Genomic DNA, 57,671 nt, shown 5'->3' on the forward strand with positions numbered 1-57,671 from the left:
AAGAAAACGGAAAAGTGATGCCGGGGTTGCTGGAACAGGCTCACGGCGGAACCTTGTTCCTTTCGGAAATCGCCGGCATGGACAAGGAATCGCAATTAAGACTACTCAGCGCATTGGAATCTCGATCCTTTTTGCGTAGCGGAGGCATCCAATCGGTCAGCGTCGACGTCAGGATCGTCACCTCGACCCGAGTCTCGCTCGAAGAAGAAGTCAAGGCAGGCAGGTTTCGACGGGATTTGTATTATTTGCTCAACGAAGTCACGATGGAAATTCCGCCGCTACGCGAACACAGCGAGGACGTACCGGCTCTGCTCGGGTTCTATGTCGATCATTTCATGAATCAGGAAAAGCTGCCGTTTCGAAAATTTTCGATGGCGGCCCAAAATTATTTAAGGAATTACAGTTGGCCCGGCAATGTGCGCGAACTGAAAAACCTGGTTCAACGCTTGATGATACTCGGCGTCGGCGACGATATGGAACTCGAAGAAGTCAAGGGCGCATTGGGCGCTGTAGTCGAACAAACCAGCAGCAACTCGTCGGTGCCGGAGTTTTATAACTTACCGTTGAAAGAGGCACGAGAACACTTCGAAAAAGCTTATCTCGAATACCATTTCGAAAAATCCGGCGGCAGTGTCGCCAAACTCGCCTCGATCATTGGCATGGAACGGACGCATTTATACCGTAAATTACACGCATTGAATATTAAGTTATAGAAAAATAAAAGCCTAGAGCAAGGCTGCGCATAGGATAACCTTCAGAAACGATAAATAAACTTGAAAAAATCTAGCGCATCTAGTAACATTCCCAGTCTTTTATTGGGTCCTAACAGAATAAACAGTAACGATGAAAACTTTTAGTGCAAAGCCAGCAGAAGTTAAGCGCGATTGGTACGTAGTTGATGCAGAAGGGAAGACGCTAGGTCGCCTTGCCACTGAAATTGCACGCCGTCTGCGCGGAAAACACAAACCCGAATACACACCTCACGTCGATACCGGCGACTATATCATTGTCGTTAACGCTGAAAAAATCGCAGTGACCGGCAATAAAGAAAAAGACAAGATGTATTACCGCCACACAGGCTATATCGGTAATATGAAAGCCGTTAACTTAGGCAAACTCAGACAAACCTTCCCGGACCGTATTATCAATACAGCCGTGCAAGGCATGTTACCAAAAAATCCATTGGGCCGCGCAATGTTCAAGAAATTGAAAGTTTATGCGGGTCCTGAACACGATCATCAGGCTCAACAGCCGAAAGTTTTAGAAATTTAAGCGGGTAGATCATGGCAGCAGCTCAGTATTATGGAACAGGCCGTCGTAAAAGCGCTATAGCGCGCGTTTACGCAACCTCCGGAACCGGTAAAATCACTATCAACAGTCAAAGCATCGAGCAATATTTCGGACGGAAAACCGACCAAATGATTTCTCGGCAACCGCTAGAATGCGTTGATATGACCGACAAATTCGATGTCAATGTCATCGTCAAAGGCGGCGGACCTTCCGGTCAAGCCGGTGCAATACGTCACGGACTTGCCCGGGCATTGATGGAATACGACGAAGCGCTGCGCCCTTCCCTTAGAAAAGCAGGATACGTCACTCGCGACGCACGCGTAGTAGAACGTAAAAAAGTTGGCTTGCATAAAGCCAGAAAACGTCCTCAATACTCCAAACGTTAATCGCTCACCCGATTATCGAACCAATAAAGGCTGTATTCATCGAATACGGCCTTTTTTATGTCCGACATCGAGACGCCGGGACCATGCGCGGTGAATAGTGAATAGTGAATAGTGAATAGTGAATAGTGAATAGTGAATAGTGAATAGTGAAATGATGCGACACTTCATGCGCTTGTCAAGTCCTATTTTCCCCTTTCCCCTTTCACTATTTCTGCTCCCCGCCGCCGGCAAACAAATCGTAAGCAGGATTAGCGGTTTGTTCCGCATACTCGAACCCTAAACGATCCAGGCACGCCTCAAACGCGTAGCGCTCGGTATTCGGCATTTGCAACCCGATCAACACCCGCCCGAAAGCCGCACCATGATTGCGGTAATGAAACAAACTGATATTCCAGCGCCCGCCCAAGGCCGTCAAAAACTTCAGCAAGGCGCCGGGACGTTCGGGAAACTGCAGACTGTAGACCACCTCATTCAGCGCCCGCGGCGCATGACCGCCGACCATATAGCGAATATGCTCCTTAGCCAAATCGTTCGCAGTCATGTCGACGACAAAAAAACCTTCAGCTTCGAGACATCTAATTAAATCCGTTTTATCGAAATCATCGCCGCTCGTCGAAAGACCGACGAATACATTAGCTTTCTTTGTATCAAAATAACGGTAATTAAATTCTGTGACATTACGACTGCCGAGCATTTTACAAAAACGCAAAAAACTGCCAGGCATTTCGGGGATTTCGACAGCCAACAAAATCTCCCGATGCTCGCCGACCTGAGCCCGTTCGGCGACATAGCGCAAGCGATCAAAATTGATGTTCGCGCCGCTTTCGATCGCGATCAGCGTTTGATCGGCGATTTTTCGGGTTTCGGCATATTTTTTCAAACCGGCCAAGGCCAATGCGCCGGCAGGCTCGGCAACCGAACGGGTATCGTCGAAAATATCCTTGATCGCCGCACAAATTTCATCGGTATTGACCGTGACGACCTCATCGACCGTATGCCGCAAGATTCTAAACGGTTCCTCGCCGACCTGCTTGACCGCGACTCCATCGATAAACAGACCGACTTGTTTAAGCACAACCCGCTTGTTCGCCTTCAAAGCCTGGTTCAGACAATCGGCATCGTCAGGCTCGACACCGATCAACTTGACCTCGGGGCGTACGAATTTGATATAGGCCGCAATGCCGGCAAACAAACCGCCGCCGCCGACCGGTACGAACACCGCATCGAGCGCACCGTTTTTCTGCCGTAAAATCTCCATTCCGATCGTACCCTGCCCGGCAATAACCTCGATATCATCATACGGATGAATGAAGGCCATATTTTTCTCGGTGGCGATTTCTCTTGCCCGCCCATAAGCCTCGTCATAGGAATCGCCGAACAAAACGATCCGAGCACCTCGTGCTCGCACCGAGTTAATTTTAATTTCGGGCGTCGTTTGCGGCATCACTATCAACGCATCGATACCAAGCATCTGAGCCGAAAGAGCCACGCCTTGCGCATGATTGCCGGCCGATGCCGCGATCACGCCATTAGCCTTAGCTTGCTCGCTTAACGTCGCAATCTTGTTGTACGCGCCGCGTAATTTAAACGAAAAGACCGGCTGCAAATCCTCACGCTTCAAATAAACATCGTTTCTGAGGCGCTTAGACAAGTTCGGCGCATAATCCAACGGCGTTTCTTCCGCGACCTCGTAGACACGGGCTCTTAATATTTTTTCGATATACGGGCTTAACATACTTAAAAAACGGATGAGCTCTCGAATTAGATGCGTTATTATCACACATTAACAATAACCACTAACCTGAAAATAAAAACTATGACACAAGACGAACTTAAACAAAAAGTAGCCTACGCGGCCCTTGATTACGTTAAAGGCGTTTCGATTGTCGGCGTCGGAACCGGGTCGACCGTATTTCACTTCATTAATGGCCTAGCCGAAATGAAATCGGGCATCGAAGGCGCGGTATCCAGCTCCGAGGCCACAACGGCTCACCTAAAAAAAATGGGCATTCCGGTACTGGATTTGAATGATGTCGGCACGCTCGAGGTCTATGTGGACGGCGCGGATGAAATCGATCCGAATAAAAAATTGATCAAAGGCGGCGGCGCCGCACTGACCCGCGAAAAAATCATCGCCGGCGCCAGTAAGCAATTCGTTTGCATAGCAGACGGCTCCAAACGCGTCGACGTGCTCGGCAAATTCCCGCTACCGGTCGAAGTCATTCCAATGGCAAGAAGTTACGTCGCTAGAGAAATAGTTAAACTGGGCGGCCAACCGGTCTGGCGTGAAAACTGCGTGACCGACAACAGCGGCCATATTCTCGATGTGCATAACCTAAACATCGTCGACCCAAGCGAACTGGAAAAAACTATTAACAACATTCCAGGCGTCATCACGGTCGGCATTTTCTCGCTACGTCCGGCCGACATCGTGCTGGTCAGCGAAGGCGAAGAAATCATTACTTTCTAAGCGATTCTTCGGGCGACGAATCAAATTTCATATCGTTCGCCGCCCGAAATTCTCCAATGCTTTGGATAGACGACAATAATCAACTACTCCCTTTATACTCAAAAATTAGTTAACTTTATGAAGGTATGGGGTGTGGCTAACGAGGATGTCGACAGCAGGGATCGCTGCCGTCAAGCCCCCATGGATGGGTTTACGGCGGTCCTCGATAGACACATCCCATACCTTTTATTCTTAGACGGTTTTTCAACCAAAAGGGAGTAACCCAAAAAATTAATAAATTCTAATCCATGCATTGCGCCATTGATTACGTTAGAATCAAACTTCACTCGCATTCAACAGAACCCTGCTGTATGCGGCTGCCTCTAACACACGATAGGAGCGCATTATGAAAACCAAACCCTTACTAATTCTAACGACCCTTATCGCTATAACTGGTTGTGGTAATTCCGACGATACGGCAAAAGTCGAAAAGCCCGACACCTCAACCAAACCGATCAAAAAATCCGTTTCCGAAGCCGCCGAATCCGTAAAGGAAATCACCAGAGAAGCCGCGGAAGCGGCGCAAGAGAAAACGAAAGAAGCATTGGAAAAAGCCGACGAGACAAGGTCTCAAGCCGTCGAGGAAATAAAAGAATCGGCCGAATCGGCTGCCGAAAGCGCCTCTGAGGCAGTCGATGCGACCAAAGAAGCCATGGAAGATGCCGCCGAAAAAGCCAAGGAAGCAGCCCAACCCGCCCTTGATAGCCTGAAGGAATCCACATCGAAGGTAATCGAAGAAATCAAACCGGATGACGGCGATAAGGCCGAGTAAGCCTCGCTATCGACAAACATCTGCGCACAAGGATGTGCCGATACCGATCATCGAAACACACCCAACTGTTAAGGCACATTAAAGCCTAAAGTCAGCATAACTTAATGGCAGCGGCCAACCGCCTTCAAACAAACACCGCCAACAACAAAACCAATGCGGCAAGCGCCGCGCGCCAGCGCACATCGTTCTCGACTTGTTTTTGTTCGGCCAAATCGCCGCCCCGCAAGGCTTCCAAAAGTAGCTCGCTACCGGTCAACCGATGGTAGTGCAAACCGGCTTCGGCGCTTAGCTGTTGTAAATAGGCCTCATGCAAATAACTCAGGTGTTCGTTACCGGCCACGGCCTCGCTACCGAAGGGAGCATTGCGGGCGTTGTAGCCCTCGATTTTTTCAGGATTCAAGTTGGACAGACCGAAAGTCGAACGATGCGGCACATCATCGGCCTTATAAAACCCCTCCCGCTCGCCCCGACTGTTGTATTTCGGTATCGGCGCCGGCTCCATACCGCCGACACCGACCAGCAAACCTTTCAAGGAGTCCTTAACACCTGAAAAATCTGACCTATAGCGCGGGTTGGTCGGCGGCGCTTCCTGTCCATCGGTCATGAACACCAAACGGCTGCCGCTATCTCGGCGCATTTCCAAGGTATTCAACAATCCCTTGGCGATACGGCTGTCGGCGGCCCAGGCCATGCGCCAATCCAACGCAGCAATCGCGGCATCGATCTCGGCAAACCCCGAACACACCTCGACCGGTTCAAACAAAACCGTCGAGCGCCGCTCGGTGAAAACGCCCAATCCGACTTTCGATTCGCACGGCAACTTCAGCAACAAGTCGCGCAAGCTTTGTTTAACGAACTCTAAACGGCTCACCGCTTGGCCGTTTACCTGGTAATCCTCGACATTCATACTGCGCGTGATATCGATGACGAAGGTCAAGTCATAAACCGGGCTTTTACGTTGTTCGCTAGGATGAATAAACAACAAGGCAAGCGCAATAACGGCCGCGGCCAAACACCAAAACCGGTAATCCTTGAAGATTTGTCGTGAATACATAGTCTCTTTATTGGTACTTTTGGGTTGTCAGTACTGACCCTTCGCTGTTTCCGATACTCCGGTTTGGGAAAGCCTTCATGCAAGCTCTTTGCCTGGGAACGAGCGAATACAAGCTATTCCCCTTGCTCCTTGCTCCTTGCTCCTTGCTCCTTGCTTCTTGCCCCTTTCCTCTTTCACAACCATCCACTCACTGCTAACTACTAACCCAATCATGGCAAACCGCGAGGAAATCCCGGCACCGTCGTCCATAGCTTCGACTTTTTGCTCTCAGGCCCGTCATCGCCGATGTTGACGCGGTTCATTTCGGGCAATAGCCGCATGGCGACTTCGAGATTGTATTTCGCATCCCAAAAGCCGCTATTCAAGACCAGGGCCTGACGATAGCTTTGCTTGGCAAGCCCGGCCAGCGGTAAAGCTTCATTGAAATTTAACGCTTCAGTTTGCTCGACCGCTTGCGCCAGATACAAATTACCGAGGTTGTAACGGGTTTTCATTTGCAGTTCCGGCCCGCCCTGGTCGATAATCAAATTCAAGGTCGCCAATGCCTCGTCGTAACGGTGCATTTGCCGTAGATAAATCGCGCGGGCCAGGCGAACTTGCGGCTGCGCGCCGATCACCTTGTCGATGGCGATATCATGCCCCGACAGCAATTTTGCTATCCATTCGTTTTCGCGTTCGATTCGATTTAAAGTCCAGAGCTGGACAATGACCGACAGACAACTGGCGGCAAACAGCGTCCAACCCACACCTTGCCGTAACGACACCTTCATCTTCGTACCTCGCAACTTTTCAAAGCCAATAGCAACAACAATAAAATGAAGGCCCAGCGATAACATAACCCGGATAAATCCTGCTTCGGAATCCGTTCGAAATAATGCAGCGGCCGGTTTTCCAGGGTATTAATATCGGCTATCGCCTTTTGCACCGCATCGGGGTTTTCGGCTTCGTAAGCCTGATACGGCACATTGAGACTTTTAAAAAACAAATGTAGATAACGCTCCGGCATCGCATCGCTGTTATCGTTTCGAGAATCTTCGGGCACATCGAATATGCCGGGGCTGTTTTCGGTACGCAAAAACACCCAATACAAGCGGATTTGCTGCTGCTTGATCAACTGTCTCAAGGCCTGCTCGCTGTCGGGGTCGATCGCCGCCGCACCATCCGAAATCAACAATAAAATACGGGAGCCGGTCAACGGCTGTTGTTCGAAAAATGACGCGGCCAGACTCAATCCTTTGCTGATGTTGGTATAAGCCAAAGCCGGCGCAGACGTCGCTGCAATCGCCGCCTGCACGGCCTGTTTGTTTTCGGTCAGCGGCATCACGAACAACGGAGAGGTACTGAAAGCCGTAACGCCGATGCGGTCATGCTTGCGTTTTTCGACGAACTCGGTCAACAAGCGCCGGGCCGTTGCCGATTTCGATTCGTTCGAACCGTCCGGCGCCCTGCCGGCAAACGTATCGTCCATGCTGCGGCTTCGGTCGAGCAACAACACGATATGCGCACCTCGCCCGATGCGCTCGACTTTTTGTTCCTTCAAATACACGCCGGATAACCCGAGAGATAACGCCGCGACAACCGACATTCCGGTGATGCGTAAGAACAGCGCCAACAAACCGGACAGCCAGTCGGCAGGAACGATCGCGAGCCATGAATAGGCCGACGGCGCCGCGCCGGTCTTGAGCAACGGAAACACGATCAACACCAACCCGGCCAAGGCCCAGGGCGTTTCGAAAGCGATATCGCTCACCGTCCGCCTCGCTCGACTTCACGGCATGATCGGCATAGACGTTCTATCTTGCCGAAATCGTCCCGACCGATGTCGCCGTAATCGGCGAAAAAAAAGCGATTGGACAGATCGAAAAAATCATTCAACTCACCGGCTAATTGACGATAATCGGGTTGGTTTCGATAAAACTCATTCAGCTTGTGTTGAAACAAAGGTTTGCGGTTCAATGTGTTAAGTGCATGATGAACCACGCTCAAGGCCGTTGCGAGATCCCGTTCAGGCAAGCGCGCTAATTGCCGCTGGGCCCGCTTGAAAATACCGCGTCTCGGCAAGCCCGGCAGATAGCCGTAAAGATAGGTTAGATAAAGCACACTCAGCGCGACGACAAATAGACTCGCAAACAGTCGCCACTTCGCCTCGCGATTCGACAATCGGCTCGGCGGCGCATCGGGGCGCATATATTCGCCGCCGTCGTCTTTTCGGACCGCCAATTCGCGTAACGGCGAAATCGTGAAATGCCAATCCGGCACGGCTTGCTCTATCGTTTGCGCTCCTTGTTTGAATTGCACGGAAAATCCCGGAATCGTCAGCATCTTGACTTCGAGCGGCGCATAAAAAACCTGATAACGGATATCGATGATATGACGCATACCCTGCCCGGTCTTGCTTTGCGCATGCTCGACCCGGTTGACCGTTAGCCACCGATTCAATTCTCCCGGCTTCGGCAGTGTATTGTTGTTCAATTCGACGCCGGCGCGCGTATCGATAACGATACGATGAGCGATTTCATCGCCGATGACATAACCGAACGGCTTCGGCGTCAAAAATTCGAAGCGACTAACCGATTGTTGCAGCGGTCCGGAACAACCGCTAATCAAGACGCCCAGTAACAACGTCAACCTCAGTATGCATTCCCACGCGGAGCACTCATCGTTATTCATTAGTTGTAGATACCCTCTTGTAAACTTAGCCAATGTGACCTCGATACCATTAATTGTCACATAAAGTTCTCGGCTTCGACATCGCGATCAGGGGATCGCTCCCACAGAGCATCAGGCCCTTCGCCTTTCATCTTTCATCTTTCATCTTTCATCTTGCACCTTGCTCCTTTCACACCTCTCTCTGCAAAAAATAATTCGTCAATGCCGAAGCCTCGTAACGACCCTCAATGAACAATGGCTCCGCACCCCTGGATCTGAACCAATGCCGTAACCTGCCTCTGCGCTGCTCGAAGGCTTCGATGATTTTCCGCCTCAAACCGGGACGCATCAGCAAGGTCCGGGTACGCCTGTTTTCACTGTCTTGAAACTTGACGATGCCCCACTCCGGTAAGTCGGCATATTCAGCCGGGTCCCACAATACGAGAGGCACGACGACATGCCTGCCGAAGAGACCGGCAAGGTGCGACAATCGATTCAGATCGAAATGAAAGTCCGATAGCAGAAAGACCAAGGACCGCCGCAGCGGCAAATAAGGCTCGACTTGAAACAGGCCGTTACCACCCTGCCCGCTTCGAACGCGAGACAAATCCCGAGCCAATTCCTGCACGCGGCCCATGCGCAAGCCTTTCGGAAATAGCCATTTTTTTTCGATACCTTGTCCGCAGCCGATGAAACCGAAATTGTCGCCGGATTCAAAAGCCGATTGCGCGGAAGACAGTAAAAAATCTGCCGCGATTTGTAATTTCGAGGACTCGCCCGGGATGGACATCGACGCGGACAGGTCGGCGATCACGAACACGTCGATTTTGCTGTGCTGTTGAAAGACCTTGACCCGGTAGTGATTAAAAGGATCGAGTAGGCTAGCCCGTAAATCCAAGCGTCTCGGATCGGGACTTGCCAACAAGGACTCGTGCCGCTTGAATAGCTGTCCGCTGCCGACCATTTGGCCGGGATGAGCGCCGGGAATCGCGCAATACCCAGGATGCGCCAGCCGGTAATGGAAGGTCTCTATCGCTAACGCCATGTCATTGACTCACGATCAGATAAACCGCGATACCGGTGAAACAACAATAGCCCGGAGCAGTGTATTTGACCGGAGCAGTCATCAGTATTTGCACGACGCCCGAAAAACTTTTATCGTCGCGGTTGAAAATGGACTCTCCCAACATCCAGAGCGCCGAATTCAGAACGATCAGCACCAGAATCGTAAACAAGCCGACATCGCTGAATAAAAACGATTTGCTCGCCAGCAAGGCGGTTTTATCGGAAGCATGCAGCAAGTTCGCGAACAGGATGCCGATCATCAGTGCGCCCTCGTCGAAGGCCACGACAAAAAACGTGTAGGTCAGGCGTTGCAAGGGACCGGCGACTTTTTCGACGGAGCCGAAATAGCGCGTCATGAAGAGAAACGGTAGGCTGAAACAAAAAAACAACAAACCGATATCGGCCAAGAGCACCCAAAAACGGTAGCCGACCGCATCGTTCACGGCGCCGGTGAAATACGCGGCATAAGGCACCGCCGAATAATGATCGAGCGCGCTGGCGATCAGCGCTCCGGCAAAGCCCACGCCGGACCAAGTCAAATACATTTCCACTAGATGACTGAAGCCGGCCTTCGGCACAGCCGATTCGATCCATTTTTTATAATTCATCGGATTGCTTAGTTAACTTGTTTATTGTTTTTCCGGTTCCCGGTTCCAATGTTCTTTTTTTTGGTTTTCTGGTTCCCACGGTCCTCCGTGGGAATCCATACCTTGGCTGCCTTGGCAAGATCGGTATGCATTCCCACGCTGGAGCGTGGGAACGAGAAATTCCCCGCTTACTGCTATCGAACCTCAAGGCGCGGCAATCGCCTCCAAAATCCCGTCGATCAACTCGGGCATCAACTCGTCTTTGCGATAGGCCATGATCGGATTCAGAAAAATGCGGTGCGCCATCGTCACCCGATAAACCGCTTGGACATCCTCGGGCAGCAATACCGTGCGATTCTCGAGCCAGGCGCGGACTTTCGCGGCGCGTATCAGATAACTCATGCCCCGAGGACTGGCGCCCGCCTGTATCAATTGAGACATATCGACATCGCTTAGCCTGATCCCGTATCGGCCGGGCTCGGCAGCGGCCTTCCATAGTTCGAGCGCGTATCGGCGCAAGGCCGGACTCGGTTCGATCGTTTGTTGAATCCGAACGGCCCATTCGTTGAGTTGATAATAAGGGATTAGGCTGCTATCGATTTCGTCGACCAAGACATCGACATCGTGAAAGCGAGTATTGAACATCAGGTCATCCAAGACGGTATCGTCATTCGGCGTCTCGATGCTGATTTCCATTAAAAAGCGGTCGCGCGCGGCGGCCGGCAATTCGAAGGTTTCTTCTTTTTCGACGCGGTTACGGTCCGCGAATACTTGAATATGCGGAAAAAGATATTCCCGATTGAATGCGCCGACGCTACGTTCGGCCATTACACGCAGAAGCAACGAGTGTACCTGCGGCCGGGCGCGGTTAATTTCGTTAAAAAAGAAGGTCGAGAGTTGCTCGCCTTGTTTCAACAACGGCCCCGGATCGACGCAAGGCTTGCCGTCGCTGTTTAGATAAGTGTAATAAATCAGATCGGCCGGCATCAAATCGATCGTGCCTTCGATGCGCTGATACTGTCCGCCGAGCCCTTGCGCGACCGCGCGCAGCAAGGTGGTCTTGCCGACGCCGACATTGCCTTCGAGCAAGACGTGCCCGCGCGCGAATACCGCGATCACGATATTTCGGACGGCATCTTGCTGACCGATCACGACTCGGTTGATTTGTTGCTCGAATTGCAGCGCGTTATCGCGCCAATCGCTAAGTAATTTGTCTGTCATGGCAGAGATAAAAAAGGCCCCATCCAGCCTTGCGGCCTTCTGGGGCGAAGTCATATTAGTCTTCAAAGATCACGAATGAAACCGGCGGCAAAATCGGGCCTTCGGTTTCCGAGGGGAAAAATCATACCGGCTATTCAGCACGGTATGCGTTTCCACATGCCATACCGCTGTTGGCAAGCGAAAACGGAATACAGTTTTAGTTGATTTCTTCTACGTCATAAACAAACCTGCCGGTTTTAGAAAGATGCTCCGTTCGTTTTTTATTGCGAGCTTCCATTTCCTTGATCGACTGCGCTTGCTTATTCAGTTCGTTCGGATCGTGTTTCGGATCGTATTTACTACCCGCAACCTTTTCGGGAAAACCCGGCTTCGGTTCCCAACAAACGCCGGGTTCCTTGCAGTTAGTTCCGTCGTAAGCCATGACGGAAGACGACAAAGCAACCGCGAAACCTGCGGCACTGAGCAATAATGTTTTTTTCATCGTGTTAACCTCGCTGTTTATTTAAGCCATTTGGCTTTACTAGTATCGCCGGTGTAGATGCTGCGAATGAAGGCCATGATTTTCAGCATTTCATCGGTATTGAAGTTGACATATTGCGGCCCCATCATACCTTGCGCGCCGCCGAATAAAATTTCGAACAAGCCCTTGTCGGTCTCGCCGCTAGGATAAGTCCAGTAGTCATCGGCCAAAGCCGGGCCTAGCTTGCCTTCCGCTTCATGGCCGTGACAACCTGAACAACCGGTCATATAAAGACTTTCCCCTTCGGCAATCACTTCTTCGTTACCGTTATAAGGATTCTTTCCGTCTTGCATGAATTGCTTGAACGCTTCGGTATCGCCGCCTTTTTTAGCGAAGCTCATATCCAGCTGTTCGCCGGTAATCGCATTACGCAAGGTAATTTCGGCATGGGCCGCAGTGCTTATCAAAGCCGTTCCGGCCAAAATACCGGCCAATAGTTGTGTTAATTTCATTGTTATCTTTTCCTGTTTATTTTGAAGCCAACGCCTGTTCGGGTTCCGAAACAAGTGGCATGCCCTCGGCGCTCAATATTTGATCGATGTCTTGACGGCGCTCGGCCAGCGCCTGATTCAACTGTTCGAGCAATTTAGTATCGTCCTTGCGCACGCCCATTGAGGTGCTGTAGTGAAAGCCGACTTTCTCGCCGTCGGCGCGAACGTTATTGTCCGGGATGACCGCCATCGTCAGAGGCGTCGCGGATTCCTTGACATAGCGAGCAGCGGAAGGCCCCCACAACACCGCGACTTCTGCATTACCGGAAGCGACTTCGCCGACCAGCTTCGCCGGATCGTATTTTACATATTGGTTCCGGCGCGACTTGAAGCCGACCAGTTCATGCATGTAGTTGAATTGGTCGTTGTAGCGTCCAATCTTACGCATCATCACTTCGGCCGGGGTGCCCGGAATAAAGGCGATGCGGTCGGCATTCATCAATACATCGCTGTCCCAACCGTGAAGATCCAAACCGTCCTTCGCCCGAGTGATGAAGACATACCCGGATCGATAGTAAGATTCGGTCGTCAGCACGCGCGGGTCACCGCTATCCATGCCGATCACAACATCGCACAAACCTTTATCCAAATAATCACGCACGAAATAGCGCGCATCGGTCCAATTGACATATTCGATCGGCCGTCCGAGCGCCTCGCCTACGACTTGTGCTATTTTGTTTTCGAAACCTTCGCCTTTTTTGTTCGCATAAGGCATTTCGTTTTCGGCATTACACACTTTCAGAGGCTCTTCGCTTGCATGAGCGGAAGCCGACACAGCCAAGCCAATAGCCAACGCAGTCAAAATGTCATTCAATTGTTTCATTTAGCCCTCTTTATGTAGGCCGGGCTAGTCCTCGCCTAGCGTTAGGTGAGAGACGTAACCCGACATTCATGCCTCATTTATTACAACGAGAATACCATCACGCCGCCGCCCATTTGGGTGTGATGCGCCAACTCCTTGAACGCACCGACCGCGCCTAAACCGGCCGACGGGTCTTTCAGATCGAAGACCAAGCCGACACCTGGCCAACCGCCGACTCCATAATAAATCGCGACATATTGCTTACCTTCGTGTTTATAGGTAATCGGATGACCGATCACGCCGGAAGGCAGCTTGAATTTCCATAGTTCTTCGCCGGTTTTCGAGTTCAAGGCCTTGATGTAGCCGTCCAACGTGCCGTAGAAGACCAAGTCGCCGGCTGTTGCGGTCGTGCCGCCCCAAACCGCGAATTTTTCCTGAACTTCCCATTCGAACTCGCCGGTCACGGCGTTCATCGCCTTGACTTGACCTAGCGTGCCTTTCGGTCCCGGATACATGTTCAACGTCGCTCCGACGAAGAATTGGCCGGCCCTATAGGGCAGCATGAACGGTTCCCAGTCCATGCAGATATGATTCACACCCATGAAGAACAATTGCTTGTTCGGGTCGTAGGATTCAATCCCTTGGTTGTGGTAGCCCATCGCCGAGGGACAAATACCTTTCGCTTCGTGATCCATGCGTGTCGAATATTCCGGATCGCGCACCGGCAGGCCGGTTTTCAGATCGACATGCTTGACCCAGTTGACGGTGTTGTCGATCTTGAACGCGTTGACAAGGTCGCCGTTTTCACGGTTTAGCGTATAGACGATGCCGTTGCGGTCCGGATGGGTCAGCAACTTGGTCATCTTACCGTTGACCTTCTGCTCGGACAGCCCCATGTAATTGACGCCGGCATAATCCCATTCGTCGTGAGGCGTTTTTTGATAGCCGAATTTCGCTTCCCCGGTCTCGATATCGCGGCCCCAGATCGTCATAGTCCATTTGTTGTCGCCGGGACGCATCGTTTCGTTCCACGGCGCCGGGTTACCCGATCCGTAGTACAGCATTCTCAAGTCAGGATCGTAGGCATACCAACCCCAGTTCGTACCTCCGCCGATCTTCCACGCGTCGCCTTCCCAGGTTTTCAGCCCCAGACCGAACTGCCCGTAATGCGGATTGGCCTTGTTGAAGTCTTTCGACAGCTTGATGTCTTCGTCGGGACCGGTCGCATAGACACGCCAGGCTTGCTTGCCGTCTTTGATGTTGTAGGCGGTCGCGTATCCGCGAACCCCTAATTCGGCGCCGGAAGTGCCGACGATGACTTTATCCTCGGCGACGAACGGTGCCACAGTCAGCGTCGAGCCCATCGCGATGTCGGAGTTTTCCATTTTCCATAGCAGTTCGCCGGTTTTCGCATTCAATGCGACGACATGGCCGTCCAATTGATTTAAAAAGATAGTCGCCGGATAATCCTTGCCTTGCGGCGCATAAGCCAAGCCGCGGTTGACAACGTCGCAACAAGCCACCGCGCGTGCGGCCGGGTTTTGCTTCGGTTTGAATTGCCACAGAATTTTATCGGGGTTATTCAGATCGATTGCGAACACATTGTTTGGATAGGGTGAGTGCACGTACATAATGCCGTCAACGACCAGAGGCCCGCCTTCATGACCGTTTAGAACGCCGGTTGAAAATGACCAGGCCGGCTTCAGGTTTTGTACATTCGTAATATTAATATCGTACAACTCGCTATAGTGAGTCGAGCTGTAATCCTTGGTCTGCATGACCCAATTGGTATTTTGTTTAGACAACTTATCTAACGCTTGATTGGCCTGCGCCGGCTGTGACGCGGCCAGCAAGACACTCGACACTAATGCCGCCGCGCCCCAGAGTTCGCGTTTTTTATGGTGTTGCATAATTCCTCCAGATTGATTTATCGCATAATGTCGGCGCGGCCCTCTAATAATCGCGGTGTTTGTTATTACAACCGGCTTAGCTTGATCAAGGCGCATAACGAATCATTCATAGAGGGCAGCGCACGGACGGTAATCATACGGAAGGAGCGTGATGCGACGTTACGGAATACGGCACCTAGAACTCGGGAAAAGCGCTAAGAAAGAACCGGGAAATTGTCCCGCATCTTTATTTCGGGAAAAGCTCCTATGGCTTTACCGTTAAATATCCGACATCATTCCCGATTTAATTGTATGGAGAAGTAACAACGTGTCGGATAAGATCGATGTACTGCTGGTGGACGACCATGCCGTGGTTAGGGCCGGTTACAAAACCTACCTTTCGCTGTCGAGTAGAATCGGCGATATTTACGAAGCCGACAAGGGCGAAACTGCTTGCCAACTCTACACTCAGTATCAACCGAATATTGTCGTGATGGACTTGTCGATGCCCGGCATCGGCGGTTTCGAAAGCATAAGACGTCTAATGGCACGCGATCCGAATTGTAAAATCTTAGTGTTTAGCATCCACAATGAATTGGTCTATGTGACCCGCGCGATCAAGGCCGGAGCCAAAGGCTACATCACTAAAAACAGCGTTCCCGAGACGCTAGTCGCGGCGGTCTGCCAAATCGCCGGCGGCGGCAGTTATGTCGAACCCGAACTGGCCCAACAATTAGCCTTTAACATCGCCTCCGAAAAAGACGAATCGGAACAAATCAGGCAACTGTCGCCACGCGAATTCGACGTGTTTTGCTTATTGGCCAAAGGCTATACAACCCGCAAAGCAGCTGAGAAACTATGTTTGAGCTACAAGACGGTGTGCAACCATGGCACGGCGATCAAGGATAAACTCGGCGTCAAGTCAGTCGCCGAGATGACCCTACTTGCCAGTCGGCACGGTATCATCGACAACCTGGCGCACTAATCCAAAACGCCGGAACAGACTTAATTTGACAAAACTCTAGGCTATGTTCGCGTTAGCAGTTGAAACGGTTCTCTTTCGGATACACTGAGCGTGGAAGAGGGCACGATTACTCGCTTGACAGGACGCCGAGAACCCAGTGCCGAATTTTGATCTACGAGGGTATATGCCAAATTCGACTTTGCTTTGCCATAAAATGCTAACGCTGGATTAAGATTATCGAAATATCGACCTCAGCAATTCATTTTCCAATAACACTTTATTCGATACGATCGCCATCATCCGGCCTCGGAAAGGATGATGATAGACAAACAGAGAATCGGGCAATGCTTGTTTGGTCCTAAAAGTTATCGCTAAATAACCTTCGGGATGCATCCTTGCCCAATGCACCGGATCGATCGTACTGATCAATCCGGCCTCCAATCGGCCATAAAAATTATATTGCCCGTGGTAAGTGCCCAAATGAGCCACTTCGCTGCCTTGCCTAAAGAGGCCGGCGATTTGTTGCGCGGACTCTCTAACATCGAAGCGTTCCGAACGAATATCTAGCACACTCAATGACAGTATCACGATCGTCACTAAAGTCCCCACGTTCAAATAGAATGCGGACTCCGCTATGGAATCGATCCTACAAAACCATAAACCGATAGCCGCTAGCAACAAGAGCATGCCCCAAACCGTGGAATAATCCGCCCATTGTTTTTTCCAACTGAAATAGTCGTTGACTATCGGTAAAGCAATCAAGACCACGGCAACGAGCGTGATCGCCACGACGAATACCTGCTGAGATTCTCGCCATTTATCGAATTCGGCATTGTCCGCAACCCTGGAGATCAACAAAGCTACAACCGGAACCAGCGGCAGCAAATAATGCAACTGTTTGCCGCTGATTAATGACAAGGCGATGAAAACGGGCAGCAACCAGCTCAGACAAAAACGGATACCGCGATCCCGAAAAGAGAGCGTGTTCAGATTTCGCCAAAGCGGCGGCCAAAAACACCAAGGAACGAACAAGGCCGGCGAAAATGCCAGATACCACCACCATGAGTGCCGATGAGCGAATGATTTGACCAGGCGGCCCGATGTTTGCCCGAACAAAATAGCTTCTCGATAAACCTCGCCTCCGGCGGAACCTGCAGGAATCGCCCAAGACAACGCAAACAAGGCGCCAACCGAAATGCCCGACAAAACGCCGAGATACCAGTGGAACCAATTGATCGTTCGCGTATCGCGCCCGATCCACCAAGGAGCCAATAATGCCGGGGGCAGTGTATGCAATAAAATTACCGGCCCCTTGCTCAGTATGCCGCCGCCGATCGCCAGGCCGAAAAGAAGCCAGCGACCGGCGCTAGGTCTTTTATTCGCATTATGCCAAAGACTCCGAAGGGCGAGCAGGACGAAAAACACCAACAGCACATCGAACATCGTCAGTGTGCTGTAGGTCATCCAAAAGGCAAAACCCAGCATGATGAACGGCGCGCTTCCGGCAATATTCGGTCGCTCCGGCCACAACGCTCCGGCCAACGATCGAAGCAGAAAAACCGACCCCAGCGAAAACAGCGGCGCCACCAAGCGCGCCGACCATTCGTTGACGCCGAACAAAACCCAAGTCAGCTGCATTAGCCAAAACAGCAAAGGCGGCTTGTGACTGTAAGGCTCGCCGTTCAGATAAGGTACCAGAAAATCGTTGCGCGACCACATTTCCCAAGCAACGCCGACATAGCGGGTTTCGTCGATGGGAAACAAAGGGCGCCCGACCAGACTGGCGGCAAGCGTTACGAACCACAGCAACACGAGCCATTGGCGCGCGGATAGAAATGAATACATGATAATTGACTGGATCGTGGCAAACTAAGCCGTCAGTTTTCGTTCGTAAACAACGAAATACAAATTTCGCAGATAAATGAACAAACCGCTGGCTTGACCGATAATGAAAACAGGGTCTTCTTTATGAATCGCATACGCCAAAAGCGTGACCCCACCGCCGATGCTGAAATACCAGAAGGCAATCGGAAAGACACTTTTTTTCTCACGTTCGCTGGTCAACCACTGTACGAAAAAACGCGCCGAAAACAACGCTTGGCCAATCAAGCCGATCGATAGCCACAAAACTTCATGATCCACGACAAACCTCCTTTACCTGAGGTAATTTGGCGCGACGTTGCAGCCAGACCACGCCGAACAAATCAAAAATACCGACCCAAAGCCGGTCTAGCGTACCGTATTTCGAACGCCCCTTGAGTCTAGGACGGTGATTGACCGGCTCCGAAATCACCTGGCCGCCGGCACGCAAAATCAAAGCCGGCAAGAAACGGTGCATGTGGTCGAAATAAGGCAACAATAGATACTTATCTCGTAAAAACAATTTTAAACCGCAACCGGTATCGGGCGTACTGTCGCCAAGCAAGCAGGATCTAACGCCGTTGGCCAGCTTCGACGTAAATTTTCGCCATCCCGAGTCGCGGCGGCGACTACGCCAACCGGCGACCATCCATAAATCGGTCATGGACTCTTGCTGGCGCTTGAACACACGATACAAATGCAATATATCTGCCGGATCGTTCTGGCCGTCGCCGTCCAGAGTCGCCACCCACGGATAGACGGCTGCCCGAATGCCGGTATATAGCGCAGTGCTTTGACCACAGCTCTGCCGATGACGCAACACGCGTAGCCCTCTGAAACGTGACAACGCGTTTTCGAGCACTGTCGGCGTATCGTCAAGACTTCCGTCATCGACATAAATGATTTCGTATTGCTCCGCTCCGAATCGAATCATCGCGGCTTCGATTTCTTCTATGAGAGGGATAATGTTTTCTGCTTCGTTGTATACGGGAACGACCACGGATAATTTCATTCAAGTAGCTTTTATGAAAATAAACTGTGTAAGCGAAACAATACTTATATAAACCTTTCACACTTCAAATTTCAGCAATGCCCCGGAGACGTCTGGGTATTCGACAAAGGCTTTACCGGCATGGAGCGAGCAGAGCCTAAACAAGCCTATTCATGGCGTCCTTTGACGAGGCCCCCGGTGCCGAATTTTGAGCTATGGGTATAATAATCTTTACTCATTGTTCCGCATAAATTAACTTATAATTTGAAAGGTTTTAAGTCCACCTTGCGTTTATCCCGTTCAAAAGATCACCTTACGTCGAGCTGCCAGGTGATGGTTCGAATAAGGCCGGTGATATTCCAATCCGACGATTTCGCATTCGCCTCCCGACCGACGGTAATCTTCGGCAAACTGATGAATGAACTCCATCACGGTATGATCGATCAATTCGGATTCGGACAAGTCGAAGTAAACGGTTTTTCGCTTCGGCAAGCCGGCAGTTAAACTTTTCAAGCCGATGATATTCGAGAAAACAGCCGCGCCGCTGACTTGAATATGATAGGTGTCTTCTCCGGTGCGCCGAACATGATAAGCCAACAACAAAACATTGCGCCATTTCAACCCCCTGGCGAGGTGAATCGACAGCTCCACGACAATGCCGATCGCAACGCCGATCAACAAATCGGTCGCCAACACACCCACGATCGTCGCAACGAAAACCGTAAAATGATCCCAACCGATCGCGAGCGTCTTAGCAAACTCTTTAGGCGATGCGAGTCGAAAGCCGGTATAGACCAACAGCGCCGCGAGCGAAGCCAGCGGAATTTCGTGGATCAATTTCGGAAGCAACGCAACGAAAACCAATAGAAACAGGCCGTGAAAAAAGTTCGCCCAAGCCGTTTTCGCGCCGTTGTTGACATTGGCCGAACTTCTGACAATTTCTGCGATCATCGGTAATCCGCCGATCAAACCGCAAATCAAATTTCCGAAACCGACCGCGGTCAGATCCCGATTCAAATCGGAGTTTCTTTTATAGACATCCAGTTTATCGACCGCCGCCGCGCTCAACAAACTTTCCAGGCTGCCGACCAGCCATATCGCGACGACAGCGATCCAAAACTCTGTTGTCGCGATTTTCGAAAAGTCGGGAAAATAAAAACCGGCCGCGAAATGTTCCGGTACCGCGACCAAGAATGCCGGTCCTACCGTAAACTCATGATGCGGAAGAATTTCGGCATCGGGTAAAAACAAATAGCGATGAACATGATCCAAATCGAAATATTGGCCGAGTAACAACCCGCTTAACACAACCAAAATCGGTGCGGGAATCATTTTCAACGCCGGTTTTTTCAACAAAGCCCAGGCAATCAATAGCAAAAGTCCCGAGAAGCCGATCAGCGCCACTTCCGGATTCAGCGCCAACAACGAATGCGGTATCTCCGCGATCGTACCGAATAACGATTGCGCCTCGGGTTTAACACCCAGTAGCGTATGGATCTGCTTAGCGATAATAATGATACCGATCGCCGCCAGCATGCCGTGCACGACTGAAATCGGAAAAAATCCGCTGAGTTTTCCGGCTCTGAATACGCCTAGCAACATTTGCAAAATACTGGCGACGACAATCGCGGCGAGTGTATAGCGGTAACCGGCCATCGCATCGCCCTGCCCCAAAGATTGCACCGTATCGACGATTACGACGATCAACCCGGCCGCCGGTCCGTTGATCGTCACGAAAGAGCCGTTCAACCGCGACACGACGATGCCGCCGATAATCGCTGTGATGATGCCGGACATCGGCGGGAATCCCGAAGCCATCGCGATTCCCAAGCACAATGGCAACGCGATCAAAAAAACCAGGAATCCGGATAACAAATCGCTGCGCCAGTTTTCGATGAGACCGGCTAAACCTGTTTTCGGTAAAGCTGTCTGTAGTGATGTATTCATAGTATCTCCTGAGCATGTAGAACACGTATCAGTAGAAAAGCAATGAACAAGCCAAAACACGATCGCTTGATATTTCAACCTAAAAAGAGCAGTTGGCATGTGTTTCAGACCTTTCGTGCTGAGGGCTCAGGGCGAACGGTGGCTTGAGGCGCTCAACTACTCTTTTTGGTTCGACGATCAAACGGGATGCGGCACACAAACCGGATTCGTAATGGTTGAAATTAACCAATTCAAACGGTTGATTTCAACCACCTTACCGAAAGCTTCCAAACATTCTTCTAACCCCAGCCGAAACACGTCCGAATATCTACAGTACTTAGAGTAACGTCAAAAATAGTTGCTTCATTTTGCCCCTAGTCTTCCGCTTGGGGCGGGACAAGAAGATTATTTTACGACCGTGCACTTATTGCTTTTAAAGCGTAAAGCCGGAATTTGGCATGCAAAATGTTAAGAGTTTGATAAACCTAAATGAGCAGTTGGCCTGTGTTGTAGCCCCTTCATGCTTCGACTTGGCTCAGCACGAACGGTCCTACAACACTTTCACCCGTTTGGTGAAGCCTCAAATGCTCTTTTTAGGATAAAGCCTTCGCGAAACCTCGCGATCTAAGGCGACTTTCAATTTTCCAATACGATCGAGGTAGGAAACATGGCTTATCGAGAACTCTCCCCGTTAATTTACTCGTCGATTTCATCAGACGAAAACGACAGCTTCGATCTCGACCGCTCGATCGAGCGCATCGCTCACTGGCTACCGGCGCAGGGCCCGATCAAGGATTTCATCCATCACAACACACTGCATTCGCTCGAACATATATCGTTCCACCAAGCAATCGCGGCGGCAGCCCGGATTTTCGGCGCGCGCAGTTATTTGCCGAAATCCGATTATCAAAACCTGTATCAAAACGGGCGCATCAAAGATTTTGCGATCGACTGGGCCATAACGCAGTCGGGAGCTCCGAATACACTAAAAAAACAGCAGAGGGACACGTTATTCGAAATCGACGATAGCGGTCATTATCCGCCGCTGTCGTTGGCGAATCACGGTATACGGACCGCCTGGCTGAATCGGCTCGAAGTCGATCTGAACTCGCTGGTTCATCCACCATTGTTCCGTCTGCTGGCCAACTTTTTGGATCAAGGCATCAGCCGATGGGTACTGCCGAAAAAGAACGAATCGTTCTGGGATTGCGTGTTACGACTCGCCCAAAACAGTTTTTTACCGCTCTACCCGTTCGGCGAACCGGCCGTCCAAGAACTGTTGTCCGGCAACCCGTCGCACGACCTAACCATCATGGCTTGCCTTGATGAAATCGTCGGAGACCAAGCACTCTACGAACAGTATCTACTCGAAATGCTCTTGGCCCATCCCGGCTGGTCCGGCATCGTACATTTCGTCGAACGCAACCCGAGTGCTCTGCTAATGCGCCGCGACATTTCGTTGAAACAAACGATCGCGGTGGAATTACTCGCCGAACTGGCTTTTTTATATAGGAAAAAAGGCTCCGGGTTCCCAAAGGTAAAAACAACGGGATCGTCCGAAACACTGACGATTACCGACATGAAGGATTCGAATACGAGCGGATTGGCTTCGCTCAGAATTTGGCATGAGGCAATGGAATGGTCGCTGCACATTGAATTGTTGCAAGCCTTGCGTAATAACGATACGGCTTCGTTGGAAACATCGGCGCCATCGGTTCAGGCATTGTTTTGTCTTGACGATCGCGAATGTTCGTTGAGGCGCCACCTTGAAGAAATCGATCCTGCAATCGAAACCTTCGGCGCGGCCGGCTTTTTCGGTATCGACTTTCTATACCAAGGCCTCGATGATGCTTATCCCGTCGCGCAATGCCCGAACACCGTCAAGCCCAAACACTTGATCAAAGAATCGTCGACGCAACGGAGAACTCAAGCTAAGACGAAAAACCACGAGTTTTCCGAGCGTTCGCTGCTAAGTACTTGGCTTCACACGCAAACGCTCGGTTTAGGCTATGCCGCCAAATTGGCCTGGCAAGTATTTAGGCCGACGTCGCAATTGCCCGGCATCGAACACTTGGGCGAAGTCGAAGCCCATTCGCGTCTGCATCTGCTGCGCGAGTCGGACGAACCGAACGATAACGGCTATGTGCTGGGCTTTTCATTGAGCGAAATGGCGGATCGCGTTGGCGGTCTGCTCAATAACATCGGCCTGACGCGCGATTTCGCGGCTCTCGTCGTCGTTGTCGCGCACGGATCGAGTAGTGTCAACAATCCGCATTTCGCCGCTTACGATTGCGGCGCCTGCTCCGGCAAACCCGGCGCGCCCAACGCCAGAGCCTTTGCGTGGATGGCTAATCATGGTCCGGTTCGTACCCTACTACGCGAGCGAGGCATCGATATTCCGAATAATACTCGTTTCATCGCCGCACTGCACAATACCAGCCGTGATGAAATCCATTATTTGGACAATCCGCCGTTACCGCCCGAAACGGCAACGCTCTTCCGAACCTTTAAGCAGTCGATACGGCAGGCGCTTGAACGCAATGCGCTGGAACGCAGCCGCTGGTTCGAACTAGCACCCAAATCGCTTACGAACAAAGCAGCGCACCGTCACGTTGTCGAGCGCGCATCCTCGATCTTCGAGCCGCGCCCGGAATTGAATCATTCGAACAACCTATATTGCATCATTGGCCGCCGCAAGCTGACCCGCCATCTGTTTTTGGACCGTCGCGCGTTCCTGCATTCCTACGATCCGACTCAAGACTCGCAAGGAGACGCGCTCTCTAGAATACTTTCGGCGATCATACCGGTCTGCGGCGGCATCAATCTGGAATATTTGTTTTCGCGCATCGACAATTCCGTTTATGGCGCCGGCACCAAGCTGCCGCACAACGTCATAGGCTTGCTCGGTGTCGCGAACGGCGTCGAAGGCGACTTACGAACCGGACTGCCGTCGCAGATGATCGAAGTACACGAACCGGCCCGTTTGCTGATAGTCGCCGAGCAATCGCGCGCAGTCTTAGACCGGAGCCTGTCGAACATCGGCGAATACCGGCGATGGCTCGATAACGAATGGGTTAGATTGGTTGCTTGCGATCCTCAAACTCGCGACCAATCGTTGTATACCGCAAAAGGATGGGAGTCAGTCGATTTACCGAACGATTACGATACACCCAGTACGACCGCATCCGAATGCATCACATCAGGAAAAACCGGAACGATTCCGGTGCACCGAATCGTCAGGAAGTAACATGAATTTATTGATATTGAGTAGTCTTTTCTTGCCGCTGGGAAGTTTCATCGTTCTTTTTTTGACCGCAAACAACGAGCACAAAATCTCGTCGATCAGCACCTGGAGCAGCCATGCGATGGGTGCGAGCATCATCGCCTTGCTGACAATGTGGAGCGCGGCGGGATTTCCGAATCACGAATTCGACGTCTTCACGCTGTATGCGGCCGGCGACTATCGCTTTCCGCTGCTTTTTTATCTGGACCGAGTCGGTGCAGTCTATTTATTCTGCACTTGGGCGGTTTTTTCGGTCATCGTCAAATATTGCCGCGTCTATTTGCATCGCGAGGCCGGCTACAAACGCTTCTTCATGACGATTTTCGGCTTTGCGTTCGGACTGAACGTGATCATTCTGTCCGGAACGATCGATCTGTTGTTCGCAGGCTGGGAGATCGTCGGTATTTCATCATTCGTTTTGATCGCATTCTATCGGCATCGCGCGCAACCGATACGCAATGCGCTGCGCGCCTACAGCATCTACCGGCTATGCGATATCGGATTGCTGCTCGGCGCCTGGATGAGCCATCTGCTGTTTCATGAAAGCCAGCATTTCAGCCAATTGGCGATGCTGTTCGACAACGATTTCATTCCGCCGGCCGGTTACGGATCGTTGTTACTGCTTTCTCTGCTGATCCTGATCGCGGCCAGCGGTAAATCGGCGCAATTTCCGTTCTGTTTTTGGGTGCCTCGCGCGATGGAGGGGCCGACGCCGTCGAGCGCGATCTTTTACGGCGCATTGTCGGTCCATCTGGGCGTGTTTCTCTTGTTGCGCACGATGCCGATCTGGTCTTTTCATGTCTTCACCCGAATTCTAGTCTTGATGGTCGGTCTATCGACGATCGTGATAGCCGCTTTGTCCGAAAAAACCCAGTCGAACATCAAGGGCCAAATCGCGTACGCATCGATCGCACAGGTCGGGTTCATGTTCGTCGAACTGGCCTTGGGATTGGAAACGCTGGTATTGATTCATTTTCTCGGCAACGCCTTTCTTCGCTGTTACCAGTTGCTGGTGTCGCCGTCGGTCGTGGCGCATTTGTTGCGCGTCGAAGGTTCGACCGATGGCGGATTTTATATCGACCGCACGCCGAAATTTCGCTTTTTGCCGGCTTCGTTACGCAACACGTTGCCGGAAGTATTGCAAAACACCTTGTATGTCTTTTCGTTGCAGGAAGGCTATTTGGACATCGTCGTACGCGGATTGCTTTGGACGCCGCTGAAACGCGCCGGGGCGAAAATCAACGCGATCAATCCCTGGACGAAAGGGCTTACCGTGTCCGTCGTTTTAATCTTGTCCGCATTCGGCATCGACCATCGCTACCCTGCCGTTTTGTTGTCGGTGCTCTCGGTACTCGCTTCGTTCAGCGCTTTCGGGTACAAGCACAACGCTTTCGGCGTTTGGAATGCGATCGGGCTGAGCTCGGCTTTGGCGGGCACTGCCGTCCTGTTCTTGGAGCCGGATAGATGGACCGGTACCGTATTGTTCGCCACGGGCATCGTACCGGCATGGCTGATGGGGCTGTATGTCTTATCGAAAATGCTCAAACTCGGCCGTTTCGACGGATCGCCTTTCGTATACCGCGCTCTAGCGGAAACGGAACCGAAACTGTCGTTACTGTTCTTCCTGAGCTTTTTGGGGCTTACCGGCTTTCCGGTATCGCCGGCTTTTCTCGGCGAAGATCTTTTATTGGCGCATGCCGGCCGTCACGCGCCCTGGTTTGCATTGCCGATCGCACTTACTTTCGTCATCAACGGTATTGCGGCCGCCCGGATCTATCAACGTCTTTGTATGGGACGGCCGAGCGAATTGAACGATTATTCCGTCGACATCTCATCCGACCAACCCAATCGTTCCGCACCGCTTGAGACGCTCGCTCAACCATCCTCCGAATAACCGAAACGAAACGTGTGATGATAAAAAATCAACCCGATAGAAAATAATGGAGAAACTTATGCTCGAAACCGGCAAAACCTATCGAAAGGCGGCGATGACGTTGCTCGGAATTTTAACGGCAACCTTGGCGATGCCGGCTATCGCGGTCGACCAGTTCGGCGGCGACATGTTTGGTGTATGGGGTGCGTTAATCATCCAAGGCAACTTCAAATCACTAAGTCCGATGCTCGATAAATTACAATGGCAGCTTATGAATCAAACTCGTACCCGAGACGATTCGCCTAAGGGCTCTCGTTTTACCGAAAATTTATTGTTCGGCCAAATTGGTTATCGGCTGAATGACGATGTTTCCCTCTGGCTCGGCTATGTCAACGACTGGATTGATCCGTTGAATAAACCTTTCTATCAGGAAAGCCGGCCTTACCAGGATTTGACCTGGAACCACGCCATCGGAGATTTCAAGCTGACGAGCCGGACCCGCTCCGAACAGCGCATCAACAGAATGACCGGAGATACCGGTTACCGCGCGCGGCAATTGGTGCAAATCAGTCATGATTTGCCGATCGGAGGTTTGAGTGTTTATATCGGCGACGAAGTATTTTTCTATCTGAACGAAAACGGCTTCGGTAAACGCGGATTATCAGAAAACCGTATCATGAGCGACCTAAGTTACCAAATCACCGATCATTTCGGACTCGATTTAGGTTATTCAGGCCAATATATCGATACGACTACCCTCAACAATCTATTCACTCATAATATGCAAGTTAATCTACGTTATAAGTTTTAAAAATCGTTGGAAGCCGTACCGGAATTTTGGAAACTACACGGGCGTTCCGCCGATCAAACGCAGACTATCGATACAATTAGGCAAGCTATTGACTGATCGTCTTATAATGAAACTTCAAACAATTTTGTGTACTCGCATCAAATGAATAACATTTTATACCGTCCGGTTGTGATTATCGGAGCGACGCTGGGTTTGTTCATCCTGATCGAATTGCTCGCTCTCGGCGGCATCACATGGCGCAATCTGCATCGAATCAACGTTATCAAACAAGATATAGCCTACGGCCGACAGCTACAAGAGAGGATTTTCGATCTGTATTTGAATCAATTGGATAATATTTCGTGCGCACCGCTTTCGATCCGTCACGACCCCGATCTATTGAACGGTATTATCGTTAGCCTCGAAGCGCAATATCCGGATGCACAGGAAACAAGGGAGTTGATCGAAATCAGCAACAGGTTGTCGTTATCCGATCCCGCACAATACCACCAGGACTTGATGAAGACATTAAATCTTGCCGGCATTTTTTTCAATCGCCAAATCGACGAAGAAAAGCAGCTACTGAATCAAGTTTATACCGATAGCGAATGGGAGCTTAATTTCGCTATTATTTTTCCTGCCGTCGTTTTCGTAACTTTGTTGTTACTGGACCTGCGCTTTTGGCGCAAAAAAATATTGGCACCATTGAACGCATTGAAGGAATTGTTGTCGCTGTTGGCGGACGGCAAGCCTCAGCCGATTGAATACCGGAATATCGAACCGGCATTGGACCCCCTGTTTAGCAACTACAACCGTTTGATCATTCGACTCGCCGAATTGGAGCGCGAACATCAAAACCATACGCAATTATTGGAACAAAAAATCCGTAGCGCAACGCATACTTTGCTCGAACAAAGCCAAAGTCTTGCTCGGTCGGACCGTTTGGCGGCAATCGGCGAATTGGCCGCGAGTACCGCGCATGAATTGCGTAATCCGTTGGCCGGCATACAAGCCGCATTACGCAATATCCAGAATGAATGCACCGAAGCCGAATTGTCTCTGCGTCTGCAATTGGTCGTCAATGAAACCAAACGAATGAATCAAAGACTCGATGAATTATTGTCTCTCGCCAGGCATAAGCCGGAGGCGCCTAAACCGGTCGACCTCGACATCGTCATTAGCGAGTTGCTGACCCTACTTAAATATCAGGTGAGCGAAAATATTAAATTCCAAAAGCATATCGATCAAGAAATCAAGCCTTTACTGCCTGAAACCGAATTTCGCCAAGCGCTGCTTAATTTATTATTGAACGCTTGTCAGGAATTATCCGGGGTCGGTGGAACAATCAATGTCCATACCTATGTCGAAAACGGTCGATTGTTCATCGAAGTCCGCGACACGGGCCCCGGTTTTTCCGAGCAGGTGCTGACCCAGGGCTTCCGCCCTTTCGCCAGCACACATGAACAAGGTACCGGGCTGGGCTTGTCGATGGTACGCCGATTTGCAAAGTCCCTTGGCGGCGATTTGTCTTTAAGCAACGACGCGCAAGGGCATGCGTGCGCGGCAATGAACCTTCCGTTCTAAACCATGCACAATAATAATCTGCTCCTAATCGAAGACGAGACCTTGCTGGGTAGCGAGTTGGCTCGTTTCTTCAGCAAGCAAGGCTGGAACGCGGTCGTTGCCGATACACTTGCTAAAGCCGAACATCAATTGATCGATCAATCTTTGGATCCGTCGGTCGTAATCTCGGATATGAATTTACCCGACGGCAATGCCTTGGCGTTTCTGGAAAAAATCCGTCCCAACATCGGCCAAACCGAATGGTTGTTTTTAACTGGTTACGGTACTGTGGCCGATTCGGTGAAGGCGTTAAGACTGGGGGCCTACGATTTTCTCGAAAAGCCCTGCGATTTAGACCGCTTGAATATGCTAGTCGAAGGCGCGGCGCGAAGCGCTAGAGCCCAGCGGCGCTTACACCAGGAGACGAACCTTCGTCATAACCGCTATTCGCTCGATGCGCTGATCGGTAACAGCGCATCCATTCGAAGATTGAAGGACATGATCGACCAATTGGCGAAAGTCCGTTTCACCAGCTTGGTGATTACCGGCGAGACAGGTTCGGGCAAGGGCCTTGTGACCCGTCTGTTGCATTATTCGGGACAACGCGCACAAGGTCCGTTGATCGAGTTGAACTGCGCGGCCATTCCGAAAGATTTACTGGAGTCAGAACTGTTCGGTTATGAAGCCGGCGCATTTACCGGCGCGAAGAAGCGCCGTCACGGCCTGCTCGAACAAGCTAACACCGGCACCTTGTTTCTGGACGAAATCGGCGAGATGGATCTCGATTTACAGGGCAAGCTGCTCAAAGCGGTCGAGGAATTCAAATTCCGCCGTCTTGGCGGCGAGCAGGAAATCAGCGTCGATTTACAAATCATCGCGGCAACTAACCGGGATTTGCTGGAAAGCGTCGAGAAAGGCACTTTCAGGCGCGACCTGTATCATCGTTTGAATATCGTCAACCTGCATATTCCGCCTTTGCGCGAACGAAAGGAAGACCTTCGCGAGCTGGTTTGGCAATTCATCGCCGAAGGCAATGCCCGAACCGGAAAAAACCTTGCCATCGTCCATGAAAGCGTCTGGCGAAAGCTTGAAGCCTATGATTGGCCCGGCAATATTCGGGAATTGCATAACGTCATTGAACGTTGCGTACTGCTTTCCGATAGCGAAGTATTCCCCGAGCATTGGCTGCAATTGCCTAATTTACCGTCAACGAAATCCAACATCCGCGAAGACGGCATATTCATTCCGCTGGACGGCAGCCTGTCTCTGCAAGACATCGAAAAACGAATCATCGAAGAGGCTCTGAACCGCTCCGACATGAACGTAACGGCGGCGGCAAGGTTATTGAACGCAACCCGGGAAACCTTGCGTTACCGGGTTCAAAAACATCACCTGAAGTACATCAACGAATAATACCTCTACTCGAGCGAACATACGCCTTAGGATTCGGTCATAAATAACTTCCCTATTTTTAATGCAAAGAAGGCAGGTTCGGTAGCTCGATTGACAGGTGTCGGCGGCAGGGCAGATTTTTGCTCCTGCAAAATCTGCATTCATGCCATCCATGGCAATCAGATTCCGCCGTCAAGACTACATGAAAGTATTCACCCAGCACCTAAATTCCATAAGCCATTGGCTATGGTTCGCTCCCTTAGATAATTTAAGTGCTGGGTTCACGGCGTTCTTTGACGGAGACCGGCCCCGGCACCGAATTTTGATCTACGAGACGGTAATTATTCACACCCCCTATCATTCCTACGCTCCAGCGTGGGAATGCAGCCCGAGACGCTCTAGCGTCTCGTACCCGCTAGAGCGATACTCAGGCATTCCCACGCAGAGCACTCATCGTTATAGATAAGTCATAAATTATCCTTTTGCAATCTTAGCCAATGTGGCCTCGATACCATTTATTGTCATTTTACACTCTCGGCCTCGAAATCGCGATCTGGGGATCGCTCCCACAGAGCATCTGACCCTTTGTGGGAGCGACGCCTTCGTCGTCCCTCACCTAATGCTAGGTGAGGGAAAGCCATTGACTTTCAACCTAAAAATAGCAGTTGATAAGTGTTGTAGACCGTTCGTACTGAGCCAAGTCGAAGCATGAAGGGTCTACAACACTTACACCGGATTGGTGAAACCTCAAACTACCGTTCCCAGATATTCGATAACCTCTGTTCAGCACCTTTACCAGTACTTGTGTATAAAGATGAGCGCAGAGCATAGGAACGAGAATGGCCGTGGGACTGAATGCTTACACGAGATGAACATACAAACGCTGATACCCTGAAATAAAAATCCGATAGTATTCCTGCTCCGTAATGCCGTGTGAGCGGCCTTCTAAATCTCAGTTCTCTACGTGTTTTTTCAGGCCGGCCAGGCCGTTTTTGAAATAATGCGTCATCGCCTTAACCGCCGCTTCGTCGCTTAGATGTTCCGGCGGCGTGTTGCCGGTGTCACCTCGATAAAAACGGCTTTTCAAAATCACGATGCTACTGCTATCGGTCTCTCCTGGCGTCACCTGCAATTCAATCGAATAAGAACTGACCGGCAACGCTTTGACGTTTTCCTTGTTCAAGCGGTAACTGTATTCTCGGTTTTCGTCGCTGTAATAATCGAGCTCATCGACGAGTTTTTCGCCATCGGTAAAAGTCAGCGTTCGCTTGCCGCCTGATTCGTGCTTACCGTCGCCCTCGCTTTTTTGTACATCTTCATGCCAATCCGCGATTGAACCGAATTGCTTGACCGCATCCCAAACCTTGTCCGCCGGCGCCTCGATGGTAATACTCTCTTTGGCTTTTTGCGGTGTCGGTCCGTGCGCCAAGGCGGCCACTGGAAAAATCAGGAAATTGAATAGAATGATCAGTAACTGTTTCATAGTCGATAATAAGCAAAAATTAAATAATCTATTATCTGCCAACACCCAGTATCGGCATTGAGTAAACTTCCTAATATTCATTAGGATTTTTTCCGAGCTCACCCCATACCCATCCCGCAGTAAACACATATAACCCGAATGCAGCATAGCGAAGTACGGAAATGGCGTGGCTTCGAACCTCCCCGGATTGCGCGACTCTCCATCCGGGCTACGCCTCTTTCCTCTTTCCTCTTTCCTCTTTCCTCTTTCCTCTTTCCTCTTTCCTCTTTCCTCTTTCCTCTTTCCTCTTTCCTCTTTCCTCTTTCCTCTTTCCTCTTTCCTCTTTTCCCTTTTCAAAATTCCTTCCCAAGCTGTCGACGAATTGGATTATACTCAGATTGCTCACAAAAACCCGAGCCACATATACGTACCGAATGCTCGGTTTATTTCCGAGCTCACTTCTCCAGCGCAAAAAACGACTACAACACAATGAGGAGAGAATACTATGGACCTTTTAAAAGACCTGGAAAGCCTGTCCGACAAAATCAAACAACAACGCGATGAAATCGCTGTTCAATTAAACCTTGCCGGTAAGGAAGCGAAAGACGAATGGGAGCATGCCGAAAAAAAATGGACCGAATTAAAACACAAAGCAGAGGAAATCAAAGACGATACCAAGGAAACTACCGAGGAATTAATATCGGCGACCAAAGTCATTGCCGATGAACTGACCGAAGCCTATCAACGTATCATTGATCGTATTAAGAAATAATCGAAAACACCAGCCGGTGGACTGCTCAAACTGTCCACCGATTCAGCCTAGACCATCACAATTAAAACCGTCCCAATCAGAGCTGGCTATGAATAAACTCACTTTTCTCGGCGCCACCGGCCAGGTGACTGGCTCCTGTTATCTCTTGGAATCGAACAATAAGCGCATTTTGATCGATTGCGGTATATTTCAAGGCGGCAAAGCAGCCGACAAACAAAACCGATCCCGATTCCCGTTCAAACCGTCGGACATCGACGCGGTCGTGTTGTCGCATGCCCACCTGGATCACTCGGGACGTCTGCCGCAACTTTATAAAGACGGTTTCAGAGGCGATCTTTTCCTGACCGAAGGCAGCTTTCATCTGCTAGACCTATTACTCAAAGACGCGGCCTTACTGCAGCTGCGCGATACTGAGTGGGAAAACAAACGGCGTCAACGTTCCGGAAAAAAATTGCTCGAACCGCTCTATACGCTCGAAGATGTCGAAGCTCTGTTGCAACTTCGCCAGCCTACCGCCTATCGCGAACCCACTGAAATAGTACCTGGCTTGTCGGTCACCTTTCATGATGCCGGACACATTCTCGGATCCGCGATTGTAGAATTGAAGTCAAGCAAAGGGCCACAGCAAAAAACCTTGGTATTTTCCGGCGATCTCGGCAATCGGCATTCGCCTTTATTGTACGACTCGGACCAACTCACCAAGGCGGATATCCTGTTATTGGAATCGACTTACGGCGATCGCGATCACAAACCATTAGATACGACGCTCGACGAATTACGCGAAATACTCATCGCAGCTCAAGAAAACGGCGGCAATGTGATCATTCCATCATTCGCGGTCGGACGTACCCAAGACTTGATTTATTGGCTCGGTAAACTTTATCGGGAAGGCGCGTTGCCGCAACAACAAGTCTTTCTGGACAGCCCGATGGCGATCGAAGCCAGCAAAATTTACGACGATCATAGCCATTTGTTCAACGACGACGACCCCGAATTCAAACACATCGCCAAGCGCAAAGACGGCTGGCAAACTTGGCTGCCGAATCTGGTCTATTCCGAATCGACTGAAGACTCGATGGCGATCAACCGCATCGCAGGCGGCAGCATCGTCATAGCCGGCAGCGGCATGTGTGCCGGCGGACGCATCCGCCATCATCTGAAATACAACCTCTGGCGTCGCGATGCGCATGTCGTGTTCGTCGGATTTCAGGCTCAAGGTACCCTCGGGAGAACCTTAGTCGAAGGTCAGAAAGACTTGAAGATCCTAGGCAGTAAAATCCATGTGCAAGCCACGATTCATACGCTCGGCGGCTTAAGCGCGCATGCCGACCAAAGCCAACTGCTCCGTTGGGCCTCGGCATTCAAAGACCCGAAACCCCGGCTGTATTTGATCCACGGCGAACTCAACGCCTCGCATTCGTTACGCACATGTTTTCACCGTACCGGCTGGGACGCTATGCTTCCCGAAGTCGGACAAACCATTGAGTTTTAATTTAGGATTTGGTTATAAATAACTTCCCTATTTTTTGATTTAGGGTAGGCTGGTTCGGTAACTCGATTGACAGGTGTCGGCGGCAAGGAAAGCCGCCGCCAAGCCTACAAGGATGTATTTACCCAGCACCTAAATTATCTATGTAATCAATCATGGCCAATAGGCTATGGAATTTAGGTGCTGGATTTACGGCGTCCTGTCAAGCGAGTTACCGAACCCGCTAGAAAGCTCATGATTCCAGGAAGCTATTTATCACGAAATCCTTAGACAACGCATGATGAATCCTCTCGATAGCCGATGACCCAGCCCCTCTCGTTAAGCAGTTCTTCCGAAAAATTCGGTCTCGCGCCCGGCAGCGTCATCCATGTTGGCGAAAGACTGGAAACGACCGGCAAAATCAAACTAATCGAATTCAGTAAAGACATCTTGATCGAACAAGAGATCAAGACCGTTTCGAAATTGATTCCGCCGAAAGACAAACCCACCGTATCGTGGTTCAGCATCACCGGTCTGCACGACGTCGAGTTGATCGAACGACTGGGGAAAGAGTTCACGATTCATCAACTGGTACTGGAAGACATTGCCAATACCCATCAACGGCCTAAAGTAGAGGAGTTCGACGATATTATTTTCATCGTGCTCCGGGTCATACGATTCGACGCGGAATCTCTGACTTTCGATAACGAACAGTTCAGCTTAATACTCGGCAGTAATTTTATCTTGACCTTTGAAGAATCGGAGTCGGATCTGTTACACCCGATAATCCGCAGAATACAAAACAGCCGGGGAAGGTTTCGTAGTCAGGGGGCGGATTATTTGAGTTACAGCATCATCGACTTGGTCGTGGATCACTATTTTTTGATCGAAGACAGCCTGGATGAAATTGTCGAAGACCTCGAAGATCAATTGCTTCTTTCGCCTTCGCCCGACATGCTGAATACGATTCAAAAGTTGAAACGAGGCATGATTTTCGTTCGACGAGCGGTATCACCGCTTAGAGAGGTTTTGAACGGTCTGCTTCGTTCGGAATCCGACCTAATCCGCGATACGACCAAAGTATATCTGCGCGACGTTTACGACCATACGATTCGCGTCGCCGAGGGACTGGACACTTACAGGGATTTGATCGCCGGATTGCTGGAAATCTATTTGTCCAGTCTCAGCAATAAAATGAATGAAGTCATGAAGGTGTTGACCGTTTTTGCGACGATTTTTATACCGCTAACCTTTCTGGCCGGCGTTTACGGCATGAATTTCGACTACATGCCGGAACTAAAGTGGGCATGGTCTTATCCGGTATTCTGGTCGATTAGCATCGCTACAGCAGTTGGCTTGTTGGTTTTCTTCCGGCGAAAGAAATGGTTGTAATACAATAACGTTCATGAAGGCCTAGTCATCGCCCCGGCAAATGAAAGTTCTCTGGTGATGGAGGGTGCGGTCACTCCGCCCGACAGGACGCCGTGAATACGTCCATGTAGGCTCGACGGCGGCTCCCTGCCGCCGACGCCTGCCGGTCGAGCAACCGCACCCTCTCCGGAACCGGAATTGCCAGAGCGGAGATTTGTATATCGAAAAATTAGATAATGAGTCTAAATCCACAAACTTTCACAGTAATATATTGGTATCACTGGAAATACCCCCCCTTCTTGATCAACTTAGCTTGTTTCATCAAAGCGCTAAAATCGACCTTCTTAATTATGACATTTTCCAAATTCAAACAATCGGAGCTTCAGACCACTCATAAGCTTCATTCATCGGGTCGAATTCATGCTGATATTGCTCAACGACGTCGGCGGCATTGTCGGCTTTACCGAATCTGGCTATATGAAACAACGCCTCGCCTTCGGTAACGATCGGCAGATTAGTCTTGCCGATGATAATGCCGGAATTCTGCGCGGTAATATTATCGTCCTCAAGATAAAAAGGATCGCTGACCGCACCGAGCGTTTCGCCTTTATCAACTTTGGCGCCCAACGAGACCATCGCCCTTAACAAACCGCTTTTAGAAGATCTGGCCCAATAACTCGAACGCGCAATGACAGGCTCCGGAAGCCTGCTTTTTCGCTTGGCTGTTTCCTGACGAATCATGCCTAATTGCCTCATTACACGGATGATGCCGCGCAACCCGATTCTGATCGACAGTTCGTCATAGCGTAAGGCTTCGCCGGCTTCGTATACCAATAATGGAATTTTATGTTCCGCGGCGATAGCCCGTAACGAACCATCCCGCACATCCGAATTTAAAATAACCGGGGCAGCAAAAGATTTCGCCAAATTTTCCGTTTCTTCGCCTTCATTCAAATCGGCACGAATTTGCGGCAGATTATCGCGATGAATCGCGCCGGTATGCAAATCGATACCATGCGTGCATTGCTCGACAATTTCATGAAAAAAAATCGACGCCAACCTACCGGCCAAGGAGCCTTTATCGGATCCGGGGAAAACTCGGTTCAAGTCGCGGCGGTCGGGTAAATAGCGCGAGTGCCGAACAAAGCCATAGATATTGACGATCGGTACCGCAATCAAAGTGCCCTTAATGCTCCGCAACGCCGGCGATTGCAGCAAACGACGAATGATTTCGATGCCATTGATCTCGTCGCCGTGTATCGCCGCACAGACGAAAAGTTTTGGGCCGCTTTGCCGGCCGTTAATCACATGTACCGTCATCGGAACAACGGTATGGGTATAAAGATTCGGCAGTGGAATATCCAGCGTTCTGCGTTCGCCGGCTTTAATTTTCTGACCGCCGATGAACAATTCCGCCATGTCAGCCCTTACCTTTGGTCCGAGTAGATTTGCCGAGGCTATCCTTTTCAATAAAACTAATAATCATGCCTGCAATGTCTTTGCCTGTTGCCGTTTCAATGCCTTCCAACCCCGGCGAGGAGTTAACTTCCATCACGACAGGTCCATGATTCGAACGCAGCATATCGACGCCCGCGACATTCAAACCCATCGTCTTGGCCGCGCGAACCGCGATCGAGCGCTCTTCCGGCGTAATCCGAACTAACGATGAAGTCCCGCCCCGATGTAAATTAGAACGAAACTCGCCTTCGCCGCCTTGACGCTTCATCGTCGCTACGACTTTATCGCCGATTACGAAACAACGGATATCGGCGCCGGCAGCTTCCTTGATGAACTCCTGAACCAATATATCGGCTTTCAAGCCCATAAAAGCTTCGATAACGCTTTCCGCCGCTTTTTTCGTTTCGGCCAATACGACGCCAATGCCCTGTGTGCCCTCGAGAAGCTTAATGACGACCGGAGCCCCGCCGACCATTTTGATCAAATCTTCGATATCGTCCGGTTTATGTGCAAAACCGGTCACCGGCAAACCGATGCCTTTGCGGGATAATAACTGCAATGAACGCAGCTTGTCCCGGGACCTTGAAATCGCAACCGATTCATTGAGCGGATAAGTACCCATCATTTCAAACTGACGAAGCACCGCTGTACCATAAAATGTTACCGACGCGCCGATTCTGGGAATGACCGCATCGAATCCTTCCAATGCCGTACCTTTATAATGAATACCCGGCTTTGTCGACGTGATCTCCATATAACAACGCAACACGTCGATGACTTCAATTTGGTGGCCCCTTGCTTCCGCCGCTTCTATCAGTCTCCGCGTGGAATACAACTTAGGATTTCTGGAAAGCAATGCAATTTTCATGAAACGGTAATTTTCCTCATGTTCATCGTCAATTTTATTAATTATATTCAAGCCGGCATATTACACAGTTTTTCGTCGCATAGGATAGTCTGTGAACAACAAATAAGAAAACTATTCTGCGTTTTTGAACTGCGCCTGTATATATTCAGTCCCAAGGCATTCTCGTTCCCATGCTCTGCGCTCGCCGTTATACACAAGTATCGGTAAATTTGCTAAACAGAGGTCGCCGTATACTTGGAAGCGGTGCTGTTTGATAAATCTGCGGATATTGAACATCAGTGGCTTCGAAATCGCGACGAAGGCGTCGCTCCCACAAGGGGCCGGATGCTCTGTGGGAGCGATCCCCAGATCGTCCCTCACCTAACGCTAGGTGAGGGAAAGTCGGGAACGTTGGGCGACAAAAAATGGTATCGAGTCCTCATTGGCTAAGATTGCAAAACGGTAATTCTTGACTTATGTATAACGATGAGAGCTCTGCGTGGGGGAATGCCTGAGTACCGCTCCAGCGGTACGAGACGCTAGAGCATCTCGGGCTGCATTCCCAAGCTCTGTGCTCATTGTTATACATAAATTGTAGGGTACGCTATGCGTACCTAAGGTCCAAAACCCTACCCAGATTAACCATAAAGGCTTGAGTTAATATTGGCGGGACCCATACCCTATCAAATGATGGACGCCTACGGCAAAAATCCGTCTGATCTCGGCTGGTGAAGCAACTCGCCGGAAACGTCAACAATATGAGAACAAATCCAGATAAGGAGATGACGATGTCAACACAGATACACGATAAGGAAATCGACTTTTCCGGCGACACACTCGAAAGCTTATACCGTAAAAACGCGCAACTGCAACAGCCGATTCACCTGAAGAGCAGCGCCCCCTCGCAGCGTTAGCCAATGCCAAGGGCGTCGATCTCTCGACATTTACGAATGAATTGCTGAAAAAGGATATTGAGCTGATTCAGATGAGCCGCTAAGCCAATAGCGAACGATACGATTCACCCATTAGCCAGTCAAAACCACGACTAAACCGATAATCGGTTGAAGACATTGGCTCACAAAGACAGTGAATTCAACAAGCCAAAATATGCTTGAAGGATTACTTTGGCTTATTGACTACGACAGGCTAATGGGTAACTCCTTTGAGGTTAACGGCCTACAGGCCACAACGGACGACCAAAACCGCTCGCTTTCGATTTTAGGCCAGATCATCCAAATCCAGCCGTAGCGCCTCGGCGATTTTTTTCAATACCGCTATCGACCCCGTCCGCTTTCCGCCTTCGATTTGGGCGATAGTGGCTTGCGCCAAACCAGATTGCTTTGCCAATTCCGATTGGGTCAGGCCGCGATACTCCCGCCATACCCTGACCTTATTTTCATCCAGCAGCCGGTAAACCACATCGGCAGGAATACACTCTTCATCGCGCTTAATAGCTTCATCATAAGCTTTAATATCGTCCAGCATTTCGGCCTTTTCCAACAATGTTTCATATAAATCAACCGGCACTACGGCATATTGTTTATGGCCGTTTTTCTCAATAAACTGCACGCTCATTTGTATACATCTCCTCGGCTGCCAATTTTAATCACATCGATCACCAACACATCGTCTAATTGTCGATAAAGCGCCCGATACCCGCCCACACGCAAGCGCAAACCATCGCGCCCTTCCAGCTTTTTAATATCAAGCCCAGCCTCTTGTCCAACAGCAATCCGACCGAATGACACGACAAATTTATCCCTTATTTTGACGGGTAGCTTAGACAACCCCTTAGCGGCATCTTTACGATAGATAATCCGATACATGATCAAATTATAGCAAAACGCTATAAATCTACAATCGCATAAAACGATTAACAGTCCGCTTCGGCGGGTTTTTATCGAGAGATAGGAGAGATAGGTTCAAGTCTTGTAATTTGCATCAGGTCTTTTATGCAGTCCTGTATTTGCAAAATTCAAGACCTGCCCCTGATGTATGCGCATCACCTGTCGGCAATGTCCACACCGTATGCAAATGATCCGGAAGAATAACAATTGCATCAATAATGAATGGTCGTTCTGCCCGTACAGAGCGAAACGCCGTCCGCAGCAGATCCACATGCCGCACCAACACATCCGAAGTACGATCCCGCAAGGTTACCGTAAAAAAATACGAGAAATATGGGGTCAGGTCTTTCAATGGTGCATGATTGAAAGACCTGACCCCGTAACCCCCTTGCTATTTTAATTGCGCGCAAAGTTCAGTTTATTTCTAATTCTTGTTTTCGCTAGACCCACTAAGCCAGTGCCTAAAAGAAGCATAGTCGAGGGCTCTGGAATATTAGATGACTCTGAAACAGATGCTACTTCAAAAATAGCCAAGTCGCCACCACCGTTAAATGGGGCTGAAACACCTGATAGTCGTGAGATTGATCCCGAAGTCGATCGTTTCCATAACCCTGTTGTGGTTAATGCAAAAAGATTGCCTAAGGAATCGTATTCAATATCGGCTATCGGATCATTGAAAACACCATCACCCAAAGATACACCAGTATCTAAATTAAAATTGCTAAAAACATTTGAATTATCCGTTGAGCTTACGGTGATCACTCCCGACGAAGAAATAGCCAAGTCGCCACCACCGTTAAATGGGGCTGAAACACCTGATAGTCGTGAGATTGATCCCGAAGTCGATCGTTTCCATAACCCTGTTGTGGTTAATGCAAAAAGATTGCCTAAGGAATCGTATTCAATATCGGCTATCGGATCATTGAAAATACCACCACCCAAAGATACACCGGTATCTAAATTAAAATTGCTAAAAACATTTGAATTATCCGTTTGGCTTACGGTTATCATTGAAGCATAGGTTGTTACGGATATTGTTGATGTGATGATTACAGTTGCTAAACTAGTTAAAAAATTTTTTCTCATTTTTCTTTCTCCGTAGATTCAAGTCATATCGTTAAACGCTGTGTTAAAACCCTAACGAGCATGTCTAGTACTTAGTCATTTTTATATTGGTGGGCCAGGATGCGAAAAACAATTTAGTAATTCAGTGACTTGTAACAACCAAGAACCGACAAAAGAAAATAAGGGTTGTGCTAGTGTTCGTTGACACTTAAGCTGTGAGAGTCATGAATTTTACATATCCAATATCCCTCCAAACAGGAGCAAGTTGAGTCTAATCACAAAAGCAAGCTGACTCATCACCCAAAAGAGCCATCCACTCCAAAAAAATGGGCCATTAGACCCGATTTAGTGCTGTTGACAGCGAAGAAGGTGTGCCGAGTTAATCAGTGCGACCGATATGCTGGCGCCACCAGGCGGCAGCCTGCCCGCGGGTTGAAAGGTCTAGTTTGTTGAGGATATTGGAAACGTGGCGTTTCACGGTGTGGGGGCTTAAATTGAAAATTTTGGCAATTTGCTTGTTGCAGTCGCCGGCGGCTATGCGTTCGAGTACTTCCAATTCCCGCTCAGATAAGTTGTGCGGTGTTTTTTCGTTCAGATTGGTGCAGGATAACGGCGATGTCTGCTGCCAGCCTTCGAGTCTGTGCTGTATATCAAGGTAACGTGTCTGTTTGTCCGGCGGGATTAGTGCGAACAATTCGGTGAGCAACTGGCGTGGCTCCATCAACAACGGGCCAATGCTGTCTTCACGGACGGCCTCCTGAAGCACTGGCTTAAATTCGGCCCAGGCTGCTTCGGCTTGGCCTTGCACTGCCCGCAAGTGGGCGAGGCTGATAGAAGGATTGCCGGTAAAGCCAGGACAACGCCAATGCCGGTAAAGCTTTTTTGCGCGCACCAGTTCTATTTCGGCTTCAGGTAAATTCCCTGACAATAAGGCATGTCGGCCTTTGACCAAGGCCAGGCCGGTGGCGACAAAAGGCCATTCTTCCGGTTGTCGTTTAAGCCACATATGCGGCATCAGTTCGGCCAAACCTTCTGTATCCTGTGCCATCCAGTAGACGCAGGCCAAATTGAATAAAATCGGTCTGCGCCATGCCAGTGCCAAAGCGCCGAATTCGTCGGAGGAGGCGATTTGCAGGTTGCGGTGTTCTATCGCTATAGCCTGCTCGAAATCGTCCTGCGCGGCTAATACCCGGCTGTTGAGTTGATGGAAGTCTAACCAAAGGGCGGGTACGGCCGCCATTCGTTGTTGAAAGCGAGATTGCCTTTCCAGCGCATTCAGAGTTGTAGCGTAGTCACCGTGCCAGAATTCCGGCCATGCGGTATTGGCCATGGCTTCTACCATCCAATGCACGTTTTCCCGTTCGCTCCAGGCGGAGCATAACATCCGCAGATGGCATAAGGGCTGAAGCGTGTTGGGCATGCCGTAAAGAAAAACGTTAAATACATCGCTGATCGCCGGAAACAAGTTGTGAAGATCTTGTTCGGCGGCGGCTATCATGGCTTGAAGGTTGGGTGCTATGTGTGATGATCGACCGATCGCCAAAGCCTGCGAGGCACGTACCGAATGGAAAGCTGCGGACATCTGTGGGTTGAATTCGGTTTTGAGCTTATTGGCCTCTTGCAACACCTGACTACAACTTTTTAGAGCGCCGACGGAATGTAGGCTGCGCCCCAACATGAATAAGGTGTGCGCTAAATTTACCGTATCGCCTTGTCGGCGATACCCGACACAAGCTAATTCTAAGTGCTCGCGCATGCCGAAAGAGTCATAGTGCGCCCATTTACACATACCTTTTAATTGCGCCACTTCTGGCCGGTCATTTTGTATATGTTCGGGTAGCTGATTGAGCCAGCGTTCCAGTAACGCATACCCGCCTTCGGCCATCACCGATGCCGAGCAGCTCTGAATCAAGGTGACGGCTTCATCCCATCGCTTTGCCTTAAGCCAGTGCATAATGGCGAGGGACAAAACCGGCTCGGCTACCGCGGCTTTGGCATGCAGCTCTTCCTTCAGCCCTGGGTAACGTAACTCCAGTTCGCATTTGAGGTAATCACGAAAAAGATCGTGAAGCTTCAGGACGGGCGCCATGTCATCCAAGGCAGTCAAAAACAAATTACGCCGATACAATTCGTCCAGTATAAGGTGAGTTTCGTTGAGGCCGGTGACAGCCTTACATCGGTGCGGGTCGAGTTCGGGCAGAATAGAGCAATGTAGTAAAAATTCTCGCAGTTCTGTCGGCAAATCCGCCAGTACTTCCGCTGCAAAGTAGTCGAACAGATGTCGATCTGCCCTGTTCACCGAAAAATCCGCTTTGGTTTGGTTATTGGCTGTAGAGAACACTAAATTAAGGCCGGCGGCCCAGCCTTTAGTGTGCTTTAATGCTTGCCGAGCCAACACTTCAGGTATAGGTTTTCCAAATAGTGAAGCTCCGAAAGCCATCGCATCGTGTTCATTAAATTGCAGGTCGGCTGTCAGTATTTCGCCCAGTTCTCCATTTGCTCGCCAGCGAGGCAAAGATAAATTCGGCTGGATTCTTGAGCCAATAATGAATGCGCAATGAATCGGTAATTGATTGATTAGGTTGTCCAGTAGATTCAAAGCCCCCCTGTCATTAACACGGTGTAAGTCGTCCATGATCAATACCAAGCGTTGTCCCTGGTAGGTAGATACCGCATTCACTAGCCCATTGACAGCGATTCTAATTCCGTGGGCATTATCCATGCGGGAAGCCAGTATCTGAGGTTCTTCCGACCAAGTTAGCGGAATATTGCGTATCGCCAAAACTAGGGAAACAAACAGCCTGTTAGGGTCATTGTCATCTTCGTCTAATGATAACCAAGTCGTTTCCGTGGGAGGGGTGCTTATTTGAGCGGAGTATTGGGCTAATAATGTGCTTTTTCCAAAGCCTGCAGGTGCTTGTACAAGGGTGATACGGCGATTTTGGATAAGTGAATTTAACCTACCTACCAAGGTAGTACGAGGAGCTATGTTCGACCGTAATTTTGGGGCGCAAAATTTTGTCACGGCAGCGGAACTCAAAGATGTTAGCATACCTATCCCCTGTCTGTAGCATTGGGTTTCGAAATAAGGGGCAGGTCAACATTCATAGCTTTTTTTTGACCCTACTGCCCTGATAATTTTACCGACGGTTATAAAACATAGCTCAAAAAAACCGCTGTCTGTTTACAAAAATTGGCGCCAGGCGTTTTTATAACCGACTAGATAATGGTTAGTCATCAAAAAATAACCATGACAAACCCACTTAAAATTCTCTACAACACGCTTCAAAACATCAAGATATGAACCCTGCCTTCATCATCTTAATATATCCATAGCAGATCAAAATTCGGCACCGGGGTTCTCGTCAAAGGACGCCGTGAACCCAGCACCTAAATTATCCAAGGTAGTAAACCATAGCCGATGGGCTATGGAATTTAGGTGCTGGGTGAATACATCCCGGTAGGCTCTGTGCCAGCATCCATGCTGGTCCCTCACCTAGCGTTCACTGCCATTAAGTTAAGCCTTCTTCCCCCTTTGAAAAAGGGGGATTTATTAGAAAAATCTCCCCCAGCCCCTCTTTTTCAAAGAGGGGAGTAAAACTCCAGGACCTTAACTTAATGGCAGTGTCACCTAGCGTTAGGTGAGGGATCGAGCCCCCGGTGCATCCTTAGGCGCAGCCGAAATTTGAAGTACGAAAGGTATAAATGTTTTGACGTCGGACACCACGGGAAGTCACATAATAGAACGCTCCTGAAAATTCGATTCTAATAGGGTCTGGTCATGAACAAATTATATAGCACCTAAATCTTGAAAGCCCAAAAAATGAGCAATTCCCAATTTGGGGATCAAAAAGGGTGTGGGGTGTGCTTGGCGAGGATGTCGGCAGCAGGGAGCTGCCGCCAAGCCCCCATGGATGGGTTTACGGCGTTCCTCGACAGGCATACCCCACACCCTAAGATCGGCGCAAATGCTCAAACTGGGAATTGCTGCCAAAAAATGAGGGCGAAACAGACGTTAAGTCAGTACAGGATAGTTGCTTGGCATGCGATTCCACGCCTATATTTTCCGATCAATACCGGCTGACACCGGCGCGTTGCATTTTACGCCAGATGCGTGCGCGTAACCAGCGTGTTTCAAAGAGATGTGTATAACGGCAATCGCTAGAGCGTGAAACGATAGGAGGGTCTAAATAATAAAGATATAAGGAGCAATGTCTATAATTGCTTTAGTAGAAAGTGCAGGCGTTCAACAGAACGCCTGCGAAGGGGGAAATCAATTTTTCGATTTTGCGGCAATAAAGCCAATCAATGCCAAAATCACGCTAAATCCATACCATCCAGCCAACGACCACTGCCCGCTAGCTTGAGTAATAATTACCGACTCACTCGCCGACGCAACTCCCAATCCTGCAAAAGAAAGCAGCATTACACCCATTGCAGCTAACAATACTTTACATCTACTGGTTTTATATTGCATAACACCTCCGCCCATTATTGTTATTTCAGCCGCGTTCTATTGTATGCATTTTGAGAACAAAAACCATTGTACGTCAGTACTAAAAAGCCAATAATTTGATACTGTTAAAAAAAACGATGTGACACTAATCAACTTTTCGATAAAAACACCGTATGAATAGTCGAAGCCGGCTCACCCGATCAAATTAAGCGCGCCCAAAAATCATGCTCGTCCGATTCCTCCATTTCCACCGTTGCAAAATCACCGACTTTTAGATGTACCGCGCCGTCGATAAAAACTTGTCCATCGATTTCCGGCGCATCCGCTTTGCTTCGCGCAACCGCACCTTCTTCGACGACTTCATCGATAATAACGGTCTCGACGCGCCCGATCCGCCTACGCAATTTCGCAGCGCTGATTTGCGCCTGATGCTCCATGAACCGGGCTAATCTTTCTTGTTTGACTGCTTCAGGAAGCTGACCCGATAAGTCGTTGGCCACCGCACCTTTAACCGGCGAATATGCGAAACAACCCACCCGATCTAACTGTGCTTCAGTTAAAAACTGTAATAATTGCTCGAATTCTTGCTCGGTTTCGCCGGGGAAACCGACTATGAAGGTACTGCGAATCGTAATCTCCGGGCAAATTTTCCGCCAGGCATTAATGCGTTCTAAATTGTTTTCGGCCGCCGCCGGTCGCTTCATCAATTTCAATATGCGACTATCGGCGTGCTGAAACGGAATATCCAGATAAGGCAGAATTTTACCGTCAGCCATCAACGGGATAACTTCGTCGACATGCGGATAGGGATACACATAATGCATTCTGACCCAGACACCTAAGTCTCCCAAGGCCTCCGCTAATTCATAAAAACGAGTCCGAATCTCCCTGCCTCGCCATTGTCCTGTCCGGTATTTCAGATCGAGCCCGTAAGCACTGGTATCCTGTGAGACGATGAGTAATTCCTTAACCCCGGCATTTGCCAGCCGTTCAGCCTCGAACATGACTTCGTTGATAGGACGGCTGACCAAATCGCCCCGCATCGACGGAATGATGCAAAAGGTGCAGCGGTGATTGCAGCCTTCGGAAATTTTCAAATAGGCGTAGTGCTTGGGCGTCAATTTAATCCCTTGCGGCGGCACAAGACTGGTAAACGGATCATGTATCGGCGGCAAATGCTCATGGACTGCCGCAACGACTTCTTCCAGCGCATGCGCGCCGGTAATTTTCAATACCTGCGGGTGCCTGGCTCTGATCTCCTCCTCTCTGGCTCCAAGACAGCCGGTTACAATGACTCGTCCATTTTCGGCCAATGCTTCGCCAATGCTATCCAACGATTCTTCAACAGCTGCATCGATAAAGCCGCAGGTATTAACGACTACCAAATCGGCTTCCTTGTAACTCGGGGACACTTCATAGCCTTCGGATCGAAGCTTGGTTAATATCCGTTCGCTGTCGACCAAGGCTTTAGGGCAACCCAAACTAATAAATCCAATATGCGGAGCACTCATTAACAATCTCAATAAATTTTTATTCGAAAAACGCGTTACAACAACCTCATTCCCTTACTAAACAAGCCGGGAAAATAGTCGATATAAATGAAATCACCATAAAAAGCAAAGGGTGCTGATTCCAAAAAATGTCATTTATTTTTTACCAAGAAGAGCATGAAGGACTTGAAGATACAGCGTTATCAATTCAAATGCGTCACTAACCATTAACAGCATATGTCATCATCATTATTGCCGCTGGAGTGCTGACTTTGCCTGCCTGCGCAGACGAAGCCAGCACTCCAGCCCCGCCATTTAGCTGTTTCCCAAGCTCCAGCTTGGGTAACAGCATACCTTCATTATCTTCATGGTAATAAAAACAAGCTATAAACATTGTGCTGCATCAGCACCCAGAGCAAAAAAGACTCAAGTGATTGATTGTTTTATTATTTCCTTAATAACCTTCATGGTGAAATGACTTTATTATTTGCCAACGACGCCTCAAATACCGCAATATAAAAGCAGTTATTTACCCGACTCTTCAATATAAGCACCGAAATTCATAATGCGTTGGTAGCGTTGTGCAAGTAACTGCTCGAGAGGCTCAGTCCGTAACTGCTCCAAATGGCGTAACAACGCCTCACGCAAATGCATTGCCGTCGTTTGAAAGTCTCGATGCGCACCACCCACGGGCTCGCGCACCATTTCATCAAGAAAGCCTTGTTCGCGGATACGATCGGAAGTGATGCCCATCGCTTCTGCCGCCAATTGCGACTTGTCGGCACTTTTCCATAGAATCGATGCACAACCTTCCGGCGAGATCACAGAATAAGTGCTGTATTCCAACATCAACAAACGGTCTCCGACACCGATCGCCAACGCGCCGCCGGACCCGCCTTCGCCGATAACAGTGCAAATAATCGGGGTCTTTAATCGCGCCATTTCAAACAAATTTCGAGCAATCGCCTCGCTTTGCCCGCGTTCCTCAGCCCCGATTCCCGGATAAGCGCCCGGCGTATCGATCAAACAAATAATCGGCAAACCAAAACGCTCGGCCATCTTCATGACTCTTAACGCCTTGCGGTAACCTTCCGGCCTTGGCATACCGAAATTCCGATAAATCTTTTCTTTCGTGTCGCGGCCTTTTTGATGACCGATTATCATGACCGGCTGCCCTTCCAGCCGAGCCAAACCGCACACGATTGCAGGATCGTCGGCGTAAGCCCGATCACCGTGCAATTCATGAAAATCGGTAAACATCAAATCGATATAATCGAACGTATAAGGCCTCCCAGGATGCCTCGAAAGTTGCGAAATCTGCCAATCGCTCAACTCGGCAAAAATAGATTCGGTCAATAGTTTACTTTTGTTTTCGAGCTGCTCGAGCGCGTCGGAAATATTAATATCGTTATCAAACTCGACACGACGAAGTTCTCTAATCTTCGCTTCTAATTCGGCGATGGGTTGTTCGAAGTCAAGAAATTTTAGATCCATGATGGTATATATGAATTAATGTTACTGCTCAACAAAAGCAAGCTTAATGAATGGAATACGGATGACGCCGATTAGACGGATTAACGCGGGGCTCTATTGTTTGCATTTGCATATCGCAACTCCATAACGACTAAAATATTTCGTACGCGTCAGCAAAAGCTTCTTTGCTATACCCATCATCGTAGATCAAAATTCGGCGCCGAGGTGTTCGTCAAAGGACGCCGCGAATACGTCCATGTAGGCTCTATGCCAGCTCCATGCTGGCAAAGCCTTTGCTGAACACCCCGGCGCCTCCTTAGGCAATGCCGAAATTTGAAGTGCGAAAGGTATAAAAACGAACTGTTTTTCCGTGTTTATCAGTCGTATCTGTTTTATTTTTCAAATTATAATAACGTCATCCGCGACTAGCCGATTGATTCTTTCCTGAAACGGCCATTTTATCTAAATTCCGTAAATGTTTTAATTTTTCTGCGATTTTAATTTCAAGTCCTCGATTAACCGGCTGGTAATAACGGGTTCCGATCATTTCGTCCGGAAAATAATTTTCGCCGGCGGCATAAGCATCGGGCTCATCATGCGCATAGCGGTACTCTTTTCCGTAATCTAACGACTTCATCAATGCCGTCGGCGCATTGCGTAAATGCACCGGCACGCCGAGACTTCCGCTATTTCGAGCATCGCGCATCGCTGCATTGTATGCCATATAAACGGCATTGCTTTTCGGCGCGCAGGCCAAATAGACCACGGCATGCGCCAACGCCAATTCGCCTTCGGGGCTGCCGAGCCTTTCTTGCGCCTCCCAAGCACTAATCGCAACCGGCAAGGCTCTCGGGTCGGCATTGCCGATATCTTCGGATGCAATTCTCACGATGCGCCGAGCCAAATAAGCCAGGTCGCAACCGCCGTCGATCATGCGGCACAACCAATACAACGAAGCATCGGGGGAACTGCCTCGCACCGATTTATGCAAGGCCGAAATCTGATTGTAAAATTCTTCACCTTGCTTATCGAAACGACGCACACTGCCGCTCAGCACTTCGCCGGCAACAATCTCGTCGATTTTTCCGCTTTCGTGCGCCAACGCCAGCTCGGCCGCGATTTCTAATAAATTCAATAATCTACGAGCATCTCCGTCGGCAGCATCGACAAACTGTCGCTTGATATCGTCGGTCATTTCGATGGCTTGCTCTCCTAAACCGCGCTCGCGGTCGGTCAACGCCTTTTCCAAAACCGTCGCCAAGTCAACTGCTTGCAAGGCATTCAAAACATAAACGCGAGCGCGCGACAATAATGCATTATTCAATGCGAAAGACGGGTTTTCGGTGGTCGCGCCAATAAAATATACCGTGCCGTCTTCGACATGCGGCAAGAAAGCATCTTGCTGAGATTTGTTGAAACGATGTACTTCGTCGACAAACAAGATCGTGCGGCGATTTTCACTTTCACGAATTTTTTTTGCTTCGGCAACGGCATCACGGATATCCTTGACGCCGGCCAACACCGCCGATATCGAGATGAAATGCGCATCGGAATGTACCGATATTATTCGTGCCAGCGTGGTCTTTCCGGTACCGGGCGGCCCCCAGAAAATCATCGAATGCAAGCGGCCCGATGCAACCGCTTCATAGAGCGGTTTCCCGGGCTTGATAATATGCGACTGACCGATATAGTCGTCCAGCCGCATCGGACGCATTCTTTCAGCTAAGGGCCTTAGGGCTTGTTGCAACACGCTTCTTATTCCTCAAAGACATCGGCTCCGGCGGGCGGAATAAAATCGAATACGCCGTCGTCGATCGGCGTGTTGATTTTAAGATTAGAAAAATAAATGCGCGTTAATTGCCCGAAATTGTCACTGAGCTCCATACCGCCAAGCTTGCCCTTATCCAGTCCAATCAGAATATATTTGAAACCGCTGTCCTCGTTTTTAGGCAACAATTTAATCCAGGTCATATCCTCGTCGGCGCCTTGTCCTTCTAAAATAAAGTTATCCTCTAGATCGATATCACCGCTCAACAATAAAGCCGGCGTAGAACCCAGCGACTGATCCATCTTTTTGATCGTCACTTGCTCCAGGTCTTCATCGTAAAACCAAACCTTACCGGCATTGGAAATGATCTCTTGCGTGAAAGGTTTCAGATAATTCCAACGAAACTTACCGGGCCTGCGCAAATAAAACACGCCTTCACTGGCTTTCCGCGCGCGTCCGCTTTCATCAATCGCGACCTGTCTGAAATCCGCGGTCAAAGAATGCGCTGTTTTTAAAAAAGCTCGTAACTGTTCAATTGGCTTATCGTCGGCATGAGCACCTTGCATCACAGCAATAGCCATCAGCAACGACATGAGTCCATACTTGATTCTTTCCATTTCGTTTATCTCATTAGATTTGTTGAAAAATTCGGTTTCTCATTTTAAACGGGGGCAGATTGACTTTTCGTTAAGCAGATTAATCGAGCTGCTGGCTGAGCGGAGTCGAAGCCAATCGCCTTGTTAGCTTCAACTCCGCTCAGCGAACAAGGCTCAAACTGTCCCGGCTTAAGTGGGTAGCCAAAAATTCGTTATCGGGACCGGAGCTGGAGCTACCGAAATAATCGATTTTCCCGAAGGCTGGTAAACATTGTGAGGAGGGAAGATAAACTTGAGCTGAATTAATGCATTGAGGTCATTTCAAACGAAGGCTTAACTATTAAACTTTCATCTTTCACCTACAGCATGCATTCCCACACTAAAGCGATGAGAACGAGGAATCTTGACCAGTGTGACTCCGATACCGTTTATTGTCACCTAAGCTTTTCGGCTTCGAAATCGCGATCTGGGGATCGCTCCCACAAAGCCCCCTTTCACCTTTCACCTTTCACCTTTCACCTTTCATCTTTCCGCATTCAATAACTTAATAACCGGCGCAGTATCCGGCCTGATGCCTCGCCAAATAAAAAACGCTTCGGCCGCCTGTTCGACCAACATGCCCAGTCCGTCTAAACTGCTAGCGGCGCCGTGACTGATGCCCCACCGAACAAAAGCAGTCGGCTCATTACCGTAAGCGAGATCGTAACAAACGCCATTCGGCACCAAAAGACCTTCCGGCAATGGCGGAAGATCGTTGGACAGACTGGCAGAGGTCGCATTCAGGATCGCATCGAATGATAAACCGGCCAGCTCGGCAAAACCGCAACCGTTAATATCGCCCCGACTAGCGAATTCACCGGCCAAATTAATGGCCTTAGAAGCCGTTCGATTGGCAATCACGATGCATGCCGGCTGCTGCTCGAATAGCGGCGAAAGAATCCCGCGCGATGCACCGCCGGCACCAAGAATCAATAACTTTTTTCCGTTTAGAGCAACCTGATGATTGACGATCAAATCGGTCACCAAACCTATACCGTCCGTGTTATCGCCTAATATCGAACCATCCGTCTGAAGCGCCAACGTATTGACCGCTTTTGCCGACTCCGCACGTTCGGTTTTTCGATCGGCGAATCGCCATGCCAGTTCCTTTAGCGGCACGGTACAATTAAGTCCCTGACCGCCCAAGCGGAAGAACTCCGTAGCGGCCGATTCGAAACGATCGGCCGTTACTTCTTGGGCGGTATAAACCAATTCTTGACCGGTTTGCTCGGCGAAAATCCGATGAATAGTTGGTGATTTACTGTGCTTTATGGGACTACCGAATACGGCGTATTGATCGATTTGTGTCATTATAATTGTCTTTTATATTGCCAAACTTCCCAGAGTATAGTCATAGCCACAATGCCGATTGCCGTCAAAAGCTCTATCCAAATTGCCTGCTGCATAAATGATGTCATGACAGCGCACACGCCGAGAAAAATCCCGACCAAACTGAAACGCCAACCGATTCTGATACCGTCCAATATTGTCGATAACGATAAAATCAATAGAATGACGATACCGGCGCTTTTTTCATCGAACACATCGGTTTGCTGAATGGAAAACGCTGCCGCGACAATCAGCATCGACACGCCCCAATGCAGCGTTTGCTCTCTTAAGATATGTTTGATGTCGCTGGCTTTATGCTTCGATTGCAGCCAAGCGATAATCATTGCCGAGATCGCAAAAATGATGATCATGATCAACCAATAGACATAGCCGTCGGCTGGCGAGTAATCGGTAATACCGATACCGGTCATCGAAAGCGCCAGCAACAAAACCAGAATGCCTTCTTCGATCTGAAATTTTCGTTTTTCTGTAAAGAGCGTATCTTCGGACATGAGATCTCTCCGTCTGGCTTAGTGTAAGAATACAGACCCGCCTGTTAGGAAACACCCAGGCATTTGGATTTTAAAAAAGGCTATGTTCGCGTTAGCAGTTGAAACGGTCCTCTTTCCTACTCTAAATAAACCCATTAGGAAATAGCCAATGATTGCTTTCCGATACACTGAGCGTAGCAGAAGGTACGATTACTCGCTTGACAGGACGCCGTGAATACGTCCATGTAGGCTTGACGGCAGCTCCCTGCTGCCGACACCTGTCAATCGAGCAACCGTACCCTCCTTTCAACCATTGGCGTGATATTGAAAAAGGAAAGTTACTAAGAGTTGTATCCTTGGGTTTCATGTTGGCTTTCAGTTCATAAAGTATCAACTATTAACGCGAACATAGCCTTAAAAAAGCGATTACCATGGGAAACTGAAGATAACGAAAATACTGCTTTTGCGTTCTTCATTACGAACAGTCAAGGCAAAAAACTTTTCGTCCCGATTTATTCTTGCAACCACATAGCGGCTTGCTTGGCAAAATAAGTCAATACGGCATCGCAACCAGCACGCTTGAAGCCCAATAACGATTCGAGCACGACTTGACGCTCATCCAACCAGCCATTTAATGACGCCGCCTTTAACATCGCATATTCGCCGCTGACCTGGTAGGCGAAAGTCGGCACGCCAAAGCGGTCTTTCGCGCGGCGTACTATATCCAGATAAGGCATGCCGGGCTTGACCATAATCATGTCGGCCCCTTCCTGCAAGTCCAACTCGATCTCGCGCAGCGCCTCATCGGTATTGGCCGGGTCCATTTGATAACTGTATTTATTGCCTTTGCCGAGGTTGGCGCCCGAGCCCACGGCATCTCTGAAGGGGCCATAGAATGCCGAGGCATATTTAGCCGAATACGCCAAAATACGCGTATTACGGTAAGCATGATTTTCCAAGGCCTGCCTGATCGAACCAATCCGGCCGTCCATCATATCCGAAGGCGCAACGATATCGGCACCCGCTTCGGCGTGCGACAAAGCTTGCTTGATCAAAACCTCGACCGTTTCGTCGTTGATCACATAGCCGTTATTATCGATCAACCCGTCCTGGCCATGAGAGGTAAACGGATCCAGTGCGATATCAGTAATCACGCCAAGTTCCGGATAGGCCGTCTTGATCGCTTTGACAGTTCGCTGAACCAATCCGTTCGGATTAAAAGCCTCGGACGCATCGTCGGATTTTTTATCGGTCGATATAACCGGAAACAAAGCGACTGCAGGAATGCCGAGACTCGATATTTCTCCGGCTTCCCTCAATAATAAATCCAACGAAAGCCGTTCTATGCCGGGCATCGAAAGTACCGCTTCGCGGTTATTCTTACCTTCCATAACAAACATTGGATAGATCAAGTCATCGACGGATAAACGGTTTTCGCTCATCAAGCGACGTGAAAAAGATTGATAACGCATTCTTCTCATGCGTATTAAGGGGAAATTGGTGGTATTATGCGTCATCTTGTCCGTAGGTCTAGGTTAATCTCGTTTGCCGTGCGCCAAGGGGGGCCGTATCTTGCAAAATAGTTCCTGCAAGATATACATCGATCCGACAATATTAGCACGCTTCCGACACCCTAAACCATGTCTTCCTTAACCGATAAAGACTCGGACATGTGTTTGCACATAAGTCTAAGAACTTGAGGTCATTATGAAAACAACACAATACCAACGCATTTTTCTGTTGGCAATATTGAGCTTTTTTGTAAGCATTAGTACATTGAACAAAGCCATTGCCGCCGAATTATTATTGCCCCAACAAGCGATTGCCGAAGCTTCCGACAAACTAAAGGAAAAAATGCAAAATCCCGAATTTATAAAGGATTTTGCACAAATAACGGATTTTGTTGAATCGGCGATTTATCCCCATGTCGACTTTAATCGAATTTCGGCATTGGTACTCGGAAAATACTGGCGGGACGCCACGCCGGAAGAAAGAGCTCAATTCAATAATGAATTCCGAAACCTGTTAGTCAGAACTTATTCTCGCGCGTTTGTCGAATTCAAGGACTGGTCGGTGCGCTTCTTACCTTTAAAAATGGAATCGGATGCGAGTAAAGTCATCGTTAAAACAGAAATATTGCAACCGGGTATTCAGCCAATCGCTGTAGACTACAGAATGGTATTGATCAAAGGAAAATGGAAAGCTTACGACATCCTGATCGAAGGCGTCAGCTTGGTCACGAACTATCGCACGACATTCAATAATGAAATCAGAAATAGCGGTTCGTTGTCAGCGGTTATCGAAACATTGAAAACAAGAAATGCCGAAGCTTTGTCCAAAAACTCGTCGCATAATTCATAATTTATCGCACCGTCGCTATGCGCGCTCTAGCTCGACAGAGCGCGCCTCATCCCAGCAACAACTCATAATTTTGCCTGCACTAACCCAATCCCTAGATGAATTTTAAAAAAGATTCACTATACGCTCACCCTGTCGAATCCCTAGAGGGCTTCCAATTCGACGCTGCGGTAACAGCCGTATTTCCCGACATGATTCAACGCTCCGTTCCCGGCTACCGTTCCATTATATCGGCTATCGGTTTGTTGGCAGGGCGCTTCGCACAAGCCAATAGTCTTTGCTATGACCTAGGCTGCTCGCTTGGTGCGGCAACGTTGGCAATGCGACATCAAATCGAAGCGCATGACTGCCGCATTGTTGCTGTAGATAATTCGGAAGCGATGATCGAGCGCTTTAAAATAATATTGGCGAATGATAGCTCTCCAATCGAAGTCGAAACCCGTTGCGAAGATATCCGCGAAACGCGTCTGGAAAACGCATCGGTTGTGGTCTTGAACTTCACTTTACAATTCATTCCTATTGAAGACCGAAACGAATTTCTCAGCAACATCTATAAGGCCTTATTACCGGGCGGCATTTTAATTTTGTCCGAGAAACTAAAATTCGACGATCCTCGCCAACAGCAATTGCAAACCGAAATGCATCACGCGTTTAAAAAAGCGCAAGGATACAGCGACTTGGAAATCAGCCAAAAGCGGACCGCATTGGAAAACGTATTGATTCCCGAAACTTTTGCTTGCCACCGCCAACGCTTACTGAAAGCAGGCTTCAATAGCGCCGAAGTCTGGTTTCAATATTTCAATTTCGCTTCGATAATCGCTCTCAAATGATTGATTATCAAATCCTTTACCAAACGCTAAGTGACCATGGCGCGGACGTCTGGGCAGACATCCTGCCGGAACAGTTACAAGCGGCATTCAACCCGGCTCGTCACGGCCAACTAACTCGCTGGCTCCAAACCATAGATGACTTGCCCGAACTCTCGCCTTCGCAACGCGTTTTTAATGAAGACACCGTCAAAATCGGCACTGCTAGCGATTTAGCCGATATTTCCCCCGAGGAATTAACAGCCTTATTAAAAACATTCAGCCCTTGGCGAAAAGGACCTTACGACTTATTCGGCATTGATATCAATACGGAATGGCGCTCCGACTGGAAATGGAATCGATTGAAAGCCCATATCAGTCCACTAAAAAAGCGTTTGGTGCTCGATGTAGGCTGCGGAAACGGCTATCATGGCTGGAGAATGCTCGGCGCCGGCGCGGACCTTGTGGTCGGTATCGATCCGTTGATGTTAAATGTGATGCAGTTTCACCTCATCAAAAAACTGGCCGGTGACGCGCGGCACTTCGTGTTGCCGATGGGCATCGAACAAATACCGAATGGTTTAAAAGCTTTCGACACGGTGTTTTCCATGGGCGTACTCTATCATCGCCGCTCGCCGATCGATCACTTGTTGGAATTAAAAGATTGCCTTAGGTCCGGAGGCGAATTGATTCTCGAATCGCTGGTCGTCGACGGCGGCGGACCGAATGAGGTATTGCTGCCGGAGCACCGCTATGCTCATATGCGCAATGTTTGGTTTATACCTAGCTGTGAAGCATTGCAAGGATGGCTGAAACGCTGCGGTTTCAGCAACATTAGACTGGTTGATGTCACGGTAACAACCACGGAAGAACAACGCAGCACCGACTGGATGGATTTTAAATCTCTCAAGGATTTTCTCGACCCAAACGACCCGAACTTGACGCTAGAAGGCTACCCAGCACCCAAACGGGCTATTTTCATAGCGGAAAAATAACCGGTTAACTAATTGCCCTTATTCGTGAAGAATCATTCAACCTAACGACCATCAAGGCCCAACCATCGCCCCGGCAAATGAAAGTGCGTGGCGGTGGCCGGGTTCGCTCCTTCCCAAGCTCGGCTTGGGAAGGCAGTCTCGGAAGCTCTGCTTCCCGTGACGGCAAGCGGAGCTTGCGGAATCGTTTCCCAAGCAGAGCTTAGGAAACAGCGAGAGCCGGCGGTATTCTGCTGCGGGCCATTGTGTTGGCCGCCCAAGAACTTTCACAGTAACACTCATGAAAGCCTGGCAACCGCCCCAGTAAATGAAAGCGCTAGGCGTTTAAGGAGAATAGAGAAAGAGCGAAGCCAGTCGACGATCGAATCTTTCATCTTTCATCTTTCATCTTTCATCTTTCATCTTTCATCTTTCATCTTTCCAAGCTTACCGCTTACCGCTTACCGCTTACCAAGCCATTATCGACCGGCAACGTTACCATGCCGAATGTTTGGATGCTATTTCTTACAAATAACACTCCAAGCAGCCAGCCAAACTTGCGACTGATAAGCATCGACATCTTTCGGAAGGGATCCGCTCAGCGCCATACGAAGTGTTTGGTTGATAATGCCGAAAAAATAGGTATACGCCAAAATCGGCTCGATATTTTTGATTTCCTCAGCCTTAATACCGGCCTGAAGGATTTTTATGATCTTGATGAAGGGCGGCGTTTCCATGAAGGGCTTTTGCTCGGGCAAGAATTCGCGAACTTTAATGACTAACAGGAACTGCATCACATCAGGCGCTTCCTGAGTTAACCTAAACAAAAGACCGACAACTTCGCGCAATTGCTCGGAAGGCTTGGCATTTCGGCGTCGAATGTCATCGATCGAGATACTCAAGCTATCGATGATATTCGCATATAAGGCTTCGGCTACCGCTTGCTTGTTTTTGAAACATTGATACAGACCACTGGTGGTCTTGATGCCGGCCGCTTCGGCAATATCTCCGAGAGACGTATTGAAATACCCCTTCTCGGCGAAAAGCTTTAATGCCGCCAAGAGAATTTCATCCTGAGTGTCCAATTTATTTTTGTTATTTTCTATTTCCTTTTCCATTTTCACTTTTTACAGCAATATCATTATGCTGCCTTTATAAAGTTAATGATTCGTATCGTTTCGGCAATTCGTTCGAGAACCTGCGGGGCATGGCAAGGCTGATTAATCCCGATATTACTTACCGAAAAGTTACATAAAATTCTGAGCACTTCAAACGACCCTGTTTGCGATTATTATGACTATGTACTTCATCGACGCTTAAAGAAAAATCATCGATAAACTGCATCGGAAACCGTCACTCGAGAGCAGACGAAAAAGCAGTCGTTAAGTTTATATACCCATCGCAAATCAAAATACGCCAAAAAACTTCGAAGACGGCTGTTCGAATTATCATATCCCATACGAAGATAAGGTTTTGAATTAAACATCAAACAATTGTTTATTACAACATTCTAGTTTCGATCCGCTACATTAATAGCTAACAGATTTTTTAACCTTCTCCAAACACACTCCATGCGGCTTTCAAATAATTAATCATCGACCATAACGTCAATATCGCCGCCAGATACAGCAACACATATCCGGATGTCTTAACGGGTATACCGATGACATCCTGGCCGTACAATAAAAACCCGATCGCGGTCATTTGCGCGGTGGTTTTCCATTTCC

Annotated in this window: 52 protein-coding genes (2 of these 52 cut by a window edge); 18 read left to right on the forward strand and 34 right to left on the reverse strand. The window is 49.4% G+C overall.

Annotation, left to right across the window (positions count from 1 at the left end; translation table 11 throughout):
• The 3 genes from WJM45_RS17780 to rpsI form a co-directional block, all read left to right on the forward strand.
• Positions 1 to 713 carry the 3' portion of a sigma-54 dependent transcriptional regulator gene (locus tag WJM45_RS17780; protein WP_341326372.1) on the forward strand. Its footprint begins 649 nt before the window's first position, so 713 of the gene's 1,362 nt are visible here — the last part of the coding sequence; the start codon falls outside the window, past its left edge; the stop codon is at positions 711 to 713.
• Between the two features lie 130 nt (positions 714 to 843).
• Positions 844 to 1,272, forward strand: coding sequence for a 50S ribosomal protein L13 (gene rplM / locus WJM45_RS17785; RefSeq protein ID WP_017842220.1), 429 nt, complete (start codon positions 844 to 846; stop codon positions 1,270 to 1,272).
• Positions 1,273 to 1,283: 11 nt separating this feature from the next.
• Positions 1,284 to 1,676 carry a 30S ribosomal protein S9 gene (rpsI, locus tag WJM45_RS17790; protein ID WP_341326373.1) on the forward strand — a complete coding sequence of 131 codons (393 nt, stop codon included), beginning with the start codon at positions 1,284 to 1,286 and terminating at the stop codon, positions 1,674 to 1,676.
• A 205-nt stretch (positions 1,677 to 1,881) separates the two neighbouring features.
• Here rpsI and ilvA read toward each other — a convergent pair whose 3' ends face one another.
• The gene (gene ilvA, locus WJM45_RS17795; RefSeq protein ID WP_341326374.1) at positions 1,882 to 3,411 is read right to left on the reverse strand and encodes a threonine ammonia-lyase, biosynthetic; all 1,530 of its coding nucleotides are present in this window, start codon (positions 3,409 to 3,411) and stop codon (positions 1,882 to 1,884) included.
• A gap of 81 nt (positions 3,412 to 3,492) precedes the next feature.
• On the opposite strand from ilvA, the gene rpiA reads away from it, so the two are divergent.
• Both rpiA and WJM45_RS17805 read left to right on the forward strand, forming a co-directional pair.
• Entirely contained in the window at positions 3,493 to 4,146 is a 654-nt protein-coding gene (rpiA, locus tag WJM45_RS17800; protein WP_341326375.1) for a ribose-5-phosphate isomerase RpiA, read from the forward strand.
• A 385-nt stretch (positions 4,147 to 4,531) separates the two neighbouring features.
• Complete coding sequence (locus WJM45_RS17805; RefSeq protein ID WP_341326376.1) at positions 4,532 to 4,957, forward strand: hypothetical protein; 426 nt, start codon at positions 4,532 to 4,534, stop codon at positions 4,955 to 4,957.
• A 124-nt stretch (positions 4,958 to 5,081) separates the two neighbouring features.
• Here the strand turns inward: WJM45_RS17805 and WJM45_RS17810 are convergent, their stop codons facing one another.
• The 11 genes from WJM45_RS17810 to WJM45_RS17860 form a co-directional block, all read right to left on the reverse strand.
• Positions 5,082 to 6,011, reverse strand: coding sequence for a vWA domain-containing protein (locus WJM45_RS17810; RefSeq protein ID WP_341326377.1), 930 nt, complete (start codon positions 6,009 to 6,011; stop codon positions 5,082 to 5,084).
• A gap of 209 nt (positions 6,012 to 6,220) precedes the next feature.
• Positions 6,221 to 6,781 carry an MxaK protein gene (locus tag WJM45_RS17815; RefSeq protein ID WP_341326378.1) on the reverse strand — a complete coding sequence of 187 codons (561 nt, stop codon included), beginning with the start codon at positions 6,779 to 6,781 and terminating at the stop codon, positions 6,221 to 6,223.
• Positions 6,778 to 7,761: a vWA domain-containing protein gene (locus WJM45_RS17820; RefSeq protein WP_341326379.1), complete on the reverse strand. Its 984-nt coding sequence runs from the start codon at positions 7,759 to 7,761 to the stop codon at positions 6,778 to 6,780. Before WJM45_RS17820 ends, WJM45_RS17815 begins: the two co-directional genes overlap by 4 nt.
• The gene (locus WJM45_RS17825) at positions 7,758 to 8,681 is read right to left on the reverse strand and encodes a nonribosomal peptide synthetase MxaA (protein WP_341326380.1); all 924 of its coding nucleotides are present in this window, start codon (positions 8,679 to 8,681) and stop codon (positions 7,758 to 7,760) included. Before WJM45_RS17825 ends, WJM45_RS17820 begins: the two co-directional genes overlap by 4 nt.
• Before the next feature lie 169 nt (positions 8,682 to 8,850).
• A complete protein-coding gene (locus WJM45_RS17830) occupies positions 8,851 to 9,705 on the reverse strand; it encodes an MxaS protein (RefSeq protein WP_341326381.1) in 855 nt (284 codons plus the stop codon).
• Between the two features lies 1 nt (position 9,706).
• Entirely contained in the window at positions 9,707 to 10,333 is a 627-nt protein-coding gene (locus tag WJM45_RS17835; protein WP_341326382.1) for an MxaP protein, read from the reverse strand.
• A 183-nt stretch (positions 10,334 to 10,516) separates the two neighbouring features.
• Entirely contained in the window at positions 10,517 to 11,533 is a 1,017-nt protein-coding gene (locus WJM45_RS17840; protein ID WP_341326383.1) for a MoxR family ATPase, read from the reverse strand.
• 196 nt (positions 11,534 to 11,729) lie between these two features.
• Positions 11,730 to 12,014: a methanol dehydrogenase [cytochrome c] subunit gene (locus tag WJM45_RS17845; protein ID WP_341326384.1), complete on the reverse strand. Its 285-nt coding sequence runs from the start codon at positions 12,012 to 12,014 to the stop codon at positions 11,730 to 11,732.
• A gap of 17 nt (positions 12,015 to 12,031) precedes the next feature.
• Positions 12,032 to 12,505 carry a cytochrome c(L), periplasmic gene (gene moxG / locus WJM45_RS17850; protein WP_014149865.1) on the reverse strand — a complete coding sequence of 158 codons (474 nt, stop codon included), beginning with the start codon at positions 12,503 to 12,505 and terminating at the stop codon, positions 12,032 to 12,034.
• A gap of 16 nt (positions 12,506 to 12,521) precedes the next feature.
• Positions 12,522 to 13,367, reverse strand: a complete 846-nt coding sequence (gene moxJ / locus WJM45_RS17855) for a methanol oxidation system protein MoxJ (RefSeq protein ID WP_341326385.1) — start codon at positions 13,365 to 13,367, stop codon at positions 12,522 to 12,524.
• An 80-nt stretch (positions 13,368 to 13,447) separates the two neighbouring features.
• Positions 13,448 to 15,256, reverse strand: a complete 1,809-nt coding sequence (locus WJM45_RS17860; RefSeq protein ID WP_341326386.1) for a methanol/ethanol family PQQ-dependent dehydrogenase — start codon at positions 15,254 to 15,256, stop codon at positions 13,448 to 13,450.
• 307 nt (positions 15,257 to 15,563) lie between these two features.
• Between WJM45_RS17860 and WJM45_RS17865 the strand changes: the two genes are divergently transcribed.
• On the forward strand, positions 15,564 to 16,220 hold the full coding sequence (locus WJM45_RS17865) for a response regulator transcription factor (RefSeq protein WP_341326387.1): 657 nt from the start codon (positions 15,564 to 15,566) through the stop codon (positions 16,218 to 16,220).
• Positions 16,221 to 16,433: 213 nt separating this feature from the next.
• On the opposite strand, the gene WJM45_RS17870 is transcribed toward WJM45_RS17865, so the two are convergent.
• From WJM45_RS17870 to WJM45_RS17885, 4 genes are all read right to left on the reverse strand, one after another.
• Positions 16,434 to 18,044, reverse strand: coding sequence for a glycosyltransferase family 39 protein (locus tag WJM45_RS17870; RefSeq protein WP_341326388.1), 1,611 nt, complete (start codon positions 18,042 to 18,044; stop codon positions 16,434 to 16,436).
• Between the two features lie 24 nt (positions 18,045 to 18,068).
• Complete coding sequence (locus WJM45_RS17875) at positions 18,069 to 18,341, reverse strand: lipid-A-disaccharide synthase N-terminal domain-containing protein (RefSeq protein ID WP_341326389.1); 273 nt, start codon at positions 18,339 to 18,341, stop codon at positions 18,069 to 18,071.
• Complete coding sequence (locus WJM45_RS17880) at positions 18,331 to 19,071, reverse strand: glycosyltransferase (RefSeq protein WP_341326390.1); 741 nt, start codon at positions 19,069 to 19,071, stop codon at positions 18,331 to 18,333. The genes WJM45_RS17875 and WJM45_RS17880 overlap by 11 nt, the downstream gene beginning before the upstream one ends.
• Positions 19,072 to 19,350: 279 nt before the next feature.
• On the reverse strand, positions 19,351 to 20,997 hold the full coding sequence (locus WJM45_RS17885) for a SulP family inorganic anion transporter (RefSeq protein WP_341326391.1): 1,647 nt from the start codon (positions 20,995 to 20,997) through the stop codon (positions 19,351 to 19,353).
• A gap of 646 nt (positions 20,998 to 21,643) precedes the next feature.
• On the opposite strand from WJM45_RS17885, the gene WJM45_RS17890 reads away from it, so the two are divergent.
• The 5 genes from WJM45_RS17890 to WJM45_RS17910 all read left to right on the forward strand — a co-directional run bounded on the left by WJM45_RS17890 (position 21,644) and on the right by WJM45_RS17910 (position 29,898).
• On the forward strand, positions 21,644 to 24,223 hold the full coding sequence (locus tag WJM45_RS17890; RefSeq protein ID WP_341326392.1) for a DUF2309 domain-containing protein: 2,580 nt from the start codon (positions 21,644 to 21,646) through the stop codon (positions 24,221 to 24,223).
• Position 24,224: 1 nt separating this feature from the next.
• Entirely contained in the window at positions 24,225 to 26,153 is a 1,929-nt protein-coding gene (locus WJM45_RS17895; protein WP_341326393.1) for a proton-conducting transporter membrane subunit, read from the forward strand.
• A 58-nt stretch (positions 26,154 to 26,211) separates the two neighbouring features.
• Complete coding sequence (locus WJM45_RS17900; RefSeq protein WP_341326394.1) at positions 26,212 to 26,943, forward strand: DUF2490 domain-containing protein; 732 nt, start codon at positions 26,212 to 26,214, stop codon at positions 26,941 to 26,943.
• 141 nt (positions 26,944 to 27,084) lie between these two features.
• On the forward strand, positions 27,085 to 28,506 hold the full coding sequence (locus WJM45_RS17905; RefSeq protein ID WP_341326395.1) for an ATP-binding protein: 1,422 nt from the start codon (positions 27,085 to 27,087) through the stop codon (positions 28,504 to 28,506).
• 3 nt (positions 28,507 to 28,509) lie between these two features.
• On the forward strand, positions 28,510 to 29,898 hold the full coding sequence (locus WJM45_RS17910; RefSeq protein WP_341326396.1) for a sigma-54 dependent transcriptional regulator: 1,389 nt from the start codon (positions 28,510 to 28,512) through the stop codon (positions 29,896 to 29,898).
• 931 nt (positions 29,899 to 30,829) lie between these two features.
• On the opposite strand, the gene WJM45_RS17915 is transcribed toward WJM45_RS17910, so the two are convergent.
• Entirely contained in the window at positions 30,830 to 31,360 is a 531-nt protein-coding gene (locus WJM45_RS17915; RefSeq protein ID WP_341326397.1) for an SRPBCC family protein, read from the reverse strand.
• A 208-nt stretch (positions 31,361 to 31,568) separates the two neighbouring features.
• Entirely contained in the window at positions 31,569 to 31,745 is a 177-nt protein-coding gene (locus WJM45_RS17920; protein ID WP_341326398.1) for a hypothetical protein, read from the reverse strand.
• Positions 31,746 to 31,844: 99 nt separating this feature from the next.
• Between WJM45_RS17920 and WJM45_RS17925 the strand changes: the two genes are divergently transcribed.
• The 3 genes from WJM45_RS17925 to corA all read left to right on the forward strand — a co-directional run bounded on the left by WJM45_RS17925 (position 31,845) and on the right by corA (position 34,971).
• Positions 31,845 to 32,111, forward strand: coding sequence for a hypothetical protein (locus tag WJM45_RS17925; protein ID WP_341326399.1), 267 nt, complete (start codon positions 31,845 to 31,847; stop codon positions 32,109 to 32,111).
• A gap of 88 nt (positions 32,112 to 32,199) precedes the next feature.
• Positions 32,200 to 33,603: an MBL fold metallo-hydrolase gene (locus WJM45_RS17930; protein ID WP_341326400.1), complete on the forward strand. Its 1,404-nt coding sequence runs from the start codon at positions 32,200 to 32,202 to the stop codon at positions 33,601 to 33,603.
• A 297-nt stretch (positions 33,604 to 33,900) separates the two neighbouring features.
• Positions 33,901 to 34,971 (forward strand): magnesium/cobalt transporter CorA, encoded by a 1,071-nt coding sequence (gene corA, locus WJM45_RS17935; protein ID WP_341326401.1) that lies wholly within the window; start codon positions 33,901 to 33,903, stop codon positions 34,969 to 34,971.
• A gap of 345 nt (positions 34,972 to 35,316) precedes the next feature.
• Here the strand turns inward: corA and WJM45_RS17940 are convergent, their stop codons facing one another.
• Positions 35,317 to 36,369 carry a succinylglutamate desuccinylase/aspartoacylase family protein gene (locus WJM45_RS17940; protein WP_341326402.1) on the reverse strand — a complete coding sequence of 351 codons (1,053 nt, stop codon included), beginning with the start codon at positions 36,367 to 36,369 and terminating at the stop codon, positions 35,317 to 35,319.
• A 1-nt stretch (position 36,370) separates the two neighbouring features.
• On the reverse strand, positions 36,371 to 37,276 hold the full coding sequence (rimK, locus tag WJM45_RS17945; protein WP_341328971.1) for a 30S ribosomal protein S6--L-glutamate ligase: 906 nt from the start codon (positions 37,274 to 37,276) through the stop codon (positions 36,371 to 36,373).
• A 767-nt stretch (positions 37,277 to 38,043) separates the two neighbouring features.
• On the opposite strand from rimK, the gene WJM45_RS17950 reads away from it, so the two are divergent.
• Positions 38,044 to 38,169 (forward strand): hypothetical protein, encoded by a 126-nt coding sequence (locus WJM45_RS17950; protein WP_341326403.1) that lies wholly within the window; start codon positions 38,044 to 38,046, stop codon positions 38,167 to 38,169.
• 304 nt (positions 38,170 to 38,473) lie between these two features.
• On the opposite strand, the gene WJM45_RS17955 is transcribed toward WJM45_RS17950, so the two are convergent.
• The 12 genes from WJM45_RS17955 to hemB form a co-directional block, all read right to left on the reverse strand.
• Positions 38,474 to 38,830, reverse strand: coding sequence for a helix-turn-helix transcriptional regulator (locus WJM45_RS17955; RefSeq protein WP_341326404.1), 357 nt, complete (start codon positions 38,828 to 38,830; stop codon positions 38,474 to 38,476).
• A complete protein-coding gene (locus WJM45_RS17960; RefSeq protein ID WP_341326405.1) occupies positions 38,827 to 39,081 on the reverse strand; it encodes a type II toxin-antitoxin system RelE/ParE family toxin in 255 nt (84 codons plus the stop codon). Before WJM45_RS17960 ends, WJM45_RS17955 begins: the two co-directional genes overlap by 4 nt.
• A 417-nt stretch (positions 39,082 to 39,498) precedes the next feature.
• Positions 39,499 to 40,188 (reverse strand): PEP-CTERM sorting domain-containing protein, encoded by a 690-nt coding sequence (locus WJM45_RS17965; protein WP_341326406.1) that lies wholly within the window; start codon positions 40,186 to 40,188, stop codon positions 39,499 to 39,501.
• A 358-nt stretch (positions 40,189 to 40,546) separates the two neighbouring features.
• Positions 40,547 to 42,889 carry a LuxR C-terminal-related transcriptional regulator gene (locus WJM45_RS17970; protein ID WP_341326407.1) on the reverse strand — a complete coding sequence of 781 codons (2,343 nt, stop codon included), beginning with the start codon at positions 42,887 to 42,889 and terminating at the stop codon, positions 40,547 to 40,549.
• Between the two features lie 1,551 nt (positions 42,890 to 44,440).
• On the reverse strand, positions 44,441 to 44,644 hold the full coding sequence (locus WJM45_RS17975; RefSeq protein ID WP_341326408.1) for a hypothetical protein: 204 nt from the start codon (positions 44,642 to 44,644) through the stop codon (positions 44,441 to 44,443).
• Positions 44,645 to 44,823: 179 nt separating this feature from the next.
• Positions 44,824 to 46,134 (reverse strand): 30S ribosomal protein S12 methylthiotransferase RimO, encoded by a 1,311-nt coding sequence (gene rimO, locus WJM45_RS17980; protein ID WP_341326409.1) that lies wholly within the window; start codon positions 46,132 to 46,134, stop codon positions 44,824 to 44,826.
• 504 nt (positions 46,135 to 46,638) lie between these two features.
• Positions 46,639 to 47,607 carry an acetyl-CoA carboxylase carboxyl transferase subunit alpha gene (accA, locus tag WJM45_RS17985; RefSeq protein ID WP_341326410.1) on the reverse strand — a complete coding sequence of 323 codons (969 nt, stop codon included), beginning with the start codon at positions 47,605 to 47,607 and terminating at the stop codon, positions 46,639 to 46,641.
• A 394-nt stretch (positions 47,608 to 48,001) separates the two neighbouring features.
• Positions 48,002 to 49,300, reverse strand: a complete 1,299-nt coding sequence (locus tag WJM45_RS17990; RefSeq protein WP_341328972.1) for a replication-associated recombination protein A — start codon at positions 49,298 to 49,300, stop codon at positions 48,002 to 48,004.
• 41 nt (positions 49,301 to 49,341) lie between these two features.
• Positions 49,342 to 49,971, reverse strand: coding sequence for an outer membrane lipoprotein chaperone LolA (gene lolA, locus WJM45_RS17995; protein ID WP_341326411.1), 630 nt, complete (start codon positions 49,969 to 49,971; stop codon positions 49,342 to 49,344).
• Positions 49,972 to 50,472: 501 nt separating this feature from the next.
• Complete coding sequence (aroE, locus tag WJM45_RS18000) at positions 50,473 to 51,300, reverse strand: shikimate dehydrogenase (RefSeq protein ID WP_341326412.1); 828 nt, start codon at positions 51,298 to 51,300, stop codon at positions 50,473 to 50,475.
• On the reverse strand, positions 51,300 to 51,830 hold the full coding sequence (locus WJM45_RS18005) for a hypothetical protein (RefSeq protein WP_341326413.1): 531 nt from the start codon (positions 51,828 to 51,830) through the stop codon (positions 51,300 to 51,302). Before WJM45_RS18005 ends, aroE begins: the two co-directional genes overlap by 1 nt.
• Before the next feature lie 491 nt (positions 51,831 to 52,321).
• A complete protein-coding gene (gene hemB / locus WJM45_RS18010; RefSeq protein WP_341326414.1) occupies positions 52,322 to 53,326 on the reverse strand; it encodes a porphobilinogen synthase in 1,005 nt (334 codons plus the stop codon).
• Between the two features lie 190 nt (positions 53,327 to 53,516).
• Here hemB and WJM45_RS18015 point away from each other — a divergent pair, with 190 nt between their 5' ends.
• From WJM45_RS18015 to cmoB, 3 genes are all read left to right on the forward strand, one after another.
• A complete protein-coding gene (locus WJM45_RS18015) occupies positions 53,517 to 54,170 on the forward strand; it encodes an ABC transporter substrate-binding protein (protein WP_341326415.1) in 654 nt (217 codons plus the stop codon).
• Between the two features lie 95 nt (positions 54,171 to 54,265).
• Complete coding sequence (gene cmoA, locus WJM45_RS18020) at positions 54,266 to 54,997, forward strand: carboxy-S-adenosyl-L-methionine synthase CmoA (RefSeq protein WP_341326416.1); 732 nt, start codon at positions 54,266 to 54,268, stop codon at positions 54,995 to 54,997.
• Positions 54,994 to 55,968: a tRNA 5-methoxyuridine(34)/uridine 5-oxyacetic acid(34) synthase CmoB gene (gene cmoB, locus WJM45_RS18025; protein WP_341326417.1), complete on the forward strand. Its 975-nt coding sequence runs from the start codon at positions 54,994 to 54,996 to the stop codon at positions 55,966 to 55,968. Before cmoA ends, cmoB begins: the two co-directional genes overlap by 4 nt.
• 494 nt (positions 55,969 to 56,462) lie before the next feature.
• Here the strand turns inward: cmoB and WJM45_RS18030 are convergent, their stop codons facing one another.
• Together WJM45_RS18030 and pgsA are read right to left on the reverse strand one after the other, a co-directional pair.
• Positions 56,463 to 57,062 carry a TetR/AcrR family transcriptional regulator gene (locus WJM45_RS18030; RefSeq protein WP_341326418.1) on the reverse strand — a complete coding sequence of 200 codons (600 nt, stop codon included), beginning with the start codon at positions 57,060 to 57,062 and terminating at the stop codon, positions 56,463 to 56,465.
• A gap of 430 nt (positions 57,063 to 57,492) precedes the next feature.
• Positions 57,493 to 57,671 carry the end of a CDP-diacylglycerol--glycerol-3-phosphate 3-phosphatidyltransferase gene (gene pgsA, locus WJM45_RS18035; RefSeq protein WP_341326419.1) on the reverse strand. The gene runs 385 nt beyond the window's last position, so 179 of the gene's 564 nt are visible here — the last part of the coding sequence; its start codon lies off the right edge, out of view; its stop codon occupies positions 57,493 to 57,495.

Source organism: Methylotuvimicrobium sp. KM2, assembly GCF_038051925.1.
Lineage (GTDB): Bacteria > Pseudomonadota > Gammaproteobacteria > Methylococcales > Methylomonadaceae > Methylotuvimicrobium.

What these genes read in the sequence shown, in the direction of transcription:
- rplM (WP_017842220.1), top strand. Translation starts at nt 844, where the DNA reads ATGAAAACTTTTAGTGCAAAGCCAGCAGAAGTTAAGCGCGATTGGTAC.
- rpsI (WP_341326373.1), top strand. Translation starts at nt 1,284, where the DNA reads ATGGCAGCAGCTCAGTATTATGGAACAGGCCGTCGTAAAAGCGCTATA.
- ilvA (WP_341326374.1), bottom strand. Translation starts at nt 3,411, where the DNA reads ATGTTAAGCCCGTATATCGAAAAAATATTAAGAGCCCGTGTCTACGAG.
- rpiA (WP_341326375.1), top strand. Translation starts at nt 3,493, where the DNA reads ATGACACAAGACGAACTTAAACAAAAAGTAGCCTACGCGGCCCTTGAT.
- WJM45_RS17805 (WP_341326376.1), top strand. Translation starts at nt 4,532, where the DNA reads ATGAAAACCAAACCCTTACTAATTCTAACGACCCTTATCGCTATAACT.
- WJM45_RS17810 (WP_341326377.1), bottom strand. Translation starts at nt 6,011, where the DNA reads ATGTATTCACGACAAATCTTCAAGGATTACCGGTTTTGGTGTTTGGCC.
- WJM45_RS17815 (WP_341326378.1), bottom strand. Translation starts at nt 6,781, where the DNA reads ATGAAGGTGTCGTTACGGCAAGGTGTGGGTTGGACGCTGTTTGCCGCC.
- WJM45_RS17825 (WP_341326380.1), bottom strand. Translation starts at nt 8,681, where the DNA reads ATGAATAACGATGAGTGCTCCGCGTGGGAATGCATACTGAGGTTGACG.
- WJM45_RS17830 (WP_341326381.1), bottom strand. Translation starts at nt 9,705, where the DNA reads ATGGCGTTAGCGATAGAGACCTTCCATTACCGGCTGGCGCATCCTGGG.
- WJM45_RS17835 (WP_341326382.1), bottom strand. Translation starts at nt 10,333, where the DNA reads ATGAATTATAAAAAATGGATCGAATCGGCTGTGCCGAAGGCCGGCTTC.
- WJM45_RS17840 (WP_341326383.1), bottom strand. Translation starts at nt 11,533, where the DNA reads ATGACAGACAAATTACTTAGCGATTGGCGCGATAACGCGCTGCAATTC.
- WJM45_RS17845 (WP_341326384.1), bottom strand. Translation starts at nt 12,014, where the DNA reads ATGAAAAAAACATTATTGCTCAGTGCCGCAGGTTTCGCGGTTGCTTTG.
- moxG (WP_014149865.1), bottom strand. Translation starts at nt 12,505, where the DNA reads ATGAAATTAACACAACTATTGGCCGGTATTTTGGCCGGAACGGCTTTG.
- moxJ (WP_341326385.1), bottom strand. Translation starts at nt 13,367, where the DNA reads ATGAAACAATTGAATGACATTTTGACTGCGTTGGCTATTGGCTTGGCT.
- WJM45_RS17860 (WP_341326386.1), bottom strand. Translation starts at nt 15,256, where the DNA reads ATGCAACACCATAAAAAACGCGAACTCTGGGGCGCGGCGGCATTAGTG.
- WJM45_RS17870 (WP_341326388.1), bottom strand. Translation starts at nt 18,044, where the DNA reads ATGTATTCATTTCTATCCGCGCGCCAATGGCTCGTGTTGCTGTGGTTC.
- WJM45_RS17880 (WP_341326390.1), bottom strand. Translation starts at nt 19,071, where the DNA reads ATGAAATTATCCGTGGTCGTTCCCGTATACAACGAAGCAGAAAACATT.
- WJM45_RS17885 (WP_341326391.1), bottom strand. Translation starts at nt 20,997, where the DNA reads ATGAATACATCACTACAGACAGCTTTACCGAAAACAGGTTTAGCCGGT.
- WJM45_RS17890 (WP_341326392.1), top strand. Translation starts at nt 21,644, where the DNA reads ATGGCTTATCGAGAACTCTCCCCGTTAATTTACTCGTCGATTTCATCA.
- WJM45_RS17895 (WP_341326393.1), top strand. Translation starts at nt 24,225, where the DNA reads ATGAATTTATTGATATTGAGTAGTCTTTTCTTGCCGCTGGGAAGTTTC.
- WJM45_RS17900 (WP_341326394.1), top strand. Translation starts at nt 26,212, where the DNA reads ATGCTCGAAACCGGCAAAACCTATCGAAAGGCGGCGATGACGTTGCTC.
- WJM45_RS17905 (WP_341326395.1), top strand. Translation starts at nt 27,085, where the DNA reads ATGAATAACATTTTATACCGTCCGGTTGTGATTATCGGAGCGACGCTG.
- WJM45_RS17910 (WP_341326396.1), top strand. Translation starts at nt 28,510, where the DNA reads ATGCACAATAATAATCTGCTCCTAATCGAAGACGAGACCTTGCTGGGT.
- WJM45_RS17915 (WP_341326397.1), bottom strand. Translation starts at nt 31,360, where the DNA reads ATGAAACAGTTACTGATCATTCTATTCAATTTCCTGATTTTTCCAGTG.
- WJM45_RS17925 (WP_341326399.1), top strand. Translation starts at nt 31,845, where the DNA reads ATGGACCTTTTAAAAGACCTGGAAAGCCTGTCCGACAAAATCAAACAA.
- WJM45_RS17930 (WP_341326400.1), top strand. Translation starts at nt 32,200, where the DNA reads ATGAATAAACTCACTTTTCTCGGCGCCACCGGCCAGGTGACTGGCTCC.
- corA (WP_341326401.1), top strand. Translation starts at nt 33,901, where the DNA reads ATGACCCAGCCCCTCTCGTTAAGCAGTTCTTCCGAAAAATTCGGTCTC.
- WJM45_RS17940 (WP_341326402.1), bottom strand. Translation starts at nt 36,369, where the DNA reads ATGGCGGAATTGTTCATCGGCGGTCAGAAAATTAAAGCCGGCGAACGC.
- rimK (WP_341328971.1), bottom strand. Translation starts at nt 37,276, where the DNA reads ATGAAAATTGCATTGCTTTCCAGAAATCCTAAGTTGTATTCCACGCGG.
- WJM45_RS17950 (WP_341326403.1), top strand. Translation starts at nt 38,044, where the DNA reads ATGTCAACACAGATACACGATAAGGAAATCGACTTTTCCGGCGACACA.
- WJM45_RS17955 (WP_341326404.1), bottom strand. Translation starts at nt 38,830, where the DNA reads ATGAGCGTGCAGTTTATTGAGAAAAACGGCCATAAACAATATGCCGTA.
- WJM45_RS17960 (WP_341326405.1), bottom strand. Translation starts at nt 39,081, where the DNA reads ATGTATCGGATTATCTATCGTAAAGATGCCGCTAAGGGGTTGTCTAAG.
- WJM45_RS17965 (WP_341326406.1), bottom strand. Translation starts at nt 40,188, where the DNA reads ATGAGAAAAAATTTTTTAACTAGTTTAGCAACTGTAATCATCACATCA.
- WJM45_RS17970 (WP_341326407.1), bottom strand. Translation starts at nt 42,889, where the DNA reads ATGGATAATGCCCACGGAATTAGAATCGCTGTCAATGGGCTAGTGAAT.
- WJM45_RS17975 (WP_341326408.1), bottom strand. Translation starts at nt 44,644, where the DNA reads ATGCAATATAAAACCAGTAGATGTAAAGTATTGTTAGCTGCAATGGGT.
- rimO (WP_341326409.1), bottom strand. Translation starts at nt 46,134, where the DNA reads ATGAGTGCTCCGCATATTGGATTTATTAGTTTGGGTTGCCCTAAAGCC.
- accA (WP_341326410.1), bottom strand. Translation starts at nt 47,607, where the DNA reads ATGGATCTAAAATTTCTTGACTTCGAACAACCCATCGCCGAATTAGAA.
- WJM45_RS17990 (WP_341328972.1), bottom strand. Translation starts at nt 49,300, where the DNA reads ATGCGTCCGATGCGGCTGGACGACTATATCGGTCAGTCGCATATTATC.
- lolA (WP_341326411.1), bottom strand. Translation starts at nt 49,971, where the DNA reads ATGGAAAGAATCAAGTATGGACTCATGTCGTTGCTGATGGCTATTGCT.
- aroE (WP_341326412.1), bottom strand. Translation starts at nt 51,300, where the DNA reads ATGACACAAATCGATCAATACGCCGTATTCGGTAGTCCCATAAAGCAC.
- WJM45_RS18005 (WP_341326413.1), bottom strand. Translation starts at nt 51,830, where the DNA reads ATGTCCGAAGATACGCTCTTTACAGAAAAACGAAAATTTCAGATCGAA.
- hemB (WP_341326414.1), bottom strand. Translation starts at nt 53,326, where the DNA reads ATGACGCATAATACCACCAATTTCCCCTTAATACGCATGAGAAGAATG.
- WJM45_RS18015 (WP_341326415.1), top strand. Translation starts at nt 53,517, where the DNA reads ATGAAAACAACACAATACCAACGCATTTTTCTGTTGGCAATATTGAGC.
- cmoA (WP_341326416.1), top strand. Translation starts at nt 54,266, where the DNA reads ATGAATTTTAAAAAAGATTCACTATACGCTCACCCTGTCGAATCCCTA.
- cmoB (WP_341326417.1), top strand. Translation starts at nt 54,994, where the DNA reads ATGATTGATTATCAAATCCTTTACCAAACGCTAAGTGACCATGGCGCG.
- WJM45_RS18030 (WP_341326418.1), bottom strand. Translation starts at nt 57,062, where the DNA reads ATGGAAAAGGAAATAGAAAATAACAAAAATAAATTGGACACTCAGGAT.